43 protein-coding genes (2 of these 43 cut by a window edge) are annotated in these 57,671 nt (G+C 70.9%); 30 read left to right on the forward strand and 13 right to left on the reverse strand.

What is annotated here, in order from left to right; translation table 11 throughout:
* The 5 genes from FGX59_RS37550 to FGX59_RS11695 all read left to right on the forward strand — a co-directional run.
* Window positions 1–10,703, forward strand: the 3' portion of a protein-coding gene (locus tag FGX59_RS37550) for an LEPR-XLL domain-containing protein (protein ID WP_171060613.1). Its footprint begins 27,742 nt before the window's first position; 10,703 of the gene's 38,445 nt are visible here — the last part of the coding sequence; its start codon lies beyond the left edge, outside the window; it ends in the stop codon at window positions 10,701–10,703.
* 91 nt (window positions 10,704–10,794) lie between these two features.
* Entirely contained in the window at window positions 10,795–11,412 is a 618-nt protein-coding gene (locus FGX59_RS11680) for a trimeric intracellular cation channel family protein (RefSeq protein ID WP_138466707.1), read from the forward strand.
* Between the two features lie 138 nt (window positions 11,413–11,550).
* On the forward strand, window positions 11,551–12,561 hold the full coding sequence (locus FGX59_RS11685; RefSeq protein ID WP_138466708.1) for an ABC transporter substrate-binding protein: 1,011 nt from the start codon (window positions 11,551–11,553) through the stop codon (window positions 12,559–12,561).
* A 6-nt stretch (window positions 12,562–12,567) separates the two neighbouring features.
* Window positions 12,568–13,329 (forward strand): ABC transporter permease, encoded by a 762-nt coding sequence (locus tag FGX59_RS11690; RefSeq protein ID WP_138466709.1) that lies wholly within the window; start codon window positions 12,568–12,570, stop codon window positions 13,327–13,329.
* On the forward strand, window positions 13,314–14,063 hold the full coding sequence (locus FGX59_RS11695; RefSeq protein WP_138466710.1) for an ABC transporter ATP-binding protein: 750 nt from the start codon (window positions 13,314–13,316) through the stop codon (window positions 14,061–14,063). Before FGX59_RS11690 ends, FGX59_RS11695 begins: the two co-directional genes overlap by 16 nt.
* 16 nt (window positions 14,064–14,079) lie before the next feature.
* On the opposite strand, the gene FGX59_RS11700 is transcribed toward FGX59_RS11695, so the two are convergent.
* The 3 genes from FGX59_RS11700 to FGX59_RS11710 all read right to left on the reverse strand — a co-directional run bounded on the left by FGX59_RS11700 (window position 14,080) and on the right by FGX59_RS11710 (window position 17,832).
* Window positions 14,080–15,132, reverse strand: a complete 1,053-nt coding sequence (locus tag FGX59_RS11700; RefSeq protein WP_138466711.1) for an Ldh family oxidoreductase — start codon at window positions 15,130–15,132, stop codon at window positions 14,080–14,082.
* Between the two features lie 83 nt (window positions 15,133–15,215).
* Window positions 15,216–16,727, reverse strand: a complete 1,512-nt coding sequence (locus FGX59_RS11705) for an ABC transporter substrate-binding protein (RefSeq protein WP_138466712.1) — start codon at window positions 16,725–16,727, stop codon at window positions 15,216–15,218.
* A gap of 118 nt (window positions 16,728–16,845) precedes the next feature.
* Window positions 16,846–17,832, reverse strand: coding sequence for a GTP-binding protein (locus tag FGX59_RS11710; RefSeq protein WP_138466713.1), 987 nt, complete (start codon window positions 17,830–17,832; stop codon window positions 16,846–16,848).
* 404 nt (window positions 17,833–18,236) lie between these two features.
* On the opposite strand from FGX59_RS11710, the gene FGX59_RS11715 reads away from it, so the two are divergent.
* The 14 genes from FGX59_RS11715 to FGX59_RS11780 all read left to right on the forward strand — a co-directional run bounded on the left by FGX59_RS11715 (window position 18,237) and on the right by FGX59_RS11780 (window position 31,723).
* The gene (locus FGX59_RS11715) at window positions 18,237–19,484 is read left to right on the forward strand and encodes an amidohydrolase family protein (protein ID WP_138466714.1); all 1,248 of its coding nucleotides are present in this window, start codon (window positions 18,237–18,239) and stop codon (window positions 19,482–19,484) included.
* A 22-nt stretch (window positions 19,485–19,506) separates the two neighbouring features.
* Complete coding sequence (locus FGX59_RS11720; protein ID WP_138466715.1) at window positions 19,507–20,754, forward strand: amidohydrolase family protein; 1,248 nt, start codon at window positions 19,507–19,509, stop codon at window positions 20,752–20,754.
* A complete protein-coding gene (locus FGX59_RS11725; RefSeq protein WP_138466716.1) occupies window positions 20,751–21,572 on the forward strand; it encodes an ABC transporter permease in 822 nt (273 codons plus the stop codon). Before FGX59_RS11720 ends, FGX59_RS11725 begins: the two co-directional genes overlap by 4 nt.
* Complete coding sequence (locus tag FGX59_RS11730) at window positions 21,572–22,639, forward strand: ABC transporter ATP-binding protein (protein WP_138466717.1); 1,068 nt, start codon at window positions 21,572–21,574, stop codon at window positions 22,637–22,639. The genes FGX59_RS11725 and FGX59_RS11730 overlap by 1 nt, the downstream gene beginning before the upstream one ends.
* A gap of 72 nt (window positions 22,640–22,711) precedes the next feature.
* Window positions 22,712–23,758 (forward strand): extracellular solute-binding protein, encoded by a 1,047-nt coding sequence (locus tag FGX59_RS11735; protein ID WP_171060614.1) that lies wholly within the window; start codon window positions 22,712–22,714, stop codon window positions 23,756–23,758.
* Window positions 23,759–23,835: 77 nt separating this feature from the next.
* Entirely contained in the window at window positions 23,836–24,705 is an 870-nt protein-coding gene (locus tag FGX59_RS11740; protein WP_138466719.1) for an ABC transporter permease, read from the forward strand.
* 134 nt (window positions 24,706–24,839) lie between these two features.
* Window positions 24,840–25,487 (forward strand): TetR/AcrR family transcriptional regulator, encoded by a 648-nt coding sequence (locus FGX59_RS11745; RefSeq protein ID WP_138466720.1) that lies wholly within the window; start codon window positions 24,840–24,842, stop codon window positions 25,485–25,487.
* Complete coding sequence (locus tag FGX59_RS11750) at window positions 25,484–26,254, forward strand: ABC transporter ATP-binding protein (RefSeq protein ID WP_138466721.1); 771 nt, start codon at window positions 25,484–25,486, stop codon at window positions 26,252–26,254. Before FGX59_RS11745 ends, FGX59_RS11750 begins: the two co-directional genes overlap by 4 nt.
* Window positions 26,247–26,948 carry an ABC transporter ATP-binding protein gene (locus tag FGX59_RS11755; RefSeq protein ID WP_138466722.1) on the forward strand — a complete coding sequence of 234 codons (702 nt, stop codon included), beginning with the start codon at window positions 26,247–26,249 and terminating at the stop codon, window positions 26,946–26,948. Before FGX59_RS11750 ends, FGX59_RS11755 begins: the two co-directional genes overlap by 8 nt.
* 58 nt (window positions 26,949–27,006) lie before the next feature.
* Window positions 27,007–28,203 carry an ABC transporter substrate-binding protein gene (locus FGX59_RS11760; RefSeq protein ID WP_138466723.1) on the forward strand — a complete coding sequence of 399 codons (1,197 nt, stop codon included), beginning with the start codon at window positions 27,007–27,009 and terminating at the stop codon, window positions 28,201–28,203.
* A 13-nt stretch (window positions 28,204–28,216) separates the two neighbouring features.
* A complete protein-coding gene (locus FGX59_RS11765) occupies window positions 28,217–29,080 on the forward strand; it encodes a branched-chain amino acid ABC transporter permease (protein ID WP_138466724.1) in 864 nt (287 codons plus the stop codon).
* On the forward strand, window positions 29,080–29,985 hold the full coding sequence (locus tag FGX59_RS11770) for a branched-chain amino acid ABC transporter permease (protein WP_138466725.1): 906 nt from the start codon (window positions 29,080–29,082) through the stop codon (window positions 29,983–29,985). The genes FGX59_RS11765 and FGX59_RS11770 overlap by 1 nt, the downstream gene beginning before the upstream one ends.
* Window positions 29,986–29,994: 9 nt before the next feature.
* A complete protein-coding gene (locus FGX59_RS11775; RefSeq protein WP_138466726.1) occupies window positions 29,995–30,495 on the forward strand; it encodes a GAF domain-containing protein in 501 nt (166 codons plus the stop codon).
* Between the two features lies 1 nt (window position 30,496).
* Window positions 30,497–31,723, forward strand: a complete 1,227-nt coding sequence (locus FGX59_RS11780; RefSeq protein ID WP_138466727.1) for an amidohydrolase family protein — start codon at window positions 30,497–30,499, stop codon at window positions 31,721–31,723.
* 8 nt (window positions 31,724–31,731) lie between these two features.
* Here FGX59_RS11780 and FGX59_RS11785 read toward each other — a convergent pair whose 3' ends face one another.
* The 5 genes from FGX59_RS11785 to FGX59_RS11805 are packed head-to-tail and all read right to left on the reverse strand — an operon-like array spanning window position 31,732 to window position 38,991.
* Window positions 31,732–35,118: a molybdopterin-dependent oxidoreductase gene (locus FGX59_RS11785; protein ID WP_138466728.1), complete on the reverse strand. Its 3,387-nt coding sequence runs from the start codon at window positions 35,116–35,118 to the stop codon at window positions 31,732–31,734.
* Window positions 35,119–35,134: 16 nt separating this feature from the next.
* Window positions 35,135–36,199 carry an ABC transporter ATP-binding protein gene (locus FGX59_RS11790; RefSeq protein ID WP_138466729.1) on the reverse strand — a complete coding sequence of 355 codons (1,065 nt, stop codon included), beginning with the start codon at window positions 36,197–36,199 and terminating at the stop codon, window positions 35,135–35,137.
* Window positions 36,200–36,210: 11 nt separating this feature from the next.
* Entirely contained in the window at window positions 36,211–37,035 is an 825-nt protein-coding gene (locus FGX59_RS11795; protein WP_240722405.1) for an ABC transporter permease, read from the reverse strand.
* A 1-nt stretch (window position 37,036) separates the two neighbouring features.
* Window positions 37,037–37,933, reverse strand: coding sequence for an ABC transporter permease (locus FGX59_RS11800; protein ID WP_206078345.1), 897 nt, complete (start codon window positions 37,931–37,933; stop codon window positions 37,037–37,039).
* Complete coding sequence (locus FGX59_RS11805) at window positions 37,930–38,991, reverse strand: PotD/PotF family extracellular solute-binding protein (RefSeq protein ID WP_138466731.1); 1,062 nt, start codon at window positions 38,989–38,991, stop codon at window positions 37,930–37,932. Before FGX59_RS11805 ends, FGX59_RS11800 begins: the two co-directional genes overlap by 4 nt.
* A gap of 135 nt (window positions 38,992–39,126) precedes the next feature.
* Between FGX59_RS11805 and FGX59_RS11810 the strand changes: the two genes are divergently transcribed.
* Entirely contained in the window at window positions 39,127–40,029 is a 903-nt protein-coding gene (locus FGX59_RS11810) for a LysR family transcriptional regulator (RefSeq protein ID WP_171060615.1), read from the forward strand.
* A gap of 301 nt (window positions 40,030–40,330) precedes the next feature.
* Here FGX59_RS11810 and FGX59_RS11815 read toward each other — a convergent pair whose 3' ends face one another.
* Window positions 40,331–41,362, reverse strand: a complete 1,032-nt coding sequence (locus tag FGX59_RS11815; protein WP_171060616.1) for a LacI family DNA-binding transcriptional regulator — start codon at window positions 41,360–41,362, stop codon at window positions 40,331–40,333.
* A gap of 190 nt (window positions 41,363–41,552) precedes the next feature.
* On the opposite strand from FGX59_RS11815, the gene FGX59_RS11820 reads away from it, so the two are divergent.
* The 10 genes from FGX59_RS11820 to FGX59_RS11865 all read left to right on the forward strand — a co-directional run bounded on the left by FGX59_RS11820 (window position 41,553) and on the right by FGX59_RS11865 (window position 53,197).
* On the forward strand, window positions 41,553–42,410 hold the full coding sequence (locus FGX59_RS11820) for a carbohydrate ABC transporter permease (RefSeq protein WP_138466734.1): 858 nt from the start codon (window positions 41,553–41,555) through the stop codon (window positions 42,408–42,410).
* Window positions 42,411–42,415: 5 nt separating this feature from the next.
* Complete coding sequence (locus FGX59_RS11825) at window positions 42,416–43,525, forward strand: ABC transporter ATP-binding protein (RefSeq protein ID WP_305036026.1); 1,110 nt, start codon at window positions 42,416–42,418, stop codon at window positions 43,523–43,525.
* A gap of 11 nt (window positions 43,526–43,536) precedes the next feature.
* Window positions 43,537–44,319, forward strand: coding sequence for a sugar phosphate isomerase/epimerase (locus FGX59_RS11830; RefSeq protein ID WP_240722406.1), 783 nt, complete (start codon window positions 43,537–43,539; stop codon window positions 44,317–44,319).
* Window positions 44,320–44,330: 11 nt separating this feature from the next.
* On the forward strand, window positions 44,331–45,485 hold the full coding sequence (locus FGX59_RS11835) for a Gfo/Idh/MocA family protein (protein WP_138466735.1): 1,155 nt from the start codon (window positions 44,331–44,333) through the stop codon (window positions 45,483–45,485).
* An 89-nt stretch (window positions 45,486–45,574) separates the two neighbouring features.
* Entirely contained in the window at window positions 45,575–46,795 is a 1,221-nt protein-coding gene (locus tag FGX59_RS11840) for an ABC transporter substrate-binding protein (protein ID WP_138466736.1), read from the forward strand.
* 11 nt (window positions 46,796–46,806) lie between these two features.
* Window positions 46,807–47,691 (forward strand): carbohydrate ABC transporter permease, encoded by an 885-nt coding sequence (locus FGX59_RS11845; RefSeq protein ID WP_138466737.1) that lies wholly within the window; start codon window positions 46,807–46,809, stop codon window positions 47,689–47,691.
* Window positions 47,692–48,327: 636 nt separating this feature from the next.
* Window positions 48,328–49,932: a HAMP domain-containing sensor histidine kinase gene (locus FGX59_RS11850; protein WP_138466738.1), complete on the forward strand. Its 1,605-nt coding sequence runs from the start codon at window positions 48,328–48,330 to the stop codon at window positions 49,930–49,932.
* Window positions 49,856–50,533, forward strand: a complete 678-nt coding sequence (locus tag FGX59_RS11855) for a response regulator transcription factor (protein ID WP_138466739.1) — start codon at window positions 49,856–49,858, stop codon at window positions 50,531–50,533. Before FGX59_RS11850 ends, FGX59_RS11855 begins: the two co-directional genes overlap by 77 nt.
* Window positions 50,534–50,661: 128 nt before the next feature.
* Window positions 50,662–52,497 carry a methanol/ethanol family PQQ-dependent dehydrogenase gene (locus FGX59_RS11860; protein ID WP_138466740.1) on the forward strand — a complete coding sequence of 612 codons (1,836 nt, stop codon included), beginning with the start codon at window positions 50,662–50,664 and terminating at the stop codon, window positions 52,495–52,497.
* 67 nt (window positions 52,498–52,564) lie between these two features.
* A complete protein-coding gene (locus tag FGX59_RS11865) occupies window positions 52,565–53,197 on the forward strand; it encodes a pentapeptide repeat-containing protein (protein ID WP_138466741.1) in 633 nt (210 codons plus the stop codon).
* Between the two features lie 104 nt (window positions 53,198–53,301).
* Here FGX59_RS11865 and FGX59_RS11870 read toward each other — a convergent pair whose 3' ends face one another.
* The 4 genes from FGX59_RS11870 to FGX59_RS11885 form a co-directional block, all read right to left on the reverse strand.
* A complete protein-coding gene (locus FGX59_RS11870; protein ID WP_138466742.1) occupies window positions 53,302–54,546 on the reverse strand; it encodes an FAD-binding oxidoreductase in 1,245 nt (414 codons plus the stop codon).
* 29 nt (window positions 54,547–54,575) lie between these two features.
* On the reverse strand, window positions 54,576–54,878 hold the full coding sequence (locus FGX59_RS11875; protein ID WP_138466743.1) for a RidA family protein: 303 nt from the start codon (window positions 54,876–54,878) through the stop codon (window positions 54,576–54,578).
* An 80-nt stretch (window positions 54,879–54,958) separates the two neighbouring features.
* Window positions 54,959–55,729: a TetR/AcrR family transcriptional regulator gene (locus FGX59_RS11880; protein ID WP_171060617.1), complete on the reverse strand. Its 771-nt coding sequence runs from the start codon at window positions 55,727–55,729 to the stop codon at window positions 54,959–54,961.
* Window positions 55,730–56,939: 1,210 nt separating this feature from the next.
* Window positions 56,940–57,671: the 3' end of an FUSC family protein gene (locus FGX59_RS11885; RefSeq protein ID WP_138466745.1), read on the reverse strand. Its footprint extends 1,152 nt past the window's final position; 732 of the gene's 1,884 nt are visible here — the last part of the coding sequence; its start codon lies off the right edge, out of view; the stop codon is at window positions 56,940–56,942.

A 57,671-nucleotide genomic window follows, 5' to 3' on the forward strand; every position in this document is an offset into this window, starting at 1 on the left:
GGGACGGCGTGGCCAGCCCGCAGATCGGACTCGGATTCTCGGTCGCGCAGGCGCCCGACATCCGCGCCGGCGGCGGCCAGGACGAGGTGCGCTACAACATCAACGCGCCGGTCTCGGTCGAGGGCGGCACCGGCTTCGACAAGCTGGTGATCCTGGGCACCGAATTCGCCGACGACATCGCGATCACCGACCAGGGCATCTTCGGCGCCGGGCTGAACGTGCGATATTCCACGGTCGAGGTGGTCGAGGTCGACGGACTCGAGGGCGACGACAAGTTCTATGTCCGCTCCACCGCCTTCGGCGTGGCCTACCGGGTCATCGGCGGTCTGGGTTCCGACATCATCAATGTCGCGGGCGACGTGCAGGAGGACATCATCACCCGCGAGCTCGAGGGCGTCTCGGGCGCGGCCGACCACCTCGTTCAGTCGGACGACATCTTCTATGACGGGCTGGTGGTCGACGGGCTCGACTACAACGTGACCCGCGACGGCGAAGGGCTGGTGGTGATCGACGAGGGCGCCGACGGCGTCACCGCGGTGCGCGAGGGCGGCACGGCCGGGCTGTCGGTCGACAGCTACTCGGTGCGGCTGGCGCGCAAGCTGACCGGCAGCGAGGTGGTCTATGTCACCGTCTCCGCCGCCCGCTCGCCGCAGGAGGAGCGCGACGACGCCTTCTCCAACCCGGCGCCGCTGCCGAACGGGGCGGGGGACTCGCTGTGGGTGTCGCGCCTGGCACCGGGCGGCACCAGCCACGGCAATGCGGAGATCTTCGGCGTCGACTACCTGGAGACGGGCAGCGATGCGGACGGGGCCTTCCTGCGCGCCGTGACCTACGAGGGCGTCGACGGCTTCGTGGCCAACCGCGCCGTGACGCTGGTCTTCGACGCGTCGAACTGGGATCTGGCGCAGGATGTCTATCTCTGGGCGGCGGATGACGCCCGCGCCGAGGGCGACCGGGTCGTCACCGTGCAGCATTCGGTGATCTCCTCGACTTCGGCCGATTACGACGCGGTCGATGTGCGCAATGTCGAGGTGGAGCTGCGCGACAACGACACGCCGGGCGTGCTGGTGACAGAGGTCGATCCCGGCAGCCTGACCTTCGACGGGGCGGGCAATGTCCAGGCGGGCTACGAGGAGGACGGCCGCACGCTGGTGATCGAGGGCGACGGCGCCACGGGCTATGCCGATGCGGTGATCGTCCAGCTGTCGAAGGAGGTCGAACCGGGCGACCAGGTGGTCGTGAAGGTCAATCTGGGCGATTTCACCGGCAATCCCGACCTGGCCGATCTGGCCGACAAGGGCTTCATCCTCGCCGATCTGGGCGGCATGGGCCGGTTCGATCCGCTGACGAACACCATCGTCTTCGACGCGGCCAACTGGGATAGCCCGGTGGCGATCGGCATCACCCCGCTGCAGGACGACATCCGCGAGGATCCGCAGACCGCGGTGCTGAGCTTCGGGCAGAATCTGGGGACGCTCACCGGCCTGACGGTCGGCGAATGGGAGGATGGCGGCGTCTCCAGGGTCAAGCTGTCGCTCGCCTCGGGCGGCTGGGTGGCCTCGGGCTTCGGCACGGAAACTGTCGATATCGCGGGCATCACCGGGCTCGGCTCGGCGATGATCGTCGGCTTCGAGAATGCGGGCTATACCGCGCTGCTCGACGTCTCGTCTTCGGGCGTGGCCTCTGGCAGCTTCGCCGCGGCGACGGCGACCCGGACCCTTGCCGCGGGCGAGGAGGTCTCGGACGATGCGAACGGCACGCCGGGCGACTACGCCTTCCCGAACTTGCGCTCGGGCACCGGCATCCTCGATGTCGAGCTGATCGATGACGACACCCCGGGCTCGGTGGTGCTGGAATCGGGCGGCGACACGGTGCTGGTCCCGGCCACGGCGACGGGCGGGCTTTTCGACGTCACCGGCGGCGACACGATCACCGCGCTCGAGGCGGGCTTCGACTGGCTGGCCGAGGGCTTCGATGCGGGCGACACGATCGCCTTCGGCGGCTCGGGCATCTTTGCCGGCACGCGGGTCATCGCCAGCGTCTCGGGCAGCACGATCACCGTCGCGGGCGGCGGGCTGTCGAACGGCGCCGGGCAGTATGCGCGGATCGTCTCCGAGGCCGGATCGCCGCAATCCGACAGCTACCAGCTGCGCCTGACGCAGGAGCCGGGCGCCGAGGTGACGGTCTCGGTCCTCACCGACGGGCTGGCCGACGTGACCTGGATCGACGCCAATGGCGACGGCATCCGCGACGCCTCCGAGGACATCACCGCGGCCGACTACCAGGCCATCGGCGGATTGCGTCCGGTGCAGGCCTTCTCGGGCACGCTCGATTTCGGCACGGATGGCGGGGTCACCACGCTGACCCGCGCGGGCGCCTCGGATCTGGGCAGCTTCCTTTCCGAGGGCTGGGCGGCGGGCGACCTCCTGCAGATCGGCAATTCGCTGATCGGCGGGGTCGACGGCGCCACCTTCGAGGTCCAGTCGGTCAGCGCCGACGGCAAGACCCTGGTCCTCACCTCGGATGCCGGAGCGGGAACGGCCAGCGGGGTGGAGAATGTCCTGCTCTCGCGCATGATCGAGAGCGAGATCTGGACGGGCGAGGTGGTCTTCGCCACGGCCGAAGACGGCTCCGACCAGCTGATCCGCAGCGAGGCCTTCGTCGATTTCGACCCGCTGGTGATCGACGTCAACAATCCCGGCAGCCTCGCGCTGCTGGAGGGCTACGCGAATTACGGCGTGCAGGGCTTCCTCGGCGAGAATTTCGCCGAGGGCATGCGGGTGCGGATCTCCGACCTGTCGAACCCGGCGAATTACGTCGATGCCAAGATCGCGCTGATCCGCGGCTTCAACGCCTCGAAGGACCACACGCTGCAATTCACCTTCGAGACCAATGACGCCTTCGCCTCGGCCGGCTGGCTGACCGCGGGCCCGGTGGAGGTTGAGATCAACCGCCTGGCCGTGCAGGCGAACTTCGACGCGGCGGACTACTACGCCTTCCAGACGGTCGAGCTGACCGCCGATCCCTATTACGACGTGCCGACGACCCGCGAAGGGGTGAAGATCTTCCCGGTCAAGGCGCACCGGCTGTCGGATATCCGCGGGCCGCTGGCGGTCGAGGGCGGGCCCTCGGGCGCCGACCGGTCGCTGTCGAACGGGGTGAAGCTGCCCGGCGAGACCGACGATTTCCTGATCGCCATCGGCACCCAGGCGCCGGAGAGCCAGCAGATCGACGTGCTGAACATCTTCAATGACGGCGCGCAGTCGGACGCCTCGGGCATCCTGACCGAGACGACGCTCTCGGGCTTCGGCATGGGGCCGGATCTGGTCTTCCCCTTCGTTGAGGGGCCGCTCTTCGGCGAGGGTGCCGAGGGGCAGGGCACGGCGAGCCTGAGCTATCCGGGCGGGATCAGCTTCGGTAAGGTCAATTTCGGCTCCGCGGGCGTCACCAATGACAGCCAGGTCTCGACCATCGAGGTGGTCAACGTGATGCTGGGCGTCGGCAATGACGACCTGACGGTCGAGGGCACGCTGAACGCGGCGCCCTTCGTGCAGGCGCAGAACGACTTCGCCTTCACCGAGTCCTGGGACAGCAGCATCGCGGGCGGGGTCGACGGCAGCCATTACGGCTTCCTCGTCGACGCCTATGCCGCCGATCCCGAGCTGCCGGACATCGCGGGCAAGGTGATGATCACCCGCGAGGGCTTCGACTGGAAATCGCAGGGCTTCCTGGCCGGGCAGGACCTCTACCTGAAGGACGGCGCGACCGAGACCTATCTGGGCCGCATCCTCGCCATCGAGGACCGCATCGCCTATTTCGACGGGCTCGGGGCGCCGCTGATCGATCCGGAAACCGGCGAACCCTATCGCGATCCGAACGACAACTCGATCCTGATCCTCGATGCCGTGGCGCTGCCTGCCGGGCTCGACCTTTCGGGCGACGACCTGCTGGTCGCGGTCGACCAGGAGGTGTTCGAGGTGCTGGCAACCACGGTCACGCTGACCGAGGCCGGCGCGGCGATCCGCTGGGACGGCCAGGTCCAGGAGGGCGACCGCCCGGCCGCGGGCTGGGCGGAGGCCGGCTTCCTCGCGGGCCATCTGCTGCAGATCGGCATCGGCGCGGACCGCCAGGAGGTCCGCATCCTCTCGGTCGAGGGCGACACGATCGAGGTGGAGGGCGCGGGCCTGAGCGCCGGCGCGCTGACCGCGGCCTTCTGGGTCCAGGGCGAGCATGGTGGGCTTACAGTGCTGCATGGCGGCGGCAACCTCTATGTCAACACGCTGGGAAATTTCGATTTCTCCACGGACGGGGCGAACCTGCTGACCCGCACCGACGGGCGCGGCTTTGCCGAGGCGGGCTTCGAGGTCGGCCAGATCGTCCAGCTGGGCGGCGAGACCCATACCCGCGAGATCCTCGCCATCGCCGATGCGGACCAGGCGGCGTATTTCCCCGATCCCGCCAGCCCCGCCCCCTTCGCGAGCTGGGGCGAGGGCTCCGTCCTGGTGCTGAGCGATCCGCTCGGCATGTCGGCGGACGCGGTGGTGCTGGGCGATTTCGCCGGGCAGGAGCTGCTCCTGCATGTGGCGGAGGCGCTGGAAACCAGCGCGGTGCTGGATGTCCGCATCGAGGTGCTGGAGCGCGGCGAGACGATCGAGACCTATGTCACGCTGACCGGCGCGGATGCCGGCGCGACCTGGGAGGTGCTCGGCTACCAGGTGGGTGGCGTGCTCTTCATCGAGGGGCGCGCGGGCGGCTTCCGGATCGCGGCGATCGACGGCGCGGAGCTGCAGCTTCTCGACGCGGCGCTCGGCGACTGCGGCGATGCCGACGGCCTGGCACGGCTGCGGATCACCAGCTATGACGAGACCCGCTCGGGCGGGCAGCGCGTCGGCGGCGACCATTTCACCGTGACCGGCGGCGCGGGCCCCGACAGCCCGCTGGTGATCTACGGCGATACCAGCCAGGACGGCGTGTGGTATGCCGGCAACCCGTCGAACCGGCTGGGGCTGGAATTCGGCGAGAAGCCCTTCGATCCCTTCCCCTACCTGCCGGATGGCGAGAACGAGGATGACGAATGGGTCTTCGCGCTGGCCAATCCCTTCGACCTGCACGGCCATGACATCATCGACGCCTCGGCGCTCTTCGCCGATGACCCGGATGCGGCGACGACGATTTCGGTGGGGCTGACCGCCTATGGCGGCATGGGCAATGACCTGATCATCGGCTCGCAGACCGGCGACCACCTGGCCGGCGGTTCGGGCGACGACATCATCATCGGCCAGCGCGGCACCGACCATATCTACGGCGACAGCGGGTTCAACGTGAACATCCTGACCCGCGCGCTGAGCGTGGCGACGGTGAACCTCTCGCCGCTGCCCTCGATCGACCCCGATGCGCCGCGCGGCGACGGCTCGCTCGATCCCTCCGCGGGCAGCGCGGTGGCCGACCTGCTGGGCGCCCGGGCCGCCGATCCGGCGGTGCAGGCGGCGCAGTTCGCGCTCTACGGCGCAGTGCCGGGGGCGGGCAGCGACCTGATCGAGGGCAACGGCTCGGGTATCTCCGACGGCACGCCCGACATCATCTTCGGCGACCATGGCGAGGTGGTGCAGTTCGTCATCGACCCGAACCTGCCCGATCCCGCGGGGCTGCCCTATCTGGGCGAGATCGTCCCGGCGGGCATCCCGCAGAAGATCCAGACGACCTATCTGGGCTCGGTGCTGGAGATCAACGCGCTGGAGCCGCAGACCGGCGGCGACGATACGGTCTTCGGCTCGGAGATCGACGACGTGATGATCGGCGGCGCGGGCAATGACATGCTCGACGGCGGCGCGGGCGACGACCTGATCTTTGGCGACAACGTCAATCTCAAGCGGCGCGGCGGGATCGCGGGCGGGGACATCACCTCGCTGCGCTTCCAGACGCTGGCCGGGACGCTGATGTACTCGCGCTCCGACCGGGCTCTGTCGCCGGGCTATGACGAGGCCGGCACGACCGGTCCGGCCAGCGGCGTTCTGATGGTCAGCCTCGACGCCGGCGGCATTCCGGTGGCGCGCGACTACCGCGATCCCGACGGGCCGGGCTGGTGGACCGAATACGAGATCGACTATGCCGAGTACCACAGCTTCGACGTCCAGTCGGGCGCGACCGGGGCGGGCTCCTTCGGCAATGACTACCTCGCGGGCGGGGCGGGCAATGACCAGATCTTCGGCCAGCTCGGCAATGACATCATCCAGGGCGACGGCACGATCCGCGGCGCGGTGGCGACGCGGGGCGACGGCACATCGGTCGGCGGCGCGGCGGAGAACCCGCTTTTCGGCGGGCTGATCCTGCCCGAGCGCTATGTCAGCGCGGCGCGCGAGCTGCCCGCGCTCGACGAGAACGGGCTGATCGCCGATCCGGTGGGGGCGCTGAAGATCGTCGCCGCCACCGAGGGCGATCCCGCCACCGACGGCAACGACTACATCGAGGGCGGCGGCGGCTGCGACACGGTCTTCGGCGGGCTCGGCCAGGACGACATCGTCGGCGGCTCCTCGAGCTTCTTCGGCCTCACCGATGCCGATCTGCGCCCGGATGGCAAGGACATGCTCTTCGGCGGCAGCGGCGCGCGCACCGACCGCAATGATGCGCGCGATGCCGATGACGGCACCCAGGGCTTCGAGACCGGCATCGTCACCGACCCGGCCGACGGCACGCTGGGCGACGACCAGGTGATCGGCGCCGGACGCAATGCCCGTGACGCCGACGTGATCCTCGGCGACAATGGCGACATCATCCGCATCGTCGGCATCAACGGGATCGACGTGCTCGACGCCGATGCCGACGGCGCGAACGACATCGACAGTGGCAGCTTCGGCCCCGACGGGGCGGTCTACCAGCAGGCCGACAGCGCGCTCTACGGCGCCAAGTACCTGACCCGCTCGGGACTTTCGGTGATGGACGGGACGGCCTTCATGACCGGCGGGCTCTACCTGGCCTATAATTACGACGTCAATCTCGACGGGTTCGAGGCGCTCTCGGGCACGGCGGTCAACGCCAATGTCCGCGACACCGGCTACACTGCCGAGGGCGGCGAGCGGATCGTCGTGCGCGGCGTCAGCCTGCTCGACTACTCGGCGGGCGGGCCGGACTATGCGGGCAATGACGGGCGCTTCGATCTCGACACGCCGGTCACGCTCGACAAGAACCTGGCCGTGGCGGAGGGCGGCGATCTCTGGCGCTCGACCTTCGGCTTCTGGGCGCTGGCGGATATCGGCGGCGCGGACGAGATCCATGGCGGCACCGGCGACGACATCGCCTATGGCGGCGGCGGCGACGACATCCTCTACGGCGATGCCGACCATGACGACCTGGTCGGCGGCTGGGGCAATGACTGGATCTCGGGCGGCACCGGGAATGACGGGGTGATCGGCGATGACGGCCGGATCTTCACCAGCCGCAACACCGGGCTGAGCGACGATGGCAGCGTCAGCCTGAAGGGCAACACCCGCAGCTTCGGCAATTACGGCAGCGAATACGCCGAAGAGCTCTTCGGCATCTGGAGCCTGCTGAACCAGGATCCGGACAGCCGCACCAGCCAGGGCAACGTGCTCAACGAGGAGGCCTATACCCCGGGCCAGGTGCAGCGCGCGCTGCTCAACCGCTCGGGCGAGCTGGTCAAGTCGGTCGATCTCAGCCCCTTCGACATCGTCGACAGCACGATCGAGCCGGTCAGCTCGGCCGATCCGGCCTCGCATGACGCTGAATTCGCCGATGACGTGATCTTCGGCGGGATCGGCGACGACTTCCTGCATGGCGGCTCGGGCGATGACGCGATCGGCGGGCAGGAGGCGCTCCGCGACAGCTACATGGTCTGGTTCCGCGGCGACCTGCCCGGCGGGATCGGCAACCCCGATGGGCTGCCGCTCGACAGCGTCGACAACGGCACGGGCGGCATCGCCGACGCGATCCTGGTGCGGACCGATTTCACCCGGCCCTGGAACCCGGGCAACATCCTGCTCTTCGGCACCGGCGAGCCGCACTGGAACGAGCCGACGCCGGTCCAGCAGCGCACGGGCGAGTTCTATCTCTATGACGAGTACGATCCGCGCCGGGTGATCCTGTTCGAGGAGGACGGCACGGTCTGGAAGGGCGCGGACGATCCCGCCGCCTACCGGCAGTACTTCCTCAACGCCTATGACAACGAGGGCCTGTCGCTCTCGGGCGTCACCGGCTTCGCGCCCAATGGCGACCCGATCCCGGGCACCGAGCGCACCGTCCAGAGCGACGGCGACGACCGGATCTTCGGCGACATGGGCAATGACTGGATCGTCGGCGGCACCGGGCGCGACCATATCTACGGCGGCTTCGGCAACGACCTGATGAATGCCGACGATGTCATGGGCGGCCCGGGCACCTCCTACGATACCGGCGCGTTCGGCGGGGACGACGCCGCCGATGGCGGCATGAACGACACGCCCGAGACGCATTACACCTGGGAGGACCGCGTCTTCGGCGGGGCCGGGCTGGACATCCTGATCGGCAATACCGGCGGCGACCGGCTGATCGACCATCTGGGCGAGTTCAACAGCTACATCGTGCCCTTCGCCCCCTTCGGCATCGCCACGGTCAGCCGCCAGGTGCCGCCGCAGCTCTGGGACTTCCTGACGGCCCAGGCGGCCAGCGACGGGGTGGACATGACCCGCACGGCCGATGTCAACGCGCTGGAGCCGACCCAGGACAGCCGCTATTCGGCGGTGATCCAGCAGCAGGGCAACCCGCATGGCGAAATCGGGCTGGTGACGCAGCGCGACCACGGCTTCTGGCAGGACCAGTCCGGCCCGCCCACGGATCCGCAGGCCGGCAACATCCCCGGTGGCGCCCGCGACATCCTGCGGACGGCGGATTTCAACGACCGCTCGGGCGACGGCTTCGCGGTGGACCGCGGCCAGTTCACCGCGACCGGCGGGGTGATGGAGATCGCCTCGGCGACGCCGGACTCGGTCGCCTCCGCGGTCTTCCTGCTCGACGACTACAAGCCGGGCTATTTCGAGATCGTCACGGATGTCTCGGTCGACAAGCCGGTGCAGGGCTGGAAGGCGAATGCCTATGCGGTCTTCGACTACTACAGCGACACCGACTTCAAGTTCGCCGGGATCGACATCTCCACGAACAAGATCGTCATGGGCTATTACGACGACACGGGCGAGCACTATGTCCGCCAGTCGAACAAGCCGGTGCAGATCAAGCCGGGCGAGACCTACGAGGTCAAGGTCGCGGTCAATGGCAGCAATGTCACCGTGGCGGTCGCCGGGGTGAACTGGTTCGACCATACCTACGAGCCGCGGCTCGACGTGCATGGCGATCCGGTGCCGATGGCGCGCGGCATGGTCGGCGTGGCGATGGTCGGCTCGAAGGGGCGGATCGACAATTTCAAGGTGCAGATCCTGCCGCCCGACTGGACGCTGGAGGAAACCGACGACTTCCTGCCGCCGGTGGCCGAACTGCCGCGGGTGAACCTGTCGAGCCAGTGGGTCGAGGCTTCGGGCATCCTGGTCGGCACCGCAATGGGCCCGGCGCCCGCGGTGCAGGCGGTCGATCTCGGCGTCAGCCTGCTGACCAACTCGATCCTCGAGATGGAGGTGGATATCGAGACCGACGGCCGGGCGGGCTTCGTCTTCGACCGCTACGACGCGCTCGACTACAAGTTCATCGCGCTCGACACGGCCGGCGGCCAGGTGGTGGTCGGCCACGCGACGCCCGAGGACGGGCAGGTGATCGACGCGGCCTATGCGGTGCCGCTCGACGGTTCGGCGGTCCGGCTGAAGGTCTCGATCCAGGGCGCGGGCGTGGCGATCTCGCTGAACGGCACCGAGATCGCCTCGCACGGCTTCAATGCCGGGCTGGTCGATGGCGGCTTCGGCCTGGCGGTGCTCTCGGGCGAGGCGCGCTTCTCCGAATTCCGCCTGGCGACCAATGACCAGCAGTTCGAGGCGGCGCTGAAGCTGGCTGCCGAAAGCGTCGCGGCGCTGGAGGGCGACAGCTATATCGAGGGCGCGCCGCTCGATCCCGCCGAGGTGCAGCGGTTCTACGACGCCGCACTGGAGGACTGGATCGAGGCGGGCTTCGTCACCGGGGCGGCGGCCGAGGCGCTGGCCGATGTCCAGGTCGTCGTCGCCGATCTGGAGGGCGCGACCCTGGCGCGGGTGCGCGACGGCAACACCATCGTCATCGACCTGACCGCCGCCGGCGCGGGCTGGAACCTGGAGGCCGATCCCGAGGACGAGGCGGCCGCCCTTTCCGGCGGGGTCGATCTGCTGACCGTGCTGCGCCACGAGATCGGCCATCTGCTGGGCCATGCCCATGACGAGCTGGCGGTGATGGCCGGATCGCTGGAGACCGGCACCCGCGTGGCCGTGACCGAGGTCCCGGACGCGGAGGAGGGCGGCAGCGCGCCGGCGGCCTCGGAGCCAGGCGAGACGGAGGTGTCCCCCGCCAAGGGCAACGGCAACGGCCGCAAATCCGCGGCGCTGGTCTTCGACCCGGTGAGCGGCGCGCTGATCGAGGATGCCGAGGCGGCGCAGCTCTTCGCCACGCGCCGCGCAGCGGAGACGGCCGGGCCGGTGCTGGCCGGCGGCGCGCTGGCCCTGGCGGGCCGCCGACTGGCTCCGGAAGGGACGGCGGCGCGGCGGCGCGGGCTGCGCCGCTGGTTCGGCCGCTCCGCCTGAGCGGCGGCGCCCGGCCGGTTTGCCCTTGGCGCGCCCGGCCGGGCCGCTATCATGGGCCCGAGGGACGCTGGACGGAGCGGGGCAGGAGACGATGGGCGACATTCCCCTGTTCGGGATGCTCGATATCCTGGGCACATTCGCCTTCGGGCTCAGCGGCGCCACGGTGGCGATCCGCAAGGAGCTGGACCTGTTCGGCATCCTCGTGCTGGCCGCTGCGGTCGGCGTGGCCGGAGGCACGATGCGCGACATCCTGCTGGGCGACCTGCCGCCGGAGTCGCTGCGCGACACGCGGCTGCTGCTGGTGGCCTGTTCCGCGGGGCTCGCCGCCTTCTTCCTCGGCTCCCGGCTCGAGGCGCTGAAGCGTCCGGTGATGCTGCTCGATGCGGCGGGGCTCGGCGTTTTCGCGGTCTCGGGCTGCCACAAGGCGCTGGAGCACGGGCTCGACCCGCTGGCGGCGGTGCTGCTGGGGGTGATGACCGGGGTCGGCGGCGGTGCGCTGCGCGACATCATGTCGGCGGAGATCCCGCGGGTCCTGCGCGAGGATGTCTATGCCGCCGCGGCACTGGCCGGGGCGGCGGTCTATGCCGCCTGCCACTGGGCGGGACTGCCGCAGGTTCCCTCGGTCTCGGGCGCGGTCCTCCTGACCTTCGCGCTGCGCGTCGCCAGCGAGCGCTTCGGCTGGAAGCTGCCGCGCGCGCCGCGCTCCTGACGCTGTTCGACCCGGCTACGCGGGACGTTTGTTCTGCCATGTCGCCTGTTCGGGGAAACTCCTCCTCATTTTCCCGGCGCCCCTTCCCAGATGGGGGAAATTCGACCAGATGGGAGCAAAGCTCCGGGGAGATCACAGATGAGTCAGATCAAAGCCGCCATCCTGCCGGGCCTCGTCGCGCTCGGGCTTGCGGGCGCCGCCATGGCCGAGGACAAGGTGCAGCTCGAAATCGGCTACATGCCGATCCTGCCCGATGCGCAGCTCTTCGTCGCGCTGGAAGAGGGCTGGGTGGACGAGGCCGGGATCGATCCGGAGCTGGTGCAGTTCCAGAACGGCCCGGCGATGGTGCAGGCGCTTCTGGCAGGCCAGCTCGACATCGCCTATTTCGGCATCGGCCCGGCGATGGTCGCCCGCGGCAAGGGCGCCGACATCAAGGTCGTGGCCTCGAATATCGTTGAGCAGATCTCGGTCGTCGCGCTCGGCGATCTGGCCCCCTATTTCGACAGCGACCCGGCCACGGCCTTCGCCCGCTTCGCCGAGGCGGAGGGGCGCAAGCCGGTGATCGCCACCTTCCCGACCGGCTCCGTGCCGGAGACGGTGCTGCAATACTGGCTGCAGAACGGGCTCGGCGTCGATCCGGCCGATCTGGAGATCGTCTACCAGGGCACGGCGCAGGTGCAGCAGGCGCTGCTGACCGGGGCGGTCGACGGCGCGGCGATCCTCGAGCCGGTGGTCAGCTCGGTGCTGGCGCGCAATCCCGAGGCCAGGGTCGTCGCGGCCGGCGGCGCGCTTTTCCCCGACCAGCCCGGCGCGGTCCTGGCGGTGCGCGAGGGCGCCATTGCAGATCACCGCGAGGCGATCGTCCGGCTGGTCGCGGCGCATGTCCGCGCGACGGAGCTGCTGCGCGACGATCCCGCGACCGCAACCGAGGCGGTGGCGAAATATGTCGGCGGCGGGCGGCTCGACCCGGCAATCGTCCAGGCGGCGATCGAGCGGTCGCATGACGGCTTCGTCGCCGATCCGAACCGGATCACCGCGGGCACGAAGGCGATGCACGATTTCCAGGAGGCCCAGGGCACGCTGAAGCAGGCGGTCGATCTGGACGCGCTCTTCGATCTCGGCCTCTACGGCGACGCCGCCGGGAACTGAGCCGCCATGACCCTGTCCCGCGCGCGTCCCGCGCTGCTTGGCTTCGGCGGGCTCGTCCTGTTCCTGGCTGTCTGGAAGGCGGCGCAGAGCTTCGGCTGGGCGCCGCCCGGCACGCTGCCCGATCCGCTGGCGATCCCGGCGGCCTTCGAGGACGAGCTCGGCTCGGGGCGGCTCCTGCCCGCGATCGGCTCCAGCCTCGTCCATTACGTCTGGGGGCTCGGCCTCGGCAGCCTCTTCGGCGTGGCGGTGGGCTTTGCCGCGGCGACGAATGCGGTCTTCGAGGGGCTGCAATCCTGGCTCGCGCGCATCCTGCGGCCGATCCCGCCGCTGGCCTGGGTGGTCTTCGCCATCGCCTGGTTCAAGGTCAGCCATGCGGGCGCAGCCTTCGTGATCGCCATCGGCGTCTTCTGGGTGAACTACTTCGCCACCTATGCGGCGGTGAAGAATGTCGATCCGCGCTTCCGCGAGCTGGCCCGTGCCTTCGGCCAGGACGGCTATCTGCGGCTCCACCGCTCGGTCACGCTGCCGGCCGCGGCGCCGGGGATGCTGGCGGGGCTGCGCACCGGGGTCGGCCAGGCCTGGATGACGCTGATCGCGGCGGAGCTGCTCGGCGTGCCGGGCATGGGGCAGGAGATGAACGCGGCGGCGGGCGTTGGCGCCTACGAGGCGGTGGTGGTCTACATGCTGGCGATCTCGGCGGTCTACACGCTGAGCGACGGGATATTCGGACGGATCGAGAAGAGGCTTCTGGCATGGCGACCCAGCTGAACGCCGCCCCGGTGATCGAGGCGCGGGGCATCACCATCGGCTATCCGGACGCGCCGCGCCCGGTGCTCGAGGGGTTCGACCTGAGCGTGCGCGCGGGCGAGTTCGTCGCCATCGTCGGCGGCTCGGGCGTGGGCAAGTCGACGCTCCTGCGGGTCGTCGGCGGGCTGGTCGCGCCCGAGCGGGGCAGCGTCGCCGTCACGACGCCCGAGGCGAAGGACCGCCGCCGCCGCTCCATCGTCTTCCAGGACGGGCGGTTGATGCCCTGGCGGACGCTCCGGGCGAATGTCGCCTACGGGCTCGAGGGGCTGAAGGTCGCCGCGGCCGAGCGCGACCGGCGGATCGACGAGGTTCTGCGGCTAACCGGGCTCGAGGCGATGGCCGACCGCTATCCCCACCAGCTGTCGGGCGGGCAGGTCCAGCGCGGCGGCATTGCCCGGGCGCTGGCGGTCAATCCGGACATCCTGCTGATGGACGAGCCCTTCTCGGCGGTCGATGCGCTGACCCGCGAGAGCCTGCAGGACGAGGTGCTGCGCATCTGGGGCGAAAGCGGCAAGGCGGTTCTGTTCGTCACTCATGACATTGCCGAGGCGGCCTTCCTTGCCGACCGGGTGATCGTGCTCTCGGGGCGCCCGGCGGGGATCGCGCTCGACCGGCAGATCGACCTGCCGCGGCCGCGCGCCCGCGGCAGCGCGGAGCTGGCCGCCCATGCCGCGGAGATCGGCGCCGCGCTCTGAGCGCGGCCCCTCCGGCTCAGGCCGGGCAGTCGATCGGCGCCAGCCCGAATTTCGCCGCCAGCGCGCGCAGCGCGGCCAGGCGCGGCTCCGAGACCTCGACGCCCTTCTCCAGCGCCGCCCGCCTCTTGGCCGCGGCGCGGTCGCCGGGCATCCGGACCGGCGCCTGGCCCTCTGGGACGGGATTGGCGCGGCAGGCCTCGGCAAGGAAGCTCGACTGCTCGAGGAAGGCCGCGCGCCCGGCGAAGGCCTCGGGGTCGATCACCTGCAGGAAGACATTCTGGGCGAATTCGCCGAGCTGCGTGTTCGAGCGGCCCTTGCCCGAAAGCCCCTGGCTGAGCAGCTCCTCGGCGATGGCCATGGCGAAGCCCTTGTAGCCCTTCAGCGTGCCGCCCAGCGGCAGCAGCGTGCCGCCGCGCTCGGTGAAGTCCTTCGGATCGTCGCTGGGCTGGCCGTCGGCGGTCTGCGCCCAGGCCTCGGGATAGCGCCGGCCCTCGGCGGCGAGGGTCTGGGACATGGTGACGGTGGTGATCGAGCAGGAGATGTCGATCAGGATCGGGTCGCCGTCGGTCGGGAAGCCGATGGCGGTCGGGTTCGGCGTCAGCAGCGCCTCGGTGCCGCCGAAGGGCGCCATCCGCCGTGCGCCCGGGTTGGACGAGCTCAGCCGCACGATCAGCCCCTGTTCGGTCGCCTTGCGCAGATAGGCGGCCAGCGCGCAGGTATGGTGCGAATTGCGGATCGAGACGGTGACAGTGCCATGCTCGGGCGCGCGGCGGCAGGCCTCGGCGAGGGCCTGGCTGACCAGCCAGGCGCCGGGCAGGGAGGCGCCGTCCCAGACAAAGCTGCCGCCATGGTCGCTGACCACCGCATGGTCGCCGGTGCCGTTCATGCTGCCCTCGGCCAGCGCGGTGACGTACCAGGGGATGAGGCCGACGCCATGGGTCTCATGGCCGATCATGTCGCCCTCGACCAGCACTTCGGCGGTCGCGGCGGCCTTGCCGGGCGCCATCCCGGCGGCTTCGAGCAGGCTGGCGGCATGGGCTTCGAGGAGGGGCTTGGGAACAAGGGGCATGGGCAGGATCCGGGTCGGTTCGGGAAAACGGGAAAAAGCCGGCCTCCCGGGCGTGCCGGGAGGCCGGAGGGACAGGGACGGGGTCAGTCCTTGAAGCCGATCTGCGAGAGCTGCAGCTCCAGGTTGGTGGCGATGGTCGGCGTGAAGTCGAGCCGGGGCGAGACGCGGGTGTAGCCGACCATGTGGAAAAGCGGCATGTCGGCGATGATGTCCTCGTTGACGATGGCGAAGACCTTCTGCCAGAGCGCCGCGCGCTCGTCGCCCGAGGCGGCGGTGGCGGTCTCGATCGCGGCGTCGAGCTCGGGGCTGTCGACCATCGAATGCGCGCCCTGGGAATGGTATTTCACATAGGCGGTGAAGACCGGGTCGCCCATCGCGTTGTCATGCTGCGCCTGGGTCAGGGTGGGGCCGTCGTCATCGGGGAAGGGGCGGACGAAATAGGTGTTCCAGACCGAGACGTCCTGCATCTGCAGATTGATGGTGAAGCCGACCTCGCGCAGCATCGCCGAGATCGCCTCCATCGCCTCGGTGGCATTGGCGAACTGGTTGACCCGGCCGATCAGGGTGATCGGCGCGTCGACCGGCACGCCGTCGGCCTTGGCCTCCGCCAGCAGCGCGCGCGCCCGGTCGGGATCGTAGGGGAAGGGCTTGATGTCCTTGTTGTAGCCCATCGTCGTCGGCACCACGAGCTGGGTGGCGATCTGGACATCCTCGGAGAAGAGCGTGCCGACCATCGCCTCTCGGTCGATGGCGAGGTTCAGCGCCTCGCGCACCCGGCGGTCGTCGAGCGGCGGCTCCAGCGTGTTGATCCTCAGCCGCGTGGTCTCGGAATTGGGATAGGAGAAGTCGGTCGCGGGATCGGTGGCGTCCTGGATCGCGATCGAGGGCACGATATCGGCCTCGCCGCTGGCGACCATGGCCGCGGCCACGGCGGAATCGGCGCGGAAGACGTAATGCGCGGCCTCGACCTCGGGCGTCTCGCCCCAGTAGTCGGGATTGCGCGCCAGGGTGATCTCGCGGCCGACATCCCAGCTGTCGAAGACATAGGGCCCGGTCCCGACCGGCGCGCGGGTGAATTCGCCGGCGGGCGTGGCCGCCTTGCTCTGGACCGGCATCACCGCCATCAGGAGCGGCAGGATCGGCGAGGGCGGCGAGGTGGTGATGTCCAGCGTCAGCGGATCGGGCGTCTCGAAGCTGAAATCGATGCCGCCGAAGAACTTGGCGCCGACCTCGCAGGGCAGGTCCGGGTTCTTGTTGCGCTCGATCGAGAAGATCACGTCATCGGCGGTGAAGGCGCCGCCGTCATGGAAGGCCACGCCGTCGCGCAGGTGGAAGCGCCAGGTGTCTTCGTCGAGCTGCTCCCAGCTGGTCGCCAGCCGCGGCAGCAGGCCGCCATTGCGGTAGTCGTATTCGGTCAGCCGCTCGGTGATGTTCTGCGAGATGATGCGGCTGATATTCTGCCGCCCCACCATGCAGGGCTCCATCACGTCGACTTCTTCGCTCAGCACCACGGTGACGTCGCGGTCCTGCGCCAGGCACGCGCCTCCTGTTGCCGCGGCCAGTGCAGCCGCAGCCCAGATCCGGTTGATCTGCATGTCTATCTCCTCCATCGGCCCCCGGAATGTCTCCCCCGGCGGGACTCGATCTTATAATGTACGATCTTTTTATAAATCGAAAGACATTTTATTGGAGGCGCCCGGAGCGGGCCCGTGCTCAGCCCGGAGGGACAGCGCGGCCGGCCTCGAGCAGCGCTTCCAGCGCCGCGGGCTCGATCACGCCGCTGCGGGCCAGAAGCACGATGGACGAGCGCGCGGGCAGCGGTCCCGGCTCCGTCCGCAGCTCGCGCCGCTTGCCGACGAGGTCGAAGACCAGCCGCTGGCCGCCTGTGCCGCGGAACACGCCCTTGCCGCGCAGCAGCCCCTGCGGCAGCGCCCGGATCGCCTTGCGCAGCTGCGCCGGGTCCATGTCCGCGTTGCCCTGCCAGGACCAGGAGGCGAATTCCGCCGCGTGGTCGTGGTGATGGTGGTGATGGCCATGGCCGCAATCCGGGCCGCAGGCGTGATCCGCCGCAGGCAGGCCGTCGCGCGCGGGCGCCAGCCCGGTCAGCAGGTCGAGCGGGATCTCCGCCCGGGTGGTGCGCAGGCTGTGGAGCCGCGGCTGCTGGGCGCGTAGCTGCGCCTCGATCCGGTCGATGGCGGCGGGCTCCGCCTGGTCGCACTTGTTGAGGATCGCCAGATCGCTGCCCGCCACCTGGTCCATCGCCAGATCGGTCGAGGCGGCGTCGAGATCGGCGAAGCTGCCGCAATCGACCAGGCAGAGCACCGCGTCGAGCGCCACCCGCCCCTCCAGCCGCGGATCCTCGAAGACGGCGGCGATCTGCAGCGGGCGCGACACGCCGCTGGCCTCGATCACCAGCCGCTCGGGCCGGGGCTCCTGCGCCAGGACGGTCTCGATCGCGCCGACCAGGTCGTCCTGGATGGTGCAGCAGATGCAGCCGTTCTGCAGCGCCAGCACGTCCTCGCCGGCGATCTCCGTCACCAGCTCGGCATCGAGGTTGATCTCGCCGAAGTCATTGACCAGCACCGCCATGCGCGGGCTCTCGGGGGCGCGCAGCAGGCGGGCGAGCAGCGTCGTCTTCCCTGCGCCGAGGAAGCCGGTGAGGATGACGGCGGGCAGGGGCGTGTCGAGGGGGTCGGTCATGGCGGGCCTTCGCGTTCCGGTAGGGGGCGTGTCCCCGCCATTGGCGCAGATGCGGCCCGGCCTGGCGACTCCCCGGCGCGCCGGAAGCGGCCGCCGGCCGGAAAACGCGCCCCGGATGCACAATTTTTCGCCGAAAACAAACACGCCTGTTTGTTAATTTCCGGTTAATCGGGGAAATCGCGGATTTTCCCGACGCGGCGTTTGACAAGCCGGGGGGCGGGTTTGTTTGCTCGGGGAAGGCCAGCGCCGCGACGGCGCGGCTTCCGCCCGGCAGGGGCCCCGCAATGCGGGACCCGCTGCGCCCCCGACCTTTCTTCCCGCCCGGTGCCATCCGGGTCCCCTGCCGTGAATTCTGCAGGCACGGCAGACATTTGCCCGCTTGCGGGCCAGCCAAGGAGACGGCCATGCGACCCGGCCAGGGCCAGAAACTCTTCCGCAATCTGCGGCTGCTCGACCCCGAGCAGGACGGGCTCAGCGAGGGGATCGAGATCCTGGTGGAGGGCACCCGCATCCGCGAGGTCTCGGACCGGCCGGTTGCCGCATCCGGGGCCGACGTGATCGATTGCGGCGGACGCACGCTGATGCCGGGGCTGATCGACAGCCATGTCCATGTCGTGCTGAACGAGGTCTTCCTGCCGCGGCTGGAGACCCAGCCGCTGACGCTGATGACAGCGCATGCCATGGCCGAGATGAAGGCGATGCTGGGCCGCGGCTTCACCACCGTGCGCGACACGGGCGGCGCCGACTGGGGGCTGCGCCAGGGCGTCGAGGACGGTCTGATCGAGGGGCCGCGGCTTTTCGTGGCGGGCCGCGCCATCGGCCCGACGGGCGGGCATAGCGACGGGCGGCGGCGCACGGACAGCGCCATCAGATGCGCCTGCTGCGACGCGCTGGCCTTCACGCTCTGCCTGGCCGACGGGGCGGACGAGGTCCGCAAGGCCGTCCGCGAGGAGATGCGCCAGGGCTGCGACCATATCAAGATCATGATGTCGGGCGGCGTGGCCTCGCCCTATGACCCGCTCGACAGCCTGCAATTCTCCATGGGCGAGGTGCGCGCCGCGGTTGCCGAGGCCGAGGCCTTCGGCCGCTATGTCTGCGCCCATGCCTATTCGCCCGAGGCGATCCTGCGCGCGGCCGAAGGCGGCGTGCGCTGCATCGAGCACGGCAACCTGATCAACGAGGAGGCCGCCGCCGCCATGGCCGCCAAGGGCATGTTCATGGTGGCGAACCTGGTGGCCTATTTCACCATGAAGGACCGCGCGGCCGAGTTCGGCATGGATGCCGGCATGCTGGAGAAGAACGACGTGGTGATCGAGGGCGGGCTGCGCTCGCTGGAGATCTGCAAGGCCGCGGGCGTTCCGGTCGCCTTCGGCAGCGACCTGCTGGGCCAGCTGCGCGGGGCGCAGTCGCGCGAATTCACCATCCGCCGCGAGGTGCTGCCCGCGATCGACATCATCCGCTCGGCCACGACGATCGGCGCGAGGCTGCTGAAGAAGGAGGGCGAGCTGGGCTGCATCGCGCCCGGCGCGCTCGCCGACATGATCCTCGTCGACGGCGATCCGCTTGCCGATATCTCGCTGCTTGCGGGGCAGGGGGAGCATATCCCGCTGATCCTGCAGAACGGCCATCTCGTCCGGAACCGCCTGCAATGACCCGCCCCTCGGGAGCCCGCCCATGACCACGCCGATCCTGTTCCGCAACCTCAAGCTTCTCGACCCGTCCTTCGATGCGCCGCGCGAGGGCTACGAGGTCGTCGTCGAGGGCGAGCGCATCCGCGAGGTCTCCGACGTGCCGGTGACGCTGGCCGGGGCGCAGGTGGTCGATTGCGGCGGGCGCGTGCTGATGCCCGGGCTGATCGACTGCCATGTCCATTCGATGCATTCCGAGGTCTATACCCGCAAGCTCGAGGACATCCCGATGACGCTGGCCGCTGCCCGCGGCGCGCGGCGGCTGAAGGAGATGCTCCATCGCGGCTTCACCACCGTCCGCGACACCGGCGGCACCGACTGGGGCATGAAGCAGGCGGTGGAGCTGGGACTGATCGAGGGGCCGCGGCTCTTCATTGCCGGGCGCTCCATCGGCCCGACGGGCGGCCATAGCGACGGCCGGGCGCGGACCAATCCGGGCTATGCCTGCCCCTGCTGCAACGGCATGGCCTTCCTCAGGGTCGTGGCCGATGGCGAGGACGGCGTCCGCAAGACCGTGCGCGAGCAGATGCGCCAGGGCGCCGACCATATCAAGATCATGGCCTCGGGCGGGGTGGCCTCGCCCAACGACCCGCTCGACAGCCTGCAATTCACCATGGAAGAGATGGAGGCCGCGGTCGAGGAGGCCGAGAATTTCGGCCGCTACGTGCTGGCCCATGCCTATTCGGCCGAGGCGATCACCCGCGCCGTCACCGCGGGCGTGCGCACCATCGAGCATGGCAACCTGATCGACGCGGCTGCCGCGAAGCTGATGGCCGAGAACGGCGCCTATCTGGTGGCCAACCTCGTCGCCTATGTCGCGATGAAGGAGCGCGCGGCGGATTTCGGCATGCCCGCCGTCATGCTGGAGAAGAACGACATGGTGCTCGAGGGCGGCTACCGTTCGCTGGAGATCTGCAGGGAAGCGGGCGTCAAGGTCGCCTATGGCTCGGATCTCCTCGGCGCGCTGAACGAGGACCAGAGCCGCGAATTCTCCATCCGAGCCGAGGTGCAGTCGCCGATCGAGGTGATCCGCGCCGCCACCACCATCGCCGCCGAGGTGATCCGCCGTCCGGGGCTTCTGGGCACCGTGGCGGAGGGCGCCTTTGCCGACCTGATCCTCGTCGATGGCGACCCGACGCGCGACGTCACGCTGCTTGAAGGGCAGGGGCGGCACATGCCCGTCATCATGAAGGGCGGCGCCTTCGTCTCCAACCGGCTGGGCCAGGCGGCATGAGCGTCCTTCCCGACCGCCGCCGGCTGGGCCGCTGGGCACTGAACGGCGCGGCCGGGCTGGCCTTCCTCTACATCCTGATCCCGCTGATCTTCGTCACCTGGCTGTCGGTCTATGCCCAGGAGATCCCCTCCTACCCGCCGGAGGGCTATTCGCTGCGCTGGTACGGGGCGGGGATCGCCAATGACCGCTTCCTGTCGGCCTTCTGGACTTCCACCCAGGTCGGGGTGATCGCCACGCTGATCGGGCTCGTCGTCGCGCTGCCCGCGGCGCTGGCGCTGAACCGCTACAAGCTCTTCCTCGGCGGCGCGATCTCGAACCTGCTCCTGATGCCGCTGATCGTCCCGGGGATCGTGCTGGGCTTCGCGCTCTATGTCTTCCAGGTCGAGACCGAGATCGCCACCGGCCTGCCGATCATCGGCAGCTTCTGGGGCATCGTCTTCGGCCATGTGCTCTTGGTGATCCCGTGGACGGTGCGGCTGATCCTGGCGAGCCTGGCGGGCTTCGACCGCACGCTGGAGGAGGCCGCGCAGAACCTGGGCGCCGACCGGCTGACCACCTTCCGCCGCGTGACCGTGCCCTCGATCCTTCCGGGCATCGTCGCGGGCTGCCTCTTCGGCTTCGTGTCGTCCTTCGGCAATCTCGAGGTCAGCCTCTTCCTCGTCGCGCCGGGGCAGACGACCCTGCCGATCGCGATCCTGCAGTACCTGGAATGGCGGATCGACCCGTCGGTCGCCGCAGTCTCGGTCATGCAGATCGCCGTCATCGCCGTGGCGCTCCTTGTCACCGACCGTTTCGTCAAGATCAGCCGGGTAGTGTAATGGCCAGACTGGAACTCAACGCCCTCACCAAGCGCTATGGCGACTTCCATGCCGCCCGCGACGTGAGCCTCGACGTGCCCGAGGGCGAGTTCCTCGTGCTCCTCGGCCCCTCGGGCTGCGGCAAGACCACCACGCTGAGGATGGTGGCGGGCTTCGTCGAGCCGACCGCGGGCAGCATCTCGATCGGCGGCACGGATGTCACCCGCCTGCCGCCCTGGAAACGGAATACCGGGCTCGTCTTCCAGAACTACGCGCTTTTCCCGCACATGACGGTGGCCGAGAACGTCGCCTTCGGGCTGGAGATGCGCAAGCTGTCGAAGGCGGAGACCGCCGAGAAGGTGAAGGGCGCGCTCGATCTGGTGCAGCTCGGTCATCTCGCCGACCGCTATCCGCGGCAGATGTCGGGCGGGCAGCAGCAGCGGGTCGCGCTGGCCCGCGCGCTGGTCTTCCGCCCCGATGTGCTGCTCCTCGACGAGCCCCTGTCCAATCTCGACGCCAAGCTGCGCCAGGAGGTCCGGATCGAGATCCGCGCGCTGCAGCAGCGGCTGGGCATCACCGCCGTGATGGTCACCCATGACCAGGAAGAGGCGCTGACCATGTCCGACCGGCTGGTCGTGATGAGCGAGGGCCAGGTCCGCCAGGTCGGCACCCAGAGGGAGCTCTACGAGACCCCGGCCAGCCGCTTCGTCGCGGGCTTCGTCGGCCGGTCGAGCTTCCTCGAGGGCGAGCTGCGCGACGGCCGCCTCGTCACCCAGGGCGGGCTCGCCCTCGAAACGCCGAAGCCGGTCCACGGCAAGGTCACCGCCGCGCTGCGCCCCGAACGCATCGCCGTCTCGGCCGAGCCGCCCGCGGAGGGGACGAATGTCTTTCCCGGCACGGTGGAGCTCGTCTCCTACATGGGCGGGCTGATCGACCTGCATGTGCGGCTGAGCCCCTCCGATGTCGTCGTCGCGCAGGTCACCAACCAGGGCGGCGGCACGCTGCCGGCGACGGGCGACCGCGTCTATCTCAGCCTCGGCAGCCCCGCGGTCTTCCCCGCTTCCGATCCCCATGCGCGGGGCCACTGAGCCCCGGCCCGAAAAACCGTCCCGCCAGAGGACGGCCACGTCCCCACAGGACACCGACAGATGGAGAAGGACATGAAGAACACGAAAGCCACGATCAGCCGCCGCGGGCTTCTCGCCTCGGCCGCTGCAGGCGCCGCGATGCTCTCCGCGCCGCGGCTGGCGCGCGCCGCCGGGGGCCGCGTCGTCGTCGGCACCTGGGGCGGCGACTACGCGCGCCTCCTCAACAAGAATATCGAGGAGCCCTTCCTGGTCTCCGCGGGCTGGGAGGTCATCCAGGACCAGGCCGGCGATCCCGAGCGCCGCGCCAAGATGGCGGCCGAGCGCCGCCTGCCGCGCGGCTCGACCGACATCCAGGCGGTCAACGGCACCTCGATGTACCAGCTCTTCGAGCAGGGCATCACCCAGGAGATCGACTATTCGAAGCTCGCCAACGGCGATGACGTGCTGCCCGCCTTCAAGCACAATTACGGCATCGGCCACATCTATTCGGGCATGGTCGGCGTCTACAATCCCGACACCCGCGAGGCGCCCGCGAGCTTCGCCGCGGTGCTCGACCCGGCGAATGGCGCCAAGCTCGGCTTCATCGACATCCAGTACCAGTACACGATGATCGCCGCGGGCCTCGCCGCGGGCGGCACCGTCACCGATGTCGAGATGGGCAAGGAGCTGCTGCTGGCCGCGCGCAAGGCCGGCGCGCGCATCTACCCGACCAACGAGGCCTTCGCGCAGGGGCTCGCCAACGGCGAGATCGATGTCGGCCTGATGTGGAAGGCGCGCACCGTGCAATGGCAGAAGGCCGGGATCAGCGTCCTCGGCGCGACCCCCTCCGAAGGCGCGATCCCCTACGAGTCGGGCTTCGTCATTCCGAAGAACTCGCCCAATGTCGAAGGCGCCTATGCCTATCTCGACGCCATGCTGCAGCCCGCGGCGCAGGAGAACTTCGCCATCGACATGGGCTACAACCCCACCGTCTCGGATGCCGAGGTCGCGCCCGAGCTGACCGCCAAGATCGGCTTCACCCCCGAGGAGGTCGAGAACCTCAACAGCCCCGATTACGGCTTCATCCTGGAAAATGACGCCGACATGAAAGGCTGGTGGGACAAGAGCTTCGCAGCCTGACCCTCCGGCCCCTGCCGCCGCCCGGGACCAGCACCCGGACGGCGGCGGACGACCTGCCCCAGAGACCCGGACCCGCCATGACCGATACCGCCTCCTCCGCCCCCGCCCGTACCGGGCTGACCGCCGCCGCGCTTGTCGGGCCGGCCACGGCGGTGGTCGCGCTCGGCGTGCTGGGGCCGCTCGCGCTGCTCGCCAGGTACTCGGTGAACAAGTACGATCCCTACGAGTTCATGATCGCGGCGGTCTCGCCCGAGAACTACGTGCAGTTCTTCACCGACCCGTTCTACCTGGCCGCCTTCTGGACGACGATCCGCATCTCGGTGCTGTGCACGGCGGTCTGCATCGTGGCGGGCTTCCCGCTGGCCTATGTGCTTGCCCGCACGCAGTCGCGCTTCAAGAACCTGATGATCATCGGCGTGGTCGTGCCGCTTTTCGTCGGCAACGCGGTGCGCGCGGCGGGCTGGATGACGCTCCTGGGCAGCCGCGGCTTCCTCAGCGTCTCGCTGGAGCGGCTGGGGATCACCCAGGGCCCGACCGAGATCATGTATTCCGAGCTCGCCGTGATCCTCGGCATCATCGCGGTGAACCTGCCCTACATGGTGCTGACGCTGCAGAGCGTGATCGAGGGCATCTCGCGCAATCTCGAGGAAGCGGCCTTCTCGATGGGCGCCAGCCCGGCGACGATGTTCCGCCGCGTGCTCTGGCCGATGGCGCTGCCGGGGGTGGCGGCGGGCACGATCCTGACTTTCATCCTGGCGATGAACGCCTATGCCACGCCGGTGCTGCTCGGCGGTCCCGAATTCCACATGATGGCGCCGCTGATCTACGACCAGTTCCAGCTGAACAACTGGCCCTTCTCGGCCGCGGTGGCCTTCATCCTGATGGCCTCGACGCTGGCCCTGACCGTCGCGGCGGGGATCGCCACCCGCCAGAGGTTCCGGACATGAGCCGGACCGCGGCCGCCGCCGCCGGGGAGCGCGGCAGGGGGAGGGCGCCCGTGGCGCGCGGCCCTGGAACCGCCGCCCTGGCGCGGCATCCGGCGGCGCGGGGGCGGCCGCCGATCGGCACAAGGAGGGGGAAGATGGCCAGAGAGGACGGCGCGCCGGCGCGCGCGCGGCAAGCGCGCACCCAGGCGCAGCGCAGCGAGGACACGGTCCAGGCGCTCTACAAGGCGACGATGGAGCTGATGCTCGAAGAGGGGCTCCACCGCCTGACCACGCCGCGGATCGCCGAGGCGGCGGGCGTGTCGCGCGGCGCGCTGACCCACCATTTCGCCTCGCGCCACGAGCTGATCTCGCGCGCGATCGGCAACCATCTGCGCCAGGTGAACGAGCGGCTCCACGGCTTCGCCCGCGCCCTGGCCGAGCGCGAGGGCAGCGCCGACCAGATCGTCGACTATCTCTGGGAGACGATGGCGGACGGGCTGTTCTACGTGACGCTCGAATACCTGCCCGAGGCGCGGCACAACAAGGCGCTGCATGCCCATCTGGTGCCGGTGGTGCAGGAGTTCCATGGCGGGCTCGACGCGATCTGGGCGGTTCTGGCCGAGAAGGAGGGGATCGAGGCCAAGCGCGCCAAGATGCTCCTGAACATGACCATGTGCCTTTTCCGCGGCATGATCGCCCAGACCATCCTGCGCGACGATCCCGACTACTATGCGGAGATGCTGAAGGAGTGGAAGGCGCAGCTGCCCTTCCTGATGCACCACCGTCCCGGAGAGGCGCCATGACCGCGCTGCTCGAGGTGGCGGATCTGCGCCATGGCTTCTTCGGCGTGCCGGTGCTGACCGGCGCCAGCTTCGCGCTGCGAGAAGGCGCGATCACCGGGCTGATCGGCCCGAACGGCGCGGGCAAGTCCACCGCGATCAACGCCATCTCGGGCGTCTTCCTGCCGGAGGCGGGCCGCGTGACCTTCGCCGGGCAGGACATCACCCGGCTGCCCGCGCGGGACCGCGTCCGGATGGGCCTGGTGCGCAGCTTCCAGCTGGCGCGCGGCTTCCCCCGGCTCAGCGTCTTCCAGCACCTGATGCTCTACGGCCAGGACCATCCGGGCGAGGGCTTCTGGCAGAGCCTCCTGAACGGCGAGGCCGGGCGGCGCCACGAGGCGGAGCTGGCCGAGGCCGCGCTGTCCGTGGCGCGGCGGCTGCGGCTCGACCACGTGATCGACAATCCGGTCTCGGCGCTGTCCGGCGGGCAGAAGAAGCTGGTCGAGATCGGCCGCGCGCTGATGGCGAAGCCCCGGATGATCCTCTTCGACGAGCCGATGGCCGGGGTGAACCCGACGCTCTCGGCGGAGATCGCCGAGCATCTGGTGGCGCTCAATGCCGAGGGGATCACGATCTGCCTGATCGAGCATGACATGTCGATGGTGGCGCGGCTCTGCGATCCGGTGATCGTGCTGGCCGAGGGCCGCAAGATGACCGAGGGCAGCTTCGCCGAGGTGGTCGCCGACGCCCGCGTGCAGGAAGCCTATCTGGGGGTGCGCCACGATGCTTGAGGTCGCGGGGCTGGTCGCGGGCTATGCCAGCGCCGAGCAGATCCTGAAGGGCGTCTCGGTCGAGGTCGGCGCGGGCGAGCTGGTGACGCTGGTCGGGCCGAACGGCGCGGGGAAATCGACGCTGCTGAAGGTCGTCTCGGGCCTCGTGCCCGCGCGCGAGGGGCAGGTCCTGCTCGAGGGCCGCGACGTCACCCGCCAGAGCGCGGTGGAGCGGGCCCGCGCGGGCTTCGCCTTCGTCATGCAGGAGAAGAACGTCTTCGGCACGCTCAGCGTCGCCGAGAACCTGGAGCTGGCCTGCTACGCCCGGCCCGTCGAGATGGCGGCGCGGCGCGCGTCGATCTATGACCGCTATCCGGTGCTGGCCGACAAGCGCCGGGCGCTGGCGCGGACGCTCTCGGGCGGGCAGCGCCAGATCCTCGCCATGGCGATGGCGCTGCTGACCGAGCCGAAGATGCTGCTCCTCGACGAGCCGACCGCCGGGCTCTCGCCCAAGGCGACCGAGGAGCTCTTCGAGGTGGTGCTGGGGCTGCGCGATCTCGGCCTGCCGATCCTGATGGTCGAGCAGCATGCGCTGGAGGCGCTCGAGGTCTCCAGCCGCGGCTACGTGCTGGTCTCGGGGACGAATGCCGCCGAGGGCGAGGGCCCCGCGCTGGCCGCCGATCCCGAGATCCGGCGGCTCTTCCTGGGCGGCTGAAGGCAATGGACATCAAGCGACTGGGCAGAGACCCGGCGCGGCAACAGAGGGAAAGACCATGACGCAGACGACCCGCCGCCAGTTCCTGGCATCTTCCGCGATCCTCGCCGGCAGCTTCGCCCTGCCGCTGCGCGCCCTTGCGCAGGAGGGCCCGATCAAGATCGGCACGCTGACGCCCCTGACCGGCGCCGGCGGCCCCTACGGCCCGGTGATGGCCGACACGGTCAAGGCCGTGGTCGCGGGCGTCAACGCCGCGGGCGGCGTGCTCGGCCGCCAGGTCGAGGTGATCTCCGAGGACGACCAGACCAACCCCGAGGCCGGGGTCCGCGCCGCGCGCAAGCTGATCGATGTCGACGGCGTCTCGGCGATCATGGGCACCTGGGCCTCCTCGGTGACGACCGCCGTCGCGCCCTTGTGCTGGGAAAGCGGCACGATGCTGACCACCGTCTCGGGCGCCGACAGCATCACGCTGCTGCCGCATGAGGGCTATATCGTCCGCACCCAGCCGAACACGATCCTGCAGGGCAGGAAGTTCGGCGAATTCACGGTCGAGCTCGGCGCGGGCAAGGTCTTCTTCATGTCGCCGCAGACGCCCTTCGCCGACAGCCAGTTCTCCGAGATCACCAAGGTGGTCGAGGCCGCGGGCGGCTCCACCGCGAAGCTGATCTACGACGACAAGAAGCCCACCTACCGCTCGGAGGTCGACGAGCTGATGGCCTTCGAGCCCGATGTCGTCGTCCTCGGCGGCTACATGCCCGACACGACCGTCCTCTTGAAGGACATCTACCGCGCGGGCTACGAGGGCAAGATGCTGGCCTTCGCCTATTCGGTGAACCAGAAGCTCGTCGACGCGCTGCCCGCCGAGGTGGTCGAGGGGATCTACACGATCGCGCCCAGCCCGGCCGAAGGCAGCGCCGCCTACAAGGCGCTGACCGAGCTGACGGGCATCGCCGCGCCGGACCCCTACACGACGCAGATCTTCGACCAGGTGAACATGGTTCTGATGGCGATCGCCGCGGCCGGGGACGCCTCGGGCAGCGCGATCCGCGACAGCTTCCGCACGGTCTCGCAGGGCGACGGCAAGCCGGTCCATACCGCGCTCGAGGGGCTCGAGGCGATCGCCGCGGGCGAGGCGGTGAACTACGACGGCGCCTCGGGGCCCTGCGACTTCACCGAAGAGGGCGACATCCTCGACTGCCAGTTCCGCTACGAGCAGGTCAAGGACGGAGCCTTCACGCTCCTGAAGATCGCCTGAGCCGGACCGACCGATGACCGATATCTTCCAGGCCGTGATCAACGGGGTGCTGACCGGGGCGCTGATCGCCATTCCGGCGATGGGGCTGACCGCGATCTTCGCCGTGCTGCGCTATGTCAATTTCGCCATCGGCTCGCTGGCGACGACCGGCGCCTTCGCGGCCTGGATGCTGAACACCCATGCCGGCTGGCCGGTGCTGCCGTCGATGGCCGGGGCCTTCGTCCTGGTCGCGGCGGCGGGGCTGGCGATCGAGCAGGCGGCGCTGTCGCGGCTGCGCCCCTCGGGGGCGCTGACCGTCGCCATCGCCTCGATCGCGGTGGGGATCATCCTGGAGAACATGCTGCGCTTCGGCTTCGGCAACGACCTGCGCGCCTTCGACCTTCCGCTGATGCGCGACTGGCGCTTCTGGGGGCTGCGGGTCGGGCCGCAGCAGCTGCAGACGGCGGGGATCGCGCTGGCGATCATGGCCGCGGTCTTCGCCTTCCTGCGCTTCACCCGCTACGGCAAGGCAATGCGGGCGGTCGCGGACAATCCCGATCTTGCCCGGCTCTTCGGGATGGAGCCGCGGCGCATCGCCATGGCGACCGTGGCGCTCGGCACCGGGCTGACCGGGGTGGGCGGCGCGCTTCTCGGGCTCGACAGCGCGATCGACCCGATGTCGGGCAGCCGGCTGCTGCTGCCGATCTTCGCGGCGGCCGTCCTGGGCGGGCTCGGCTCGATCCCCGGCGCGGTGGCCGGCGCCATCCTGATCGGCATCGGCGAGGAGCTGTCGCTGCTGGTGATCCCCGCCACCTACCGCTCGGCCGTGGGCTTCCTGACGATCCTGCTGGTCCTCTCCTTCCGCCCCGGCGGGCTCTTCGGCGAAAGGGCCGCGTGATGCTCTCCTATGTCATCTTCTCGCTGACCACGGCCGGGATCTACGGCCTGCTGGCGCTCAGCCTCAACCTGATCTGGGGCGGGGCAGGCATGGTCAATCTGGGCCTCGCGGGGTTCTTCGCGGTCGGCGCCTATGCCTCGGCGATCCTGTCGCTGGCGGGCGTGCCGGTGCCGCTGGCGATCCTCGCCGCCTGCGTGGTCGGCGCGGCGACCGGGATCGGCGCGACCTGGGCGACGGTGCGGCTGCGCGGCGACTACCTGGCCATCGTCACGCTGGGCTTCGCCGAGGTCGTGCGGCTGGTCGCGATGAACGAGCGCTGGCTGACCAACGGCACCGACGGGCTGCCCGGCATCCCGGCGCCGCTGAAATCCGTGCTCGGGCCGCAGGGCTTCGCGGTCTTCTACCTCTGCCTCGTGCTGGCCATCCTCGGCGCGGTCTTCTTCCTGCTGCGAAGGCTTGACCTCTCGCCCTTCGGCCGGGTGCTCAAGGCGATCCGCGAGGACCAGGACCTCGCGGGCTTCGCGGGCAAGAACGCGATGCGGGTCAAGCTGATCGCCTTCGCCTGCTCGGCCGGGATCGCGGGGCTCGCCGGCGCGCTCTACGCCCATTACCAGAGCTACATCTCGCCCGACCATTTCCAGCCGCTCCTGACCATCTACATCTTCCTCGCCGTCACCTCGGGCGGGGTGGGGCGACCCGCGGGCGCCTTCCTCGGCGCCTTCCTCGTCATCCTCTTCCTCGAGGGCACGCGCTTTCTCGGCCATCTGCTGCCCGGGCTCAGCTCGGGGCAGGTCGCGGCCAGCCGCGAGATGCTCGTCGGCCTCGCCTTCCTCCTGGTGCTGCATCTGAGGCCCCAGGGCATCCTGCCCGAGCGCATCCGCCCGGCGCCCCGTTCCCAGCCGTAAGGACCCGACATGCCCGCCACGCTCCTGCCCCGCCTCGCCGATCCCGGCCAGCCGGCCGCCCTGTTTGACGCGCTCGGGGCGCGCCTGTCCGAGGTGGTCGGCTTCCGCCTCTTCACGCTGCTCTTCGTCGACGGCCAGGAGGTCGCGCGCATCCATTCGAGCGACCCGGAGGCCTATCCTGTCTCGGGCCGCAAGCCGATGAGCCGCACCCCCTGGGGCGATCACGTGCTGCATGCGCAGAAGCCCTGGCTCGGCCGGACGATGAAGGACATCGAATGGGCCTTCTTCGACCACGCGCTGATCGCCAGCCTCGGCTGCGGCTGCTGCATCAACCTGCCCGTGGTCTATGACGGCCAGGTGATCGGCACGATGAACCTGCTCGATGCCGAGCACCGCTACACCGAGACCCATCTCGAGGCGGCGCGTCCCTTCGCGCCGCTCGCGATCCCGGCCTTCCTCGCCGCCCGCCAGGGCGCCGGGGCGGCCCCCCTTGCAACCCCGGAAGACTGACATGACCGACCTTCTCATCCGCAATGCGCGGATCATCGACGGCACGACCGACCGTCCCCAGGACGCCACCGACATCCGCATCGCCGACGGGCTGGTGCAGGAGACCGGAAGCGGCCTCTCCGCGCCGGGCGCGACCGAGATCGACGCTGCCGGGCGCTATGTCATGCCCGGGCTGACCGATGCCCATGTCCATGTCATCGCCGTCACCGCCGACCTCAAGGCCAATGCCGCGCTGCCCGACACGATCGTCGCGATCCGCTCGCTGAAGCTGATGAACGCCATGCTGATGCGCGGCTTCACCACCGTGCGCGACCTCGGCGGCGCCACCGCGGCGCTGCGCATGGCGGCGGCGGAGTCGCCCGTGCCGCTGCCCCGGCTGAACATCTGCGGCAAGGCGCTGTCCCAGACCGGCGGCCATACCGACCAGCGCGGCCCGATCGACGAGACGCCCACGCCCGAGCGCAACGTGCCCCTGGGCTCGATGGGGATCATCTGCGACGGCGTTCCGGCCGTGCGCCGCGCCGCGCGCGAGCAGTTCCGCACCGGCACCGACTTCCTCAAGGTCATGGCCAATGGCGGCGTCTCCTCGCCCTCGGATCCGATCCATTTCCTCGGCTTCGCCCGCGAGGAGCTGATCGCCATGGTCGAGGAGGCCGAGAATGCCGGCAGCTATGTCGCCGCGCATCTCTATACCGACAAGGCGATCCGCCGCGCCGTCGAATGCGGCATCCACTCGCTGGAGCACTGCAACCTGATCGAGCCCGAGACCGCCAGGCTCGCCGCCGCGGCGGGCTGCATCGCCTGCCCGACGCTGGTCACCTATGACAAGCTCTCGAGCGAGGGCGAGGCGATGGGCCTGCCGGCCGCCTCCGTCGCCAAGGTCGACGACGTCCGCCTCAAGGGCATGGAATCGCTGGCGATCATGGCCGAGGCGGGGCTGCCCATGGCCTATGGCTCCGACCTCCTCGGCGGCATGCAGCCCCACCAGTCGGGCGAGTTCGAGATCCGCGGCCGGGTCCTGCCCGCGCAGACCGTCATCGCCTCGGCCACGACCGTCGCGGCGAAACTGCTGCGGATGGAGGGCAGGATCGGCACGCTGGCGCCGGGCGCCTTCGGCGACGCGATCCTGGTCGACGGCAACCCGCTCGAGGATCTCTCGGTGCTCTCCGGCCAGGGCGACCGCATCCCGGTGATCGTCAAGGGCGGCGAGATCGTGAAGGCGGGCTGAGCCCGCCCTCAGGCATCGAGCACCAGCCGGCCGAGCGGATAGGCCTGGCAGAGGAGGCAGCGCTCCGGCCCGGCCTCTTCGGCCCCGGCGAAATGCCCGGCCTCGCCCGAGATCACCGGGACGGCGCAGCTCTCGCACTGTCCGGTGCGGCAGCCCGAGGGCAGCGCCAGCCCCGCCGTCTCGGCGAGATCGAGAAGCGGCCCGTCGCCCGGCCGCCAGGCCAGCGTGACGCCGCTTCTCGCCAGCACCACCTCGGCCGGTCCGGCCGAGGCCGGGGGCGTCGCGGGCGTCGCGGCGAAGGCCTCGTGGAAGATCTCGAAATCCGGCACGCCACGGCGGACCAGCCCGGTGCGGAAGGCGGCCAGCATCGGCCCCGGCCCGCAGAGATAGACCCGCGCGCGCCGCGCGATCAGCGCCGCATCGACATGCTCCGGCCCGATCCGCCCGCTCTCGTGCGGCGCGGGTTCCTGCGGACGCGGCCGGCTGAAGAAGGTGCGCAGCCTCAGCCGCGGCAGCTGCAGGGCAAGCTCGTCCAGCCGGTCGCGGAACGGATGGCGGCTGCCGTCGCGCAGCCCGTAGAGCAGGTGGATCTCGGGCCCCGGTTCGCCTGACGCCGCCAGCGTCTCGAGCAGCCCCAGAAACGGCGTGATCCCGATCCCGGCGGCGGCCAGCACCAGCGGGAATTCGTTCGCGCCCGGCAGCGTGAAGCGCCCGGCAGGGCTGCCCGTGGCGATCTCGCTGCCGAGCGGCAGATCGCTCAGCCGCCCCGACAGAGCGCCGCCCGCCTGCCGCCTGATGGCGACGCGGTAGCTCCGGGGCGCGGGTCCGGCCGGACCGGTCAGCGAATAGCTGCGCTCCCGCGTCTCGCCCGGCGGGCGGAGCGCGATGAACTGCCCCGGCAGCGCGCCCGGCAGCGGCCCGCCATCGGCGCGCGCCAGCTCCAGCGAGACCACCCCCGGCGCCTCTTCGCGCCGCGCCGCGAGCACGAGCCCGCGCTGCCCCGGCCACCGAGCCGGGGCCTCCCCCTCCGCCTTGCGGATGTCGCAGGTCATCGAGCGCAGCGCCGGCGCGCCGCTGACCGGGTCGACCGGCAGGCTCCGGGCCAGCGAGTTGTAGCTCGCATCCGCCGCCCCGCCGATCGCGTAGCCCGGCAGGCCCAGATCGGGGGCCGCCTCCCACCAGCCGTTCTCGGCAACGACGACCCCCGGATGCAGCCCCGGATCGAGATGCGCCACCATGGCGATGCGGCGCCCCTCGCGGCAGATCTCCACCGCATCGCCCTCCGCGATGCCGCGCGATGCCGCGGTTCCGGGATGCAGATCCACGACTGGCTGCGGCGCCTTGCGGCGCAGCCCGGCAATGCCGCGGTGCTGGGTGTGGCAGTAATAGCCGTTCTTCGCCGTGGTCAGCACCAGCGGATGCGCCGGGTCGGGCGCCATTGCCGGATCGGCCGCGGGCACCGGCGGCTGGCCATGGCGGCGGAAGGTCTCGGAATAGATCTCGATCCGGCGGCTCGGCGTGGCGAAGCCCTGCACGCCGTCCCGCACGGGCTGCGCGAATTTGCGGAACCGGTGCCCGAGCGGGCGGCGGATCCCCCGCGGCGCGGCGCGCAGGGCCGCGGTGTCCAGCCCCGAGGGGGCCAGCATCTCGTTCATCGCCGCCTCCCAGTCGCCGTGATGGAACGCCGCGCCGAAGCCCAGCCGCTCCGCCAGCCCGGCAACGATGTCGAAATCCGACCGCGCGCCGCCCTGGGGCGGGACCATGGCCGGGCGCAGCTGCACCAGCTCCTGCGCCGCCTGCGAGATCTCGAACCCCGCGCGCAGCCCGTCGCGCTCCCAGGCGGTATCGACAGGCAGGACGAGGTCGGCATGGGCCGAGGACGGGTTGGCGAAGGGATCGCAATGGATGTGGAAATCGAGCCCCTCAAGCGCCCTGCGCCCGCGCTCGGGATCGGGCTGGGAGGCGAGGATATTGGTGCCGAAGCTCACCAGCGCGCGGATGCGGTAGGGCTCTTCCTCGAGCATCGCGCGGTAGAGCTCGGCCCCCGTCACCCAGCCCTTCCGCGACGGCCCGAGCGGGCGCTCCGCGAGGCCGAGCGCCTTTGCCGCCTGTTCCTGCGGCAGCGCGGCATAGTCGCTGGCCGGGGCCATCGGCACGGCGGGCCAGAGCACATTGCCCCCCGGCGCGTCGTGCTGGCCGGTCAGGGCGAAGAGGATCGCGACGGCGCGGTCGGTCTGGCTGGCATTGGCGTGCTGGCCGATGCCGTTCCAGCCATAGTAGGACACCCGGCTCCCGGCCGCGGCGATGGCGGCGGCAAGGCCGCGGATCCGTTCGGGCGCCATCCAGCAGATCCCGGCCGCGTGCTCGGGCGTGTAGGGCGCCGCCGCCTCGAGGAGATGCGCGAAGGCCGGGCGGCAGGGCAGGTGCGGGGCAGGCTCCATGCGGCCCTCGAGCGCCAGCCGCCCGGCCAGCGCCGCGCCGATGTCGCCCCTTGTGTCGAGCGCGACCGGCCGCTCCGCGACGCGGTCCCAGCCGACGAAGGCCCCCGCCGGGGAAAGCCCGATCTCGCCCGCGCGCAGGAGCATCCCGTTGTCGTCGCGCACCAGGAAGGGCCCGTTGCTCCAGCGCCGGACGAAGGCGGCGTCATGGCCGTCCTGCGCGACCAGCTCGCGGATCAGCGCCAGCGCCAGCGCGCAGTCGCTGCCCGGCCGCGGCTGCAGCCACAGATCGGCCCCGGCGGCCAGGCGCGTGCGCCGCGGGTCGATCACGGCAAGCGTCGCGCCCGCCGCCCGCGCCGCGGCGAGGGCGCCTGCCTGGGCGAGCCAGGTCTTCTCGGGATTGTGGCCCCAGAGCACGACCAGCCTGCTCTGCGCATAGTCCGGCGCGGGCATGCCGGTGCCCAGCGTATAGGCGTGGCAATGGTCCTTGTGCCAGTTGCACAGCTCGGTCGCGTAGCTGATATTCGGGCTGCCATAGCGCCAGACGAAGCGCTCCAGCCAGCCGATCGCGTCCGAGATCGAGGTGGCGCTCGGCGAGGCGAAGGAGAAGGCCACGCTTTCCGGGCCGGTCTCGGCGGCGTAGTGGCGCAGCTTCTCCGCGGCAAGGTCCAGCGCCTCGTCCCAGCCGATCTCGCGGAAGCCCGGATCGGGATCGCCCTTCGGCCGGGTGCGCAGCAGCGGGCGCGCCAGCCGCCGCGCGCCATGCACGATCTCGGGGGCGGCGCGGCCCTTGGGGCAGAGCGCGCGGCCGGTCGGGTGCTCGGGATCGGGGCGCACCGAGACCAGCCGGCCGTTCTCGATCCGGCTGAGCGAGCCGCAGCGCGAGCGGCAGAAGGTGCAGAAGCCCGGCACGTCCCGCCCGGAAGGGGAGGCGCCGTCCTGGTCGTCCTGGGTCATCGTTCCTCGGTCCGTCCTAGAGCAGGATCGCCGACCGCGCCCGCCAGGCGGCGGTCACGGTCTCGCCGCGGGCGAAGGCCTCGGGCCGGTCGTGATCGCCGTTCTGGCGGTGCACCGTCAGCCGCGTGCCGCCGAGATCGAGCCGGTACTCGACCAGGCTGCCGCGGTAGAGCACCTCCTCGACCACCGCGTCAACCGCCTGGCAGTCGCCGGGCGCCTCTGCGGGCGCGCCGCGGGAGAGGCGGATATTCTCGGGCCGCACGGCCAGCGTCGCGCCCCGGGCGCGCGCGCCGGTGCGGCCGAAGCCCAGCACCTGCCCCGAGGCGAGGCGGAAGCGGCCGGGCCCGTCGCTTGCGCCCGGCAGGAAATTCGACATGCCGAGGAACTCGGCCACGAAGAGGCTCGCCGGGGCTGCATAGATCTCCTCGGGCCGGCCGACCTGCTCGATCCGTCCCGCGGACATCACGGCGATGCGGTCGGCGACGCTGATCGCCTCGTCCTGGTCATGGGTGACGAAGACCGTGGTCAGCGCAAGATCCTGCTGCAGCCGGCGCAGCTCGCTGCGCACCTCGGCGCGCAGCTTGGCATCGAGCGCCGAGAGCGGCTCGTCGAGCAGCAGCGCGTCGGGGCTGTAGACGATCGCGCGGGCCAGCGCGACGCGCTGCTGCTGCCCGCCCGAAAGCTGCCGCGGCAGCCGGTCGGCCAGATGCGCCATCCGCACCAGCTCCAGCGCGCGGCGCACGCGCTCTTCGGTCTCGGCCTTGCCGGTGCGCCGCATCTGCAGCCCGAAAGCGACATTCCCGGCGACGGTCATGTTGGGAAAGAGCGCGTATCCCTGGAAGACCAGCCCGGCATTGCGCCGGTAGGGCGGCAGCCGGGTGACGTCGCGCTCGCCGAAGAGGATGCGGCCGCTATCGGGCATGGCGAGCCCGGCGATCATCCGGAGCGTCGTGGACTTGCCGCAGCCCGAGGGGCCGAGGAAGGCGAGGAACTCGGCCTCGCGCATGTCCAGGTCCAGCCGGTCGACGGTGACGGTGCCGCCATAGCTCTTGGACAGGGCCTGCAGGGTGATGCTTGACATGGCGGGGCTCCTCAGAAGGCGCGGGTCAGCTTGAAGAAGCGGTCGGTGACGATCATCACCGCCGAGATCACGGCGATCTGCGCCGTGGCGACGGCGGCGATGGTCGGATCGACGCTCCATTCGAGATAGTTGATGATGGCGATCGGCAGGGTGGTGGTGCCCGGGCCGACCAGGAACAGCGACTTCTCCAGGTCGACGAAGGAAATGACGAAGGAGAAGAGCCCGCCGGCCACCAGGCCGGGGCGGATCGCGGGCAGGGTGACGCGCCAGAAGACGGTCAGCGGGCGGGCGCCCATCACCGCGGCGGCCTCCTCGGCCTGGCGGTCCATGCCGACGAGCTGGGCGGTGACCAGCCGCACCGTCCAGGGCAGCGCGATCAGGCTGTGGCCGAGGCAGAGCCCGCCGAAGGTCTGCGCCGTCTGCAGCCCGGTGGCGATCTCGGTCTCGATCATGAACATGTAGAGCGCCACGCCCGCGACGATGCCGGGCACGATCAGCGGGCCGAGCAGCACCGACTGGATCGCCGCGCGGCCCGGAAAGCGGGTGCGGGCGAGAAACAGCGCGGCGGGCACCCCGGTGGCGAGGCTGACGGCGGTGGCCACGAGCCCGACCCGCAGGCTGGTCTGCAGCCCGTCGCGGAAGCGCGGCATCTCCCAGGCGGCGCGGTACCAGTCGAGCGTGTAGCCCGAGGGCGGAAAGCTGATGATCTTGCCCTCGAAGAAGCTGACCCAGGCGACCGTGGCCAATGGCAGCACGAGAAGCGCGAAGGCGGCGATGGCGAGCGTGCCCATCGCCAGCGGGAAGGAGCGGTCGGCCAGACGGGGGAAGGGGCGCATCTCAGAGCCTCCCGTAGCGCTTCTCGAGCGCCCGGCCCGAAAGCAGCGTCAGGACCAGCGTCGCGGCCATCAGGATGAAGGCCAGCGCCGAGGCGAAGGGCCAGTTGAAGGCCTCGATCGCCTGTTCGTAGACCATCGGCGCCATCATGTGGAAGGCGGGCCCGCCGAGCAGGACGGGGCTGGCATAGGCGTTCATGCCCAGGATGAAGACCAGGAGCCCGCCCGAGAAGATCCCCGGCATCGCCAGCGGCACGAAGACCCGGAAGAAGGCCGTCCAGGGCGGTGCGCCGAGCGTCGCGGCGGCCTCCTCGAAGGCGGGATTGATGCGGTCGAAGACGCTCTGCAGGGTGATCACCATGAAGGGCAGGAGCACGGCGACGAGGCTGACGATGACGGCCGTGGAGGTGTAGAGGATGCGCAGCGGCGCCTCCCGGAGGCCCGAGGCCATCAGCAGCGTGTTGAGCACGCCGCCATCGGAGAGCAGCACCATCCAGCCCACGACCCGCACCGCATTGCCCATCAGCAGGGGCACGATCGCCAGCAGCAGGAGCAGGCTGCGCCGCCCGGCCGAAGGGCTGCGGCTGATCGCATAGGCCGCCGGGATGCCCAGGGCGAGGCAGCAGAGCGTGGTGACCGCCGCCACCGCGACCGTGCGGCCGAGCACCTCGCGGTAGAAGGGATCGCCGAAGAACTTCGCGTAGTTCTCCAGCGTCAGCCCCTGCAGCGCGATATCGGCGGGGTCGAACTCCGCCAGGCTGTAGCGGGCGATCAGGATCAGCGGCAGGATCAGCCCGACCCCGACGAGCAGCAGCGCCGGAACGGGAAGCACCGGGAAGGGCCCGGGACGCAGGCGCGCCCGGACGGATCCGGGCGGCGCGGTGTCGCTTGCGAGGCTCACGCCTTGAACTCCCGGTTCCACCATTCCAGCCACTCGGAGTCGTTTTCGGCGGCGTAGGCGTAGTCGACGAAGTTCAGCCCCTCGACCTGGGCATCGGAAAAGGCCAGCGCCTCGCGCTCTTCGGGGCGCAGCGCGGCATCGGTGGTCGAGACGGCGTAATGCGTGGCGCGGGCGATCCCGGCCATCGCCTCGGGGGCGAGCATCGCGTCGAGATAGGCATAGGCCGCGTCGCGGTTCGCCGCCTTCTTCGGGATCCCGGCGCCGAAGGAGATGGCGATGCCGCCCTCCTCGGGGAAGGCCAGCTCCAGCGCCAGCCCGTCCGCCTGCCACTGGCGGCCGCGGGCGCTGTAATTCGCCGAGATCCAGATCTCGCCGGACTGGAAGGCCGCGGCCAGCGCCTGGTGGGAGGGATAGATCCGCGGCTGCACGGCCTCTTTCATCTCCAGCAGCTTGGCGAAGGCGGGCGCGACATCGCTCATCGTGCCGCCCGCGGCCAGCGAGGCGGCGTAGATGTAGTTGAAGTAGATCTGGTCCATCAGCCCGACCCGCCCGGCATAGGCGGGGTTCCAGAGGTCGGCGAAGCTGGTCGGCGGCGTGGAGATCTTCTCGGGGTTGTAGAGCAGGCAGACCGCGCCGAAGATCGCCGGGATGTAGTAGGGCGCCGTCAGCTTCTGCTGCAGCGCCGCGGCATTGGGCAGCCTGGAATAGTCGAGCTCCTCGAGCACGCCCTGCTGGTCCATCTCGAAGGCGTCGCTGTCGCTGAGCCAGCTGACATCGACCGAGCTGCGCGGCAGCCGCCGTTCGGCGAGAAGCCGGGTCTTGCGCTCGGCCACGGGCGCAAGATCGTGCACGATCTCGGGGCCGGTCTCGCCGAAGGCCGGGCGTTCCAGCGCGGCGACGATATTGTCGTTCCAGTCGCCGCCCCAGTTGGAGACGACGAGGCGGCCCGCCTGGGCCAGCGCGCCCCGCGGGAGCGCGCCCGCGGCCAGCGCCGCCGCCGCGGCCGATGCCAGGAAGCGCCGCCGCCCGGGGCGGAAATCGGGGGAAAAGTCAGTCATGATCGTTACCTCGCTGCTATGCGGCCGGCGGTCCGCTTGGCACGGCTTGTCCCGGCTCTGTCGATGCGGCGATCTTGCCTCTGCGGCGTGGTTTTACTATTTCTGATTTTTAAACTCTGGTATTGGAAAATCAGAATGGAGCTTTCCTTCCGGCAGGTCCGCTATTTCGTCGCCACCGCCGAGGCCGGGCAGGTGTCGCGCGCGGCGCTTGCCTGCAATGTCTCGCAATCCTCGATCACCGTCGCGATCGCGTCGCTGGAAGAGATGCTGGGCTGCCGCCTCTTCATCCGCCAGTCGCGCGGCATGCGGCTGACCGCCGAGGGAGAGCGCTTCCTGCGCCATTGCCACGCCATCCTGCGCAGCGTCGAGGACGCGACCGAGATCGGCCCGGGCGTTCCCGGCGAGGTGGCGGGACGGGTGCGCCTGGGCGTGACCGACACGATCGCGGGCTATGTGCTGCCGCCGCTCTGGCGCAAGCTGCGGCGGACCTTCCCGAAGATCGCGCTCGAGGTGGCCGAGGTCGCCAATCCCGAGATCGAGGAGGCGCTCTGCTCGGACCGGCTCGACCTGGTGATGCTGCTGACCTCGAATGCCGCGCCCTCGCCGCGGCTCGACTACGACCCGCTGATCTCCTCGCCGCGGCGGCTCTGGGTCTCCAGCCGCTCGGCGCTGGCAGACCGCGGCAGCCTGTCGCTGGCCGAGCTTGGCGGCGACTACATCCTGCCGACGATGGAGGAGCATGCCGGGCTGATCGGCCGCTACTGGGAGCGCCACGGCTTCGCGCCGCAGATCCTCTTCCGCTGCCACACGCTGGAGGCAGTGCGCAGCATGGTGGCCAATGACCTCGGCGTGACGATCCTGTCGGATCTGGTCTACCGGCCCTGGTCGCTCGAGGGGCGGCGCGTGGTGCGGGTCGACCTGAAGGAGCCCGCGCCGACGGCGGATGTCGGCATCGCCCGCGCCCGCGGCTGCACGCCCGGCCCCGCGGTCGCGGCCTTCCTGGCGCTGGCGAAATCCGAGACCTCGACGCCGCGCTGACCGGAACAGCCAGCGCCCGCGGCCGCGCGCAGCTGTCGCCGCAGGCAGACGCCATGATGCCATTGCGCGGGGACGAGAGCATCATGGGCAGGGCCCTGGCGCTCCACGCGCAGAATGGCACCGCCGTCCTTCCGGGCCCGCATCGGCGGCCATTGCAGGGGTCCCGGACATGTCCTGCCTGGCGGCGGGAGATTGCCGGAGCTATCGGTCCGGCGGCGTCGCAGAGCGTCCCGGCCTCCGGGGCGCGCGGGTTCCGGCGTTGAGACACGCGCAGTCCGGGAGGGGCGCGCGCGGTGGCCGCTCAGGCGGGGCGGCCGGTCGAGCGGCGGATCACCATCTTGTAGGGCAGGAGCTCCACCCCGGCCGGGCCGGCCTCGCCCGCGATCTCCTTCAGGAGCCGGTACATCGCGCGCTCGCCGATCTGCTGGGCGGGCTGGGCGATGGTGGTCAGCGGCGGCTCGGAGACGGCGGCATAGCGGGTGTCGTCGAAGCCCGCCACGCTGACATCGCCGGGAATGGACAGCCCGGCATCGCGGATCTCGGCCATGGCGGCCAGGGCGATCTCGTCGGTGGCGCAGATTACGGCGGTCGGCCGCGTGGCGGCGTTGAGCAGCGCGCGGGCGGCGCGGCGGGCATCCTCCATGGTGATGCCGCCATCGGCGATCCAGTCCGGCGCGACGGCGAGCCCGGCGGCGGCCATGCCCTCCAGGTAGCCCTGCTCGCGCTCGCGCAGCGGCACGGTGGAGGCGGCGACGCCGATGAAGCCGATCCGGGCATGGCCGAGCCCGGCGAGATAGCGTGCCAGCTCCTGCGCGGCGGCGCGGCCGTCGATCTGGAAGCGGGGATAGCGCGCCAGCTCGGGATCCGAGGTCTCGCCGCAGATGACGATGGCATGGCTGCCCGCGCCGCGCTCGGCCTCGGGCTGGCGGAACGGCCAGGGGCTGCCCAGCACCACGATCCCGTCGGCCTGGCGCGAGCTGACGAAGCTGCCCAGATCGCCGGCCGAGAGCGGCGCGTCGTCGAGCTCCTCGATCCGCACGGTATAGCCGCGCGCCCGCGCCACCCGGCCGATGCCCGAGATCACCTCGCCGTAGAACGGGTCGCCGATCCAGGCGGTCAGCACGAGGATGATGCCGGTATGGCCGATGCGGAAGCTGCGGGCGAGCAGGTTCGGAGCGTAGCCGAGCTCGTCGATGGCGGCGCGGATCTTCTCGCGCGTCGCGGGGCTGACGCGGTCGGGTTCGTGGTTGAAGCGCGACACCGTCCCGTTCGACACGCCCGCAAGGCGCGCGACATCCGCGATGGTGACGGCCCTGATGGGTCTGCCGGCCAAATCTGCTCTCCGCACTGGAAATCTGTCAGGAGTATTGACAGATCGGCAACGGGATGCAAACGTTTTAATAACGAGGCTGCAGTCCTCCATCGAAAAACCCCAGGGAATGCGAAGAAATGCCAGTAAATTCACGATCTGCCGTGCTGTACAATGAAAACGTTTTAACGATTCGGGGCAGGGGCTGAGCGGCATGGACCGTAGCCGTCTCATCGGCCGGGCGGGGCTCTGGCTTTTCGTCGCCCTGACCGGGGTCTTCTTCCTGCTGCCGCTCTACGTGATGCTGGTCACCTCGCTGAAGACCATGCCGGAGGTGCGCGACAGCTCGATCTTCGCGCTGCCCAAGGCGCTGACCTTCGCGCCCTGGGCCGAGGCCTGGCTGCATGCCTGCTCGGGGCGGGTCTGCGAGGGGCTGCGCACCGGGTTCTGGAATTCCGTCGTCATCACCGTGCCCAGCGTGGTCCTGTCGGTGGCGATCGGCGCGGTGAACGGCTATGCGCTGGCGCTCTGGCGGGCGCGCTATGCCGAGGCGATGTTCGCCATCATGCTGGTCGGCGCCTTCATCCCCTACCAGCTCTTCATCTACCCGCTGGCGCTGTCCTTCGCCTCCGCCGGGCTCAGCAATTCGCTGGCGGGGGTCGTCATCGTCCACGTGATCTTCGGCATGCCGGTGACCACGCTGATCTTCCGCAACTACTATTCCGGCATCCCGGCCGACCTGATGAACGCCGCCCGCGTCGACGGGGCCGGGTTCTGGCGCATCCTCGGCTCGGTCATCCTGCCGATGTCGACGCCGATCATCGTCGTGGCGGTGATCCTGCAGGCGACGGGGATCTGGAACGACTACCTCTTCGGGCTGATCTTCGCCGGGCGCGATCACCAGCCGATGACCGTCCAGCTCATCGGCCTCGTCAATACCCGCATGGGCGAGCGCCCCTACAATGTCCACATGGCCGCCACGCTGCTGACCGCGCTCGTGCCGCTGGCCATCTACCTGCTCTCCGGCCGCTGGTTCGTCCGCGGCATCGCGGCGGGCGCGGTGAAAGGCTGACCGACATGAAAGACCTACCTGACGGCCCGATGGGCGGGACCTCCTCGATCCGCATCGGCGATCTGGGCATCCGCTTTGGCGACCATGACGTGATCCGCGGCCTGTCGCTCGATATCGAGCCGGGCGAGTTCCTGGTGCTGCTCGGCCCCTCGGGCTGCGGCAAGTCCACCCTGCTCAACGCCATTGCCGGGCTGATCGACGTGCATGCCGGGTCGATCTCGATCTCGGGGCGCGACGTGACCCGCGCCGAGCCCAAGGACCGCGGCATCGGCATGGTGTTCCAGTCCTACGCGCTCTACCCGCGGATGACGGTGAAGCAGAACATGGGCTTCGGCCTGAAGGTCGGCGGCATGGCGAAGGCCGAGATCGCCGAGCGGGTCGCGCGGACCGCGAAATTCCTGCAGATCGAGCCGCTGCTCGGCCGCCGTCCGGCGGATCTGTCGGGCGGGCAGCGCCAGCGGGTCGCCATCGGCCGCGCGCTGGTCCGCGATGCCGAGGTCTTCCTCTTCGACGAGCCGCTGTCCAATCTCGACGCGCAGCTGCGCGCCGATCTGCGCATCGAGATCAAGCGGCTGCACCAGCAGCTGGGTTCGACGATGATCTACGTCACCCATGACCAGGTGGAGGCGATGACGCTGGCCGACCGGATCGCGGTGATGAAGGGCGGCGAGATCCAGCAGCTTGCCGCGCCCGCCGAGATCTACGCCCGTCCCGCCAACCGCTTCGTCGCGGGCTTTCTCGGCACGCCGAAGATGAACTTCCTCGAGGGCGAGCTGGGCTTTGCCGAGGGCCGCCCGGAATTCCGCGCCGGGGGCCTCCGGCTCGATCTTTCGGGACTGCCGATGGCGGGGCGCGCCGCGCCCGGCCCGGTGGTGCTGGGACTGCGCCCCGAGGATCTGGCCCCCGCCGGGGACGGGCCCGGCATGATCGCGGGCGAGGTGGTGCTGACCGAGCCGCTCGGCCCCGAAACCATCGTCTGGCTGCGCCTCGGCAGCAGCCAGATCTCCGTCCGGATGGGCGCGGAGGATTTCCCCGCCCCCGGCGCGGTGCTGCATCTGCGCCCGGATCTCTCCCGGGCCTCGCTCTTCGACCGGGACAGCGGCCAGCGCCTGTGAAGTCCCGCCCCATGACAGTCAAAGGTTCCAAGATGTCTCTCGACCACGTCCTTTCCTTCCAGCTCTACACCTCGCGCGACGGCGGCCCGCTGGAGGCGCAGCTTGCCGCGCTCGCCGCGCTCGGGGTCACCAATGTCGAGCCCTATGGCGATCTCTACGCCGATCCGGCGGCGCTGCGTGCCCAGCTCGATGCCGCCGGGCTGACGGCGCTCTCGGGCCATTTCGACCTGGAGATGCTGGAGGCCGAGCCGGACCGCGCGATTGCCGCGGCCCGCGTGCTTGGCATGGAGATCGTCATCGCCCCCTGGCTCGAGCCCGAGGACCGGCCGGCGGATGCGGCGGGCTGGCAGGCGCTCGGCGCGCGGCTGGCGGCGGTCCATGCAAGGCTGGCCGCGGCGGGGCTGGCCTTCGGCTGGCACAACCATGATTTCGAGTTCACCGCGCTGCCCGACGGATCCTTCCCGATCGAGCACCTGATGGCGGCGGGCGATTTCGGCCTCGAGCTCGACGTCGCCTGGGTGCGCCGCGCGGGCCAGGATCCGCTGGAATGGATCGGCCGCTATGCCGACCGGCTGCTGGCCTTCCATGTCAAGGACGTGGCGCCCGAGGGCGAGAATCTGGACGAGGACGGCTGGGCCGTGGTCGGGCAGGGCATCGTCGACTGGCCGGCGGCCTGGGCGCGGCTTGGCGCGACCGGCGCGCGGGTGGCGATGCTGGAGCATGACGAGCCGAAGGACTGGCTCGATTTCGCCGCGAAAAGCAGCGCCGCCGTGCGCCAGCTCGCGGCTGCCTGAGGGTCCCCGGCATGGCAATGAGGATCGGCGTGATCGGCTGCGGCAACATTTCGGACACCTATTTCCGGAACGGGCCGCTCCTGAAGGATATCGACTATGTCGCCTGCGCGGATCTCGTGCCGGCGGCAGCCGCCGCGAAGGCGGCGGAATTCGGGCTGGAGGCGCTGGAGATCCCCGCGCTTCTGGCGCGCGGGGACATCGACGCGGTGCTGAACCTGACCGTCCCGGCCGCCCATGGCGAAGTCTCGCTGCAGGTGCTCGAGGCGGGGAAGCACGTCTTCACCGAAAAGCCCCTGGCGCTGAGCCTCGGCGAGGCGCGCGCGGTGCTCGATCTCGCCGCGGTAAAGGGGCTGCGCGCCGGCGCGGCGCCCGACACCTTCCTCGGCCCGGCCCAGCAGGAGGCGCGCGCGCAGATCGATGCGGGCGCCATCGGCGAGGTGGTCACCGGGCTCGCGAGCGTGCTGTCGCTCGGGATGGAGGACTGGCATCCCAATCCCGGCTTCTTCTACCGCAAGGGCGGCGGGCCGGTCCTGGACATGGGGCCCTATTACATCGCCTCTCTGGTCAATCTTCTCGGTCCGGTCGCCAGCGTGCAGGCAACGGGACGGATCGGTCGGCGCGAGCGGCTGGTCACGGCCGAGGGGCCGATGCAGGGCCGCACGATCCCGGTGGAGACCTTCACCACGCTCAACGCGCTTCTCAGCTTCGCCTCCGGCGCGGAGATCGCCTTCCTGGCCAGCTGGGACGTGGCGGCGGCCGATCTGCGGCCGATCGAGCTGCACGGCACCGGCGGCAGCCTGCGGATCTCGGACCCGAACGATTTCGGCGGGGTGATCGCGCGGGCGGGAACTGACGGCGCCTTTGCCGGGACCGCGACCGCCGCGCGGCCCTTCGGCGCCGACAACCGGCTCTGGCTCGGGGAATACCCGTTCTCCTGCTACCGCGGGCTCGGCCTCGCCGAGATGGCGCGCAGCATCGCTTCCGGGGTGCCGCATCGCTGCTCGGGCGAATTCGCGCTGCATGTGCTCGAGGTGATGCTCGCCATCGAGAGCGCCGCGGCAGCGCACCGTCCCGTCGCCATCGCCTCGCGCCCGGAGCGCCCCGCGCCGCTCTCTCCGGCCGAGGCGGCGGGCTTTCTCGCCGAAGCGGTGCCCCAAGACGCATGACCGGGGCGGGGCAGCCCCCCGGCCCGGCGCCAGCCAAGCCGCCGCAAGGGCGGCGCAACAGACAGGGAATGAGACAGATGAAGAAACGCATGACACGACTGCTTGCCACCGCGGCCTGCGGGCTTCTGGCGGGCGCTGCCCAGGCCCAGGAAGCCGAGGTGATGCACTGGTGGACCAGCGGCTCGGAAGCCGCCGCGCTGCAGGTCTTCACCGGCGCCTTCGAGGCTGCGGGCGGAACCTGGATCGACAATGCGGTCCCGGATTTCGAAAGCGCCATCGCCGCGGCGACCTCCTCGATCATCGGCGGCAACCCGCCCGACGCACTGCAGTTCAATGCCGGAACGCAATTCGCCGACCTGGCGCAGCTGGGCTATCTGGGCGACCTCTCGGGCTATGCCGAGGCCGGGAACTGGCAGAAGGCGCTGCCCCCGGCGCTCTATGACGCGGTCAGCTACGACGGCAAGGTCTATGCCATGCCGGTCGACAACCACGGCGAGAACTGGCTCTGGGTGAACCGCAAGGCGATGGCCGATGCCGGGGTCGCGCTGCCCGAAAGCTGGGAGGGCTTCTTCCCGATGCTCGACAAGCTCAAGGCGGCGGGCGTCATCCCGGTGGCCCATGGCGGCGAGGCCTGGCAGGAGCTGGAGCTGTTCTACCAGATCATGATGTTCCGCGGCGATGACGCGCTCTACCGCGCGATCGTGGTCGACGGCGACACCTCGGCGCTGGAGACGCCGGAATTCGCCGCCTTCGCCGGGGATTTCCGCAAGCTCACCGACTATGTCGATGCCGGTGCGCCGGGGCGGAAATGGAATGACGCGACCCAGATGGTGATTTCGGGCCAGGCGGCGATGCAGTTCATGGGCGACTGGGCCAAGGGCGAATTCGTCGCCGCGGGGCTGGTGCCGGGCGAGGATTACGACTGCGTGCTGGGCTTCGGCGGAGAGGACCGCTTCGTCATCAGCGCGGATGTCTTCGTGCTGCCCGAGGCGGCGGAGGATGCCGCGGCGCGCGACCTGCTGGTCGCGACGATGATGTCGCCCGAGACCCAGGTCGCGTTCAACGAGCTCAAGGGCGGGCTGCCGGCGCGGCTCGATGCCGATGTCTCGGGCATGGATGCCTGCGCGCAGAAGGGCTATGCCGCGATGCAGACGCCGGAATTCCAGGTCCCGGGCCCGGAGATCAGCGCCTCGGCCGACCGGGTCGGCGCGATCCAGGATGCGGTGACGCAGTACTGGAACACGCCCTCCGAGACGCCGGCCGACTTCGCCGCCGCGCTGCGCGACGCGCTCGAGATGACCGCGGAATGAGGAGCGGCGCCATGGCTGTCCTGTCCCGCAGGTCCCTCTTCCGCCCGGGCGGCGCGGCCGTGGCGCTCTGGCCGGCCTGGATCATCGTGCTCGGCGCCTATCTCGGCACGATGGTCTGGACCGTGGCGGTGTCGCTGACGCCCTCGAAGCTGGTGCCGGTGATGAGCTTTGCGGGCACCGCCCAGTACGAGCGGCTGTTCCGCACGGCGCGCTGGCTGACCTCGGTGGAGAACATGCTGGTCTTCGGCGTGCTCTTCATCGCCGCGGCGATGGTGCTGGGCACGCTGATGGCGATCGCGCTCGACCGCAAGATCGCCGCCGAGGGGGTGGTGCGGACCGTCTATCTCTATCCCTATTCGCTCTCCTTCATCGTCACCGGCGTTGTCTGGCAGTGGATGATGAACCCGACGCTGGGCATCCAGAAGACGATGAACGACCTCGGCTGGACCTCCTTCCGCTTCGACTGGGTGGTCGATCCCGAGCGGGCGATCTACGCGGTGGTCCTCGCGGCGGTCTGGCAGTCGGCGGGGCTGGTGATGGCGCTCGTCCTCGCGGGGCTGCGCGGCGTCGACGAGGATCTGTGGAAGGCGATCCGGGTCGACGGCATCCCGATCTGGCGCGGCTATGTCTCGATCGTGCTGCCGGTGCTGCGCCCGGTGATGGTGACGGCGGTGGTGCTGCTCGGGATCGGCGTGGTGCGCTCCTACGACCTCGTCGTGGCGATGACCAATGGCGGGCCGGGCACGGCGACGGATGTGCCGGCGAAGTTCATCATGGATTTCCTCTTCGTGCGCTCGAATGTCGGGCTGGCCTCGGCGGCGGCGACGGTGATGCTGGCCGCGGTGGCCGCGGCGATCGCCCCCTGGATCTACGCCGTCTATCTGCGTCGCCGCTAGGCGCGCCCGCCCGGCCGGTCCCCGACGCCCGCTGCGCCGACCGCGCTGCGGGCGTTCTGCTGTCCGCTAACCGGAACGCCGCGGCCCGCTGCCGTTGTCATGCCCCGGGGCCGCGCGCCGCGCAGCCCGGCTCCGGCCATGGGCAGCCGGAGGCCCGGGACACTGCGGCGGGTGGCTCCATGGCGTCCGGGCCGCTCCTCCGCGGGCGCGGCGCCGCCCGGACCGCCTGTCCGGGGCCGCAGCGCCTGTTCCGCGGCAGGATACGCGATCTGCCGGGCGCTGCGCTTTGACACCGCGCTTGGAGGAGCATCAGCGCAGCCGCCGCCAAGGCGATCCGGGGCACCGTCGGGGGACGTCCTCCGGCAGTCTCGCCGGGGGCGCGTCCCGGGCTCCTCCATGCCCTGCGGAGCGTGCCGCGGGGCAGCCCGCCATGGCAACTGCTCCGCCGGTGGCCGGTCGTCGCGCGCGGCGTCTCCCGGGCGGCCCGGGCACGCGCGGGTTCTCCGCGGACCCGTCGGGGCGGCACCGATACGAAAGTTGCATTGACGCCGGGCGGGGCGGCGTCTTCCCTCGGCGCATGACACCGGCCCGCCCCTTCGCAGTCTTCCCGGCCGTCCCGCGCGGCAGGAGGGCGGGATGAGCCCGCTGGCGCGGATCGCGCTGGCGGCGGTTCTCATGGCGGGGATCCTGGCCGGGCTGGCCGCGGAGGCCTGGCAGAGCCGCCAGGCGCTGGAGCGGCTCGAGGCGCGCGCCGCCTTCGCCCGCGCGCAGAGCGCCACGCTGGCGCGGCTTTCCGCTGATCTCGACCGGACGCTGCTTTCGGCGCTGCTCGGGCCCTCGCCCGAGCGGCTGCCCGCGCAGATCGACCGGCTGGAGCGCGACAGCATGCACCGGCTGGGCGTGCTCGACAACCAGACCGCAACCGAGCTTTCCTTCCTCGGCGCCGCCGAGCGTCAGGCGGAGACCGAGGAGCAGGACCGCCCCGAAGCGCTGCGCGCCGAGCTGGAGCGGATCCTCGACGCGGTGCGGCAGCTGGCGCAGCTGCGGCTGGCCCGGGGCCCGGTGCCGCAGAGCCTGCCGGATCTGGCCGGGCTCGACGCGGCGCGGGTCCGCTTCGGCGATCTGGCGGCGGCGGCGCTGGCCGACGAGGCCGGGGAGATCGCCGATGCCGAGGCGCGGATCGCCGCGCGCGGCCGCGCGCATCTGCTGGTCGGGGCAGGGGGCGCGGCGGCGGGTCTGGCGGTGCTCGCGGGGCTGCTGCTGCCGGGGCTGCTGGCGCTCGGGCGGCGGCTCGGCGATCTGCGCGGACGGCTCGGAGCGGCCGGACCGCAGGAGCCCGCGACCGGCGACGCGCTCGACCGGCTCGAGGCGCGGCTCGCCACGGCGGAGGCGCGGGCGGAGGCGCAGGCGGCGGCGGCGGAGCGTGCCCGGACCGAGCTGGCCGAGCGGCTGCAGCGCCGCCGCGCCGAGCTGGAGCTGAGCAATGCCCGGCTGCGCGAGATCGACAGCACGCGGCGGCGCTTCCTCGGCGATATCGGCCATGCGCTGAAGACGCCGCTCGCCGTGGCGCGCGGCAGCGTCGAGAACCTGGCGCAGGGGCGCGGCACGGAGGCGGGGCCGGGACTGGCGCGCGCGCTCTCGGCGCTCGACGCGCTGGCCGAGCGGCTCTCGGCGCTGACGGCGCTGGCGCGCTCCGAGGACGGGCGGCTGCTGGGCCGGGCGCAGGAGCTGGAGCTCTACGAGCTGCTCGACAGCCGGATCGCCGCGCTGCGCATCCTGCCCGGCGGCGACCGCTTCCGGCTGGAGAGCGCGCTGGAGGCGCCCTTGGAGATGCGCGGCGACCGGCAGGATCTGGAACGGCTCTTCGACGCGGTGCTGGAGAACGCGCTGGAACACGCCGCCGGAGCGGGGCCGGTCGAGGTGCATCTGGCGCGCGCGGCGGGCATGGCCGTGGTCACTGTCGCCGATCGCGGCCCGGGCCTCGGCGGGCTCAGCCCCGAGGCGGCGCTGGCGCGGCGCGAAGGTCCGGCGGAGGGGCGCGGCATCGGGCTGGCGATGGCGCGGCAGATCGCCGGGGAGGCCGGGGGCAGCATCGCGCTGGCGCCGGGAGAGGAGGGCGGGCTGGTCGTGACGATCCGCCTGCCGGAAGGAGGAGGAGAGGCCGATGGAAATCGTCGTGGTCGAGGACGATCCGGATCTGGGCGAGGTGCTGAGGGAGACGCTGCAGGGCGCGGGGCATGAGGTGCGGCTGTGCCGCGACGGCGAGAGCGGGCTCGATGCCGCCGCCGAGCCGGGCAAGGCGGCGGTCGTGCTCGACGTCATGCTGCCGGGCTTCAGCGGCTTCGAGATCTGCCAGCGGCTGCGCGAGCAGGCGGTCACCACGCCGATCCTGATGCTGACCTGCCGCGACAGCGAGGCGGATGTCGTCCGCGGGCTGCGGCTGGGGGCGGATGACTACATGTCGAAGCCCTTCTCCACCGCCGAGTTCCTCGCCCGGATCGGCGCGCTGATGCGGCGGGCGGGCGGCTATGCGCATCAGGCGCCGCTCTGCGCCGGGCCGCTGGTGCTCGACCAGGCGGGGCGGCGGGCGCTGTGCAACGGCACCGAGCTGGCGCTGACCGCGCGGGAATTCGAGCTGCTCGCCTATCTGATGCGCAATGCCCGCCGCGCGGTCAGCCGCGACGAGCTGCTGGCGCATGTCTGGAACGACGAGGGCACGCATACGACGAATGTGGTCGATGTCTATGCCGGCTACCTGCGCCGCAAGCTGGCGGCGGCGGGCGCGCGGGAGCTGCTGCGCACGGTGCGCGGCTTCGGCTTCCAGATCGACAGTCGTAGCTGAGGCCCGCCGGCTACGACCAATGTCCGATCCGCTCTCATGATCCTCTCAGGGCGCGCTCAGGCCGGTCTCAGGAAGTTCTCCTAGTCTGGGTCCGTGGCAGGGCCGGGGGCCCGAACGGGAGGACAGAGATGACACGCTACCTGAACACGGCCGCCGCGCTGGCGCTGGCCGCCGCGGGACCGGCCATGGCCGAGGTGACCTGGGAGGACATCGCCCGCGACGCGGAGACCACCGGCGACGTGCTGATGTACGGCTTCGGCCCCGAGGCGCAGCGTTTCAGCCCGCTCGACCAGGTCAGCGACGACACGGTCGCCCGGCTGGTCCCGGCCTGGTCCTTCTCCTTCGGCGACGAGCGCCAGCGCGGCCAGGAGGTGCAGGCCATCGTCCATGACGGGGTGATCTACGCGACAGGCTCCTACAGCCGCATGTTCGCACTCGATGCGCGGACCGGCGAGAAGCTCTGGCAGTTCTCGGCGCGGCTGCCCGAGGGGATCCGCCCCTGCTGCGATGTCATCAACCGCGGCGCGGCGATCTATGGCGACCTCGTCTTCATGGGGCTGCTCGACGCCTCGGTCGTGGCGCTCGACCGGCATACCGGTGACGTGGTCTGGCGCAAGAAATTCGCAGACTACAAGCTCGGCTACACGATGACCGGCGCGCCGACGATCGTCCATGACGCCGTGACCGGGCGCGACCTGCTGATCCACGGCTCCTCGGGCGACGAGTTCGGCGTGGTCGGCCAGCTCTTCGCCCGCGACCCGCTGACCGGCGAGGAGATCTGGATGCGCCCGCTGGTGCAGGGCCATATGGGCCGCTACATGGGCGAGGAGAGCACGCCGACGGGCAGCGCCGAGGCGCCCTCCTGGCCGCGCGATGCCGATGGCAATCTGGTCGAGGCCTGGCACCATGGCGGCGGCGCGCCCTGGCAGTCGGCAAGCTTCGACACCGAGACCAACACGATCATCATCGGCGCGGGCAACCCGGCGCCCTGGAACGGCTGGGAGCGCTGGCCGGGCGACAGCCTCTTCACCTCCGGCCAGGCCTATGTCGATCCCTCGACCGGCGAGCTCGTCGGCTTCTACCAGCACACGCCGAACGACACCTGGGACTTCTCGGGCAATAACGAGATCATCCTCTTCGACTATACCGACGCGCAGGGGCAGACGCATCGCGCGGGCGCGCATGCCGACCGCAACGGGTTCTTCTACGTCACCGATATCGATGCGCTTTCGAAGCGCGGCGGCGAGATCAACCGCCCCGGCGCGCTGCTGAACGCCTTCCCCTTCGTCGACGAGATCTCCTGGGCCAGCCATATCGACCTGGAGACCGGCCGCCCGGTGGAGGTCGAGGGCCAGCGCCCGCCGCCGCCCGCGCCCGGCGAGACCAGGGGTGCCGCAGTGCAGGTCTCGCCGCCCTTCCTGGGCGGCAAGAACTGGAACCCGATGTCCTATTCGCCCCGGACCGGCCTCTTCTACATCCCCGCCAACCACTGGCAGGAGGACTACTGGACCGAGGAAGTCAGCTACGCCCCCGGCGCCGCCTATCTGGGCATGGGCTTCACCATCAAGCAGAAATTCGAGGACCATGTCGGCATCCTGCGCGCGATGGACCCGGCCACCGGCGAGATCGCCTGGGAGCGCAAGGAGCCGCTGCCCCTTTGGGCGGGCACGATGGCCACGGCCGGGAACCTGGTCTTCACCGGCACCTCGGACGGGTTCTTCAAGGCCTTCGACGCGACGACCGGCGAGGAGCTGTGGAAGTTCCAGACCGGCTCGGGGATCGTCTCCTCGCCGGTCACCTGGGAGGAGGACGGGGTGCAGTATATCGGCGTGGCCTCGGGCTATGGCGGCGCGGTGCCGCTCTGGGGCGGAGAGATGGCGAAGCTGACCCGCGACGTGCAGCAGGGCGGCAGCTTTTGGGTCTTCCGGCTCGCCGATTTCCAGGAAGCCGCCAACCGCAACTGAGGCGGCCCGGGGGCCGGGTGCGGAAACGGGCGCCCGGTCCCCCTTTTTGCGCAGAAGGGAGGACGACATGTTCCGGACAGGACTTTGGGCAGCCGCGCTCGCCGCACTGCTGCCGCTCCAGGCCGCGGCCTTCGACGAGGATGTCGACTATGGCAGCAGCGGCTGGAGCTATGACGGCCCGCAGCCCGGACCGGACGGGGTGCTGGCGATCGGCGGCTGCCGGCTGGAGCCGGGGGCGGATTGCGCCGGGGCCGATCTGCGCCATGCCGACCTGGCGGGGCGCGATCTGTCGGGCGCGGATTTCCGCGGGGCGCGGCTGTCGCGGGCGGATCTGAGCGATGCGGATCTGAGATTCGCCAATTTCGACGGGGCGGACCTGACCGGGGCGGTGCTGCACCGCGCCTTCCTGCAGAAGAGCACGGCGCGGCAGGCCCGCATGGTGGCGGCCGATTTCGCCCATGCCCGGGCGGCGGCAGCGGACTGGTCCGGGGCCGATCTGCGCGCCGCCAGCCTGGAGATGGTGCGCGCCGACAAGATCAGTCTGGCCGGCGCCGATCTCTCCGGCGCGGACCTGATGGAGACCAAGCTCTATGACGCCAACCTGGCGGATGCGGTGATGGACGCGGGCACGCGGATCACCTTCGCCATCTTCCAGGACACCTACATGGAGGGCTGCCGGGGCTGTCCCTTCCACTGGTAGCTTGTCGGTTCTGCGGCCGGGTCTCCTCATAACCCGCGCCGCAGTATGCAGCGGCCCCTGCGCCGGAGGCTCCCATGCCGGCCGGGGCCGCTGCCCTGCGAAGGCTAGCGCAGCACGCCGGGACGCGCGGCGGGCGAGAGCGCGGAAAGAAGCGGGTCCGACTGCCCCTCGAGCGCGTCGGCCAGCAGGATCCCGGTCGTCGGGCCGAGGGTGAAGCCCTGGTGGCCATGGCCGAAATTCAGCCACAGGCCCGGATGGCGCGGCGCCGCGCCGACCAGCGGCAGCATGTCGGGCAGGCAGGGACGGTGGCCGAACCATTGCGGCTCCGCGACCCGCGGGCCGATCTCCAAGAGCTCGCCCGCCGCCGCCGCCCCGCGCCGGAGCTGCACCGGATCGGCCGGGGCATCGCGCGCCACCAGCGCCGCGCCGGTGGCGATCCGCAGCCCGCGCAGCGCCGGGGTCAGCACCACGCCATTGGCATCGTCGATCAGCGGCCGCGACAGCGCGGCGGGGCTGTCGAAATGGCCGTGATAGCCGCGCTTCCACAGCATCGAGACGCGGTAGCCGAAGCGCGCCATCAGGTCGGGCGCCCAGGGGCCGAGCGCGACCACGGCATGCGCGGCCGCGACCGGCCCCTCCTCGGTCGCCACCGTCCAGCCGCTGCCGGACGGGGCAAGGCTCATCGCGTCGCCCCGGCAGACCCGGCCGCCCTGCGCGGCGAAGAGCCGGGCATAGGCGGCGGTCAGCCCGCCCGGATCGGGGGTGGTCCAGCAGCTCTCCCAGAAGATCGCGCCGGGCAGGGGCGTCTTCAGCGCGGGCTCGGCGCGGGCCAGCGCGGCGCTGTCGAGCGCCTGCGAGGGGACGCCGTATTCGGCCGCCAGCCGCTCCGCCTCGCGCGCGGCTGCCGCGAAGGCGCGGGGATCGCGATAGGCCTGGTGATAGCCGGTGCGGCGGATCAGGTTGTCCTGCCCGGAGGCGGCGATCAGCGGCGCATGGTCCCCGGTCGCGCGCGCCACGAGCTGGGCATACTGCGCCGAGGCGCGGCGATGCGCGGCGGGGGCGGAGTTGCGGAAATACCGCCAGAGCACCGGCGCCATCTTCGGCAGCGCCGCCAGGTCGTAGACCAGGTCGTTGCTCTGCCCCAGCGCATAGGCAGCCAGGGTGCGCAGGTCGCGCGGCATGGCATAGGGCTCGGCCGCCTCGGCCTGGATGAAGCCGGCATTGCCGTAGCTCGTCTCCTCGCCGGGCCCGCGGCGGTCGACCAGCGTGACGTCATGGCCGCGCGCCTGCAGCGCCAGCGCGGTGCCGGTACCGACCATGCCGGCGCCCAGGACGATGATCTGCGGCATGGCCGTCACTCCTGCTGGAAGGGCCGGGCTCACGCCCCGGCGATCGCCGGGATCCTGGGCGCCGCCCCGGCTGCGATGCGCAGCGGCAGCGGATCGCCGGAACCGGGCGCATGGGCGTTGAACGCGGCGAAACCGGCCCTGTCCGCCAGGTGGCAGGTGCAGGAGGCGGCATTGCCAGGGCCCGGCCCTTCGACCTCCGGCATGGCGCGGATCCGGCCGGGGCAGGCCGCGGTTTCCTCGGTCGGCCTGCCATCGGGGGCGGCGCCGGTCTTGTCGGCCGGAAAGACCGTCATGCCGATGCGGCGGCGTTTCGGGAAGGGCGGACCGGCCATGGGACACCTCTGCGGGAACGGACCTGGCCGGGCGGGACGCGGCCATGGCGCGAGGTGTTGCACGCCGCCCGGCAGCCTTGTCAACCCCGCCTGCCGGGCGCGGCCCCGGCGGCCTCCCAGGCGGCCATCGCCCCGGCGCGGCGCAGCTCCAGCCCGGCGATCAGGCTGTCGACCAGCATCTCGAAGGCGCTGTCGAGCGGGACCTCGGCGCCGCTCGACCAGCGCAGAACGAAGGCGCGGTTGCGCAGGAGCGGCATCGCCCGGCGGGTCTCGGGGAACTCGGCCTCGGGCAGGTCGTCCAGCGCGGCGCTGAAGCTCTCGGCCCAGTCGGGCCGGGCCCCGGGCGCCTGCGGCGCCAGCTCCATGGTGACGAAGCCGAAGATGCCGCCGACCAGCGCGCTCATCGCGTCCGCCAGCGGCTGGCCGTCATAGCCCGCCTGGCGCAGCGCGGCGAGCACGATCTCGGCCAGCCCGGCATGCCGCGGGCCATTGGCGCTGACCTGCGCGCCGATCAGGTTGGCCAGGTGCGGATGGCGCTGCGCCGCGCGGCGGTAGCGGCGGAAGAGCTCGCGCAGCGTGTCGCGCCAGTCCGCGCAGAATTCGCCGGGGCGCATCAGGTCGGAGGTGATCGTCGCCGTCATCTCGGAGAAGAGATCGGCCTTGGAGCCGCCGAGATGCCAGTAGATCGCCGTCGGATAGACATCCAGCCGCCGCGAGAGCTCGCGGATCGAGAATGCCTCGGCGCCGAGCTCGTCGACCAGGTCGATCGCCGCCTTCAGCACCTGCGCCTTGGTCAGGCCGATGGCCGCAGCGCGCCCCTGGCTGCGCTTGCGCGGCGGTGTTCCGGTCATGGCGGCTCCTCCTCTCGGCCCGGCGGCCGCGAGCGGTCCGCGCGTGCTTCTCGCCCGCCCGTGCCGCAGCGGCAACCCGGGCTGTTCCGGCCGGTCCCGCGGCAGCGGCGGAATCCGGCAATGGTTAATCCGGCATCTTTCGCGCCTATTTTTCAGGCGGCGGGCGGCGCTCTCCCGCTTGCCGCTGGGGGTGCAGGAGGACGATTTCCCGGCACGGGCCCGCACGGGCCCGCACGGGCTCGCACGGGGCTTGCGCCGGGACGCGCATGGCCGGCGGGCAGGCTGCGCCCTGTGACGCGATGAGCGGGAGCCATTCCGCGGCACGCCAACTGGACCGCTGGATCGAGGGCCTGTCGATTGCAGTCGCATCAAGAACCGCGCGCATGTGGCGGTCGATGCCGTCGCGCAGCAGCTGCGCTATTTCAGCGGCTGGAGGCGGCGCGGACCCGGATCTTCGCCGCGCGGATGCCTTGCGAGGGGCTGCGGATCTTCCTCGGGAGCCGAGGGACGGGGCGTGGTCTCCGAGCGGCTGCAGATCCTGCGGCGCTGGACCGCGGCCGGGGTGATGCTGCCGGCCAGTCCGGCTGCCGCAACCGCATGCCGCGGCACGACCGACGCCGGGACCCGGGCGGCGCCGGTCTTGCCGCTGGCGATCCACGGCGGCATTCTCGCGGGGCAGTCCGCGATCTCCGGGGCCGCGGTCTGCATGCTGGGGGCGGCGCAGCGGCCTGCGCTGCGCTGGTCCGGCCGGTGCTGTCGGCGCTGCGCTTCCCGGGGTGGCGGTCTTCCTGCACGCCGCTGCGAGGGGGCCGAGCATGGGGCCGCCTGCTCGGGCGCGGCGCGCCAGGCGGACATCGTCACCGGCGGCGATGCGCCCGTCATTCCGCTCGCACTGGCGGCGGCGCCCCTTGTCCCGCCCGGCACGGCGGTGGAGGTGACGTCGGCGCCGCTCGTGGCCGGGCCGTTGCGGCGTCCTTCGAGCGCGGCCCTGGGCGTCGGACCGCTGCATTGCGCCATCGCCATGATCGCGCTGCGGAAGATCGCGGGCGCCATCCCGCAGGGCGGGAGGACGCGGATCGCCGGACCGCCCGGAGCGCGCTGCGCTGCCGGTTTTCGCGGCGGTCTGGCGGTGGCGGTGCTGCCGGCACGGGTCCCCGGGCGGGGCACGGGCTGCCGCAGCCCGCGGCCCCGCTGCGCGCGGCGGCGGAGATCAGGCCGCCGCGGCCGGGGCGCTCTCCAGAAGGCCCGCGCCCCGCAGCTTCCTCACGGCCGCGGCCGCGCGCTCCATCAGATGGCCGCCGCCGGGTCCGAGGCGGCGCGACAGTGCGGAGAAGGCGCGCTCCGCCGCGGCCGGGTCCGCCGAGAGGCGGCGGCTGCGCGCCAGGGCCAGCCCGGCAGCACGGCGAAGCGAGGGGCCGCCAGCCGCCTCTGCCGCCATCGCGTGGCAGCGGAGCACCGCCTGGCTGAGATCGAGAAGCCCCGCCCCGGTCTCCAGCGCCGCGATCTGCGCCGGGCGCGAGGCGCGGCCCATGCCCGTCAGCCGCAGGCTGCGGTGATAGAGCCGTGCCCGCCAGATGTCCGCATGGCCGGCACCCTGCGGGTCGGCGGCCAGCGCCTCGATATTGCGCAGCATCGCCCGCACCAGCGCGGCGCTGCGCCGCCGGAGCGTCGGCGGATAGACCCAGCGATAGGCCGCCATCGCGGCGAAGGGCGCCGCCACCACCGCCAGCCCGGCCCCGACCGAGGCGCCGAAGCTGCCCGTCAGCGGCCAGTGCGGCTGCAGGAGCAGCAGCATCACCATGTTGTAGTCGAAGCTCATCATCACCGTCCGGCGATGCCCGACGAAGAGCGGGCCGATCAGGATGAAGGGCAGGGTCAGGAGGATCATCTGCAGCTCGTTCTCCGCCAGCGGCCAGGCCAGCCAGCGGCAGGCCAGCGCGCC

The organism is Poseidonocella sp. HB161398, from assembly GCF_005870025.1.
Classification (GTDB): domain Bacteria; phylum Pseudomonadota; class Alphaproteobacteria; order Rhodobacterales; family Rhodobacteraceae; genus Mangrovicoccus.

Excerpts from the sequence above, each read along its gene's own strand:
- FGX59_RS11680 (WP_138466707.1), top strand. The coding sequence starts at position 10,795 with ATGGGCGACATTCCCCTGTTCGGGATGCTCGATATCCTGGGCACATTC.
- FGX59_RS11685 (WP_138466708.1), top strand. The coding sequence starts at position 11,551 with ATGAGTCAGATCAAAGCCGCCATCCTGCCGGGCCTCGTCGCGCTCGGG.
- FGX59_RS11690 (WP_138466709.1), top strand. The coding sequence starts at position 12,568 with ATGACCCTGTCCCGCGCGCGTCCCGCGCTGCTTGGCTTCGGCGGGCTC.
- FGX59_RS11695 (WP_138466710.1), top strand. The coding sequence starts at position 13,314 with ATGGCGACCCAGCTGAACGCCGCCCCGGTGATCGAGGCGCGGGGCATC.
- FGX59_RS11700 (WP_138466711.1), bottom strand. The coding sequence starts at position 15,132 with ATGCCCCTTGTTCCCAAGCCCCTCCTCGAAGCCCATGCCGCCAGCCTG.
- FGX59_RS11705 (WP_138466712.1), bottom strand. The coding sequence starts at position 16,727 with ATGCAGATCAACCGGATCTGGGCTGCGGCTGCACTGGCCGCGGCAACA.
- FGX59_RS11710 (WP_138466713.1), bottom strand. The coding sequence starts at position 17,832 with ATGACCGACCCCCTCGACACGCCCCTGCCCGCCGTCATCCTCACCGGC.
- FGX59_RS11715 (WP_138466714.1), top strand. The coding sequence starts at position 18,237 with ATGCGACCCGGCCAGGGCCAGAAACTCTTCCGCAATCTGCGGCTGCTC.
- FGX59_RS11720 (WP_138466715.1), top strand. The coding sequence starts at position 19,507 with ATGACCACGCCGATCCTGTTCCGCAACCTCAAGCTTCTCGACCCGTCC.
- FGX59_RS11725 (WP_138466716.1), top strand. The coding sequence starts at position 20,751 with ATGAGCGTCCTTCCCGACCGCCGCCGGCTGGGCCGCTGGGCACTGAAC.
- FGX59_RS11730 (WP_138466717.1), top strand. The coding sequence starts at position 21,572 with ATGGCCAGACTGGAACTCAACGCCCTCACCAAGCGCTATGGCGACTTC.
- FGX59_RS11735 (WP_171060614.1), top strand. The coding sequence starts at position 22,712 with ATGAAGAACACGAAAGCCACGATCAGCCGCCGCGGGCTTCTCGCCTCG.
- FGX59_RS11740 (WP_138466719.1), top strand. The coding sequence starts at position 23,836 with ATGACCGATACCGCCTCCTCCGCCCCCGCCCGTACCGGGCTGACCGCC.
- FGX59_RS11745 (WP_138466720.1), top strand. The coding sequence starts at position 24,840 with ATGGCCAGAGAGGACGGCGCGCCGGCGCGCGCGCGGCAAGCGCGCACC.
- FGX59_RS11750 (WP_138466721.1), top strand. The coding sequence starts at position 25,484 with ATGACCGCGCTGCTCGAGGTGGCGGATCTGCGCCATGGCTTCTTCGGC.
- FGX59_RS11755 (WP_138466722.1), top strand. The coding sequence starts at position 26,247 with ATGCTTGAGGTCGCGGGGCTGGTCGCGGGCTATGCCAGCGCCGAGCAG.
- FGX59_RS11760 (WP_138466723.1), top strand. The coding sequence starts at position 27,007 with ATGACGCAGACGACCCGCCGCCAGTTCCTGGCATCTTCCGCGATCCTC.
- FGX59_RS11765 (WP_138466724.1), top strand. The coding sequence starts at position 28,217 with ATGACCGATATCTTCCAGGCCGTGATCAACGGGGTGCTGACCGGGGCG.
- FGX59_RS11770 (WP_138466725.1), top strand. The coding sequence starts at position 29,080 with ATGCTCTCCTATGTCATCTTCTCGCTGACCACGGCCGGGATCTACGGC.
- FGX59_RS11775 (WP_138466726.1), top strand. The coding sequence starts at position 29,995 with ATGCCCGCCACGCTCCTGCCCCGCCTCGCCGATCCCGGCCAGCCGGCC.
- FGX59_RS11780 (WP_138466727.1), top strand. The coding sequence starts at position 30,497 with ATGACCGACCTTCTCATCCGCAATGCGCGGATCATCGACGGCACGACC.
- FGX59_RS11785 (WP_138466728.1), bottom strand. The coding sequence starts at position 35,118 with ATGACCCAGGACGACCAGGACGGCGCCTCCCCTTCCGGGCGGGACGTG.
- FGX59_RS11790 (WP_138466729.1), bottom strand. The coding sequence starts at position 36,199 with ATGTCAAGCATCACCCTGCAGGCCCTGTCCAAGAGCTATGGCGGCACC.
- FGX59_RS11795 (WP_240722405.1), bottom strand. The coding sequence starts at position 37,035 with ATGCGCCCCTTCCCCCGTCTGGCCGACCGCTCCTTCCCGCTGGCGATG.
- FGX59_RS11805 (WP_138466731.1), bottom strand. The coding sequence starts at position 38,991 with ATGACTGACTTTTCCCCCGATTTCCGCCCCGGGCGGCGGCGCTTCCTG.
- FGX59_RS11810 (WP_171060615.1), top strand. The coding sequence starts at position 39,127 with ATGGAGCTTTCCTTCCGGCAGGTCCGCTATTTCGTCGCCACCGCCGAG.
- FGX59_RS11820 (WP_138466734.1), top strand. The coding sequence starts at position 41,553 with ATGGACCGTAGCCGTCTCATCGGCCGGGCGGGGCTCTGGCTTTTCGTC.
- FGX59_RS11825 (WP_305036026.1), top strand. The coding sequence starts at position 42,416 with ATGAAAGACCTACCTGACGGCCCGATGGGCGGGACCTCCTCGATCCGC.
- FGX59_RS11830 (WP_240722406.1), top strand. The coding sequence starts at position 43,537 with ATGACAGTCAAAGGTTCCAAGATGTCTCTCGACCACGTCCTTTCCTTC.
- FGX59_RS11835 (WP_138466735.1), top strand. The coding sequence starts at position 44,331 with ATGGCAATGAGGATCGGCGTGATCGGCTGCGGCAACATTTCGGACACC.
- FGX59_RS11840 (WP_138466736.1), top strand. The coding sequence starts at position 45,575 with ATGACACGACTGCTTGCCACCGCGGCCTGCGGGCTTCTGGCGGGCGCT.
- FGX59_RS11845 (WP_138466737.1), top strand. The coding sequence starts at position 46,807 with ATGGCTGTCCTGTCCCGCAGGTCCCTCTTCCGCCCGGGCGGCGCGGCC.
- FGX59_RS11850 (WP_138466738.1), top strand. The coding sequence starts at position 48,328 with ATGAGCCCGCTGGCGCGGATCGCGCTGGCGGCGGTTCTCATGGCGGGG.
- FGX59_RS11855 (WP_138466739.1), top strand. The coding sequence starts at position 49,856 with ATGGAAATCGTCGTGGTCGAGGACGATCCGGATCTGGGCGAGGTGCTG.
- FGX59_RS11860 (WP_138466740.1), top strand. The coding sequence starts at position 50,662 with ATGACACGCTACCTGAACACGGCCGCCGCGCTGGCGCTGGCCGCCGCG.
- FGX59_RS11865 (WP_138466741.1), top strand. The coding sequence starts at position 52,565 with ATGTTCCGGACAGGACTTTGGGCAGCCGCGCTCGCCGCACTGCTGCCG.
- FGX59_RS11870 (WP_138466742.1), bottom strand. The coding sequence starts at position 54,546 with ATGCCGCAGATCATCGTCCTGGGCGCCGGCATGGTCGGTACCGGCACC.
- FGX59_RS11875 (WP_138466743.1), bottom strand. The coding sequence starts at position 54,878 with ATGGCCGGTCCGCCCTTCCCGAAACGCCGCCGCATCGGCATGACGGTC.
- FGX59_RS11880 (WP_171060617.1), bottom strand. The coding sequence starts at position 55,729 with ATGACCGGAACACCGCCGCGCAAGCGCAGCCAGGGGCGCGCTGCGGCC.